Genomic DNA, 52,640 nt, shown 5'->3' with positions numbered 1-52,640 from the left:
TCCGCTGCGGATGAAGGAAGGAGCATACTTCAGTATGTGACTGAGTTTACCAGCGCAGGCAACGCAGTATCAGCACAAAAGACACAGGACAGCACAACGAATTTGCCTGGCGGCTTTAGCGCGGTGGTCCCACCTGACCCCATGCCGAACTCAGAAGTGAAACGCCGTAGCGCCGATGGTAGTGTGGGGTCTCCCCATGCGAGAGTAGGGGACTGCCAGGCATCAAATTGCGATAACCCCGACCTCACGGTCGGGGTTTTTTGCGTTTGTGCGCCGGGAAAACGCGGCTCCGCTGCGGATAAAGCGCGCAGGGGCCCGGAATTTCCCTTTACGGCCCGGCACGTATAAAAACCGCGCTTTATTCTCTTCAGGCGGAACTCTCGCATCATTTAACTGCTCAAAATAAAAGTTGTTATCGATCTTCTGACTCGCCTCTGCGGTTATGCCTTCATCGAGCATTTATACCCTCATCCAGTTCCTTTTTGTCGTCAGAAGAACGCTCTCCTCACGGCAAAGCAGCGCTAAAACGGATCTGCGTCACAAATCTATTCGTCTCTGAAAAAACAGATTCTTAACATTACGCGGGTGCGGTTTACTGCTGGTTGCTGTTTCACTTTTGACGCTAATTATTAGCAAGGAAAAATGCGAGGAGGAATTATGTTCGATGCCGCATCGTCTAAGACAGACGCCGCCAGCACTTCTGTCATCACTACCCGTCAACGGATTTGGGCCATCGTAGGCGCTTCTTCAGGTAATCTTGTTGAATGGTTTGATTTTTATGTCTATTCCTTCTGCTCCCTCTATTTCGCCCATATCTTTTTTCCTTCGGGTAATGCCACCACGCAGCTGCTGCAAACAGCAGGCGTATTCGCCGCCGGTTTTTTAATGCGACCGGTCGGCGGGTGGCTGTTCGGCTATATTGGCGACAAACACGGGCGCAAAACTTCCATGCTGATCTCTGTTTGCATGATGTGTTTTGGCTCGCTGGTTATCGCTTGCCTGCCAGGCTACGCTGCGATCGGCGTTTGGGCGCCCGCGCTTCTGCTGCTGGCTCGTTTGTTTCAGGGATTATCAGTAGGAGGAGAATATGGCACCAGCGCGACCTATATGAGTGAAGTCGCGATTGAAGGTAAAAAGGGCTTCTATGCGTCATTCCAATACGTCACACTGATCGGCGGTCAGCTGCTGGCTTTGCTGACCGTGGTCGTTCTGCAACAGCTTTTATCCGATGAAGATTTACGCGCATGGGGCTGGCGCATTCCTTTCGCGCTGGGCGCGCTACTTGCCGTTGTCGCGCTCTATTTACGCCGTTCTTTAAATGAAACCTCCGACAAAAAAAGCCGCACGCATCAGGATGCCGGATCGTTAAAAGGGCTCTGGAAGCACCGCCGTGCATTTATAATGGTATTAGGATTTACCGCTGGCGGTTCGTTAAGTTTTTATACTTTTACCACCTATATGCAGAAGTATCTGGTGAATACCTCAGGGATGGATACGCGCAGCGCCAGCGCATTAATGACGGCGGCACTTTTTATCTTTATGCTGATCCAGCCGTTGATCGGCGCGCTTTCCGATAAGATCGGCCGGAAAGGATCTATGCTGATCTTTGGTGGCATGGCGGCGATCTGCACCGTGCCGATCCTGACGATATTGCAAAACGTCCAAAGCAGTTGGGTCGCCTTTGCGCTGGTCATGCTTGCCCTGTTGATTACCAGTTTTTATACCTCAATCAGCGGTATCCTGAAGGCGGAGATGTTCCCGCCAGAGGTGCGTGCGTTGGGCGTGGGGCTTTCCTATGCGGTGGCTAACGCTTTATTTGGCGGATCGGCGGAATATGTGGCTCTGTCGCTTAAGGCGGCGGGAAGCGAGAATAGTTTTTTCTGGTATGTTTCCGCTATGGGCGCGGTTGCCTTCCTGGTATCGCTGCTGCTGCATAAGAAAGGGAAGGGGATGAAGCTTTAACGAGCCGTATTCCAGAGAGCATAGCCGGTGGCAGCGCCGGCTATATCCCAGCTGAAATCTTTCAAGCTCCAGCCTGAACCCGCTTCGCGACTGTCATAAAACTCCTTGCCCGTGCCCAGGCTGATGGAGAACAGCAGGCCGAAACCGCCGCTGTGGCTTTCATGCCAGTTCTGACGTTCGCCGTAAGCGGTGCCCGCCGCAGAAAGAAACGCGGAAGAAAAGAAGTGTTCCGCTTTATCTTTACCTGTCCAGCTGTCTTGTGCCATATGGCTACAGCCGGAACAGCAAAGCAGAATAAGAGGAAGCAAGCGCATAAAAAAAGCCCTGTATGACTGACAGGGCTTAGTATAGCTGGCTTACAGAATACGGCTGATTAGCCTGTCGATGCGGATACGTCGCAGGCGGCGGATCAGCTTTCTGACCTTGACCGGATAGTCCGCAATGCTTTCCAAATCCCGATAGTGCTGCACAACCGTGGTATGTTCGCGGATCAGCGCCAGCTCTTTTTCGCGCTGTGCGGCCAGTTCCTGGAGCGGGTCATGGATCAATACGGCGTTTTCCAGGTCAAGCCGCCAGGCGCGCGGATTGAGGTTGTTGCCGGTGATCAGCATCCACTCTTCGTCCACCCACATGCCTTTCAGATGGTAGCTGTTCTCGCCATCTTTCCACAGCCGCACGGTCAGCTGACCGCTGGTGACATAATATTGCAGGCGGCTGAGGAAGCGGCGCAGGTTAATCTCATACAGATAAGGCAACGCGCCGATAATTTTAAAAGGCTGATCCTGCGGGATATAGAAATCATTTGCGGTCTTGTCGCCGACGATGATTTCAACGTCTTTGCCCCGGCGCAGCAGCCAGATAATATTACGGACCAGGATCGCGGGCAGGTTGAAATAGGGCGTACAAAGCGTCAGCTTCTGCTCGGCACAGGGCATCAGATGATAAATGGTTTTATTCAACAGGCTGCGTTTACCCAGCCCGACCAGCGGCGTGACCGCCAGCTGCTCGTTGTTGGCGTCGCCTTCGAAATCATAATCGAAGCCACGCAGTTCCTGACGAAACTGCCGCGTTTCGTTTTTTATCTCAGGGCTTTTCGGGCGCTCGCGCTGATCGAGCCGGTGAACGGCTTCGGCCTGAATAAGATTGGTGTCAATCCAGTTCAACAGCGTATCGGCCAGCGTGGGATTGGTAATCAGCTGGTAGCGATCGTAACGATAACGCTCGTGCTGATGCAGATAGACGTCGTTCAGACTCGCGCCCGTATAAAGCAGCGTATCGTCAATGACCGAGCCTTTCAGGTGCAGAACGCCCAGCGCTTCACGGGTATTTACCGGCACGCCGTATACAGGAATAGCGATATCGGCATTTTGTTCGGCCATCTCGCAATACCAGTCCGCGTTGGTTGCGCCGCGAGAAGCGCCGATACGGCCTCGCTGCGCGCGATGCCAGTCAACCAGAATGCGGACATCCAGCCCGGGCCGGAGGCGCTTTGCCTCGTATAGCGCGGAAAGAATAGCTCGTCCGCCGTCATCGTTTTCCAGATAGAGCGCCACAAGGCAGATACGTGTTGTCGCCGATGCTATTTTTTCCAGCAGCGTTTGGCGGAAGTCGGCAGGCGTATACAGCGTGGTAAAATCGGCAACCGACTGAGACAGTTTTGGCAGTTGCGCAAGGTGCTGTTGGTGCTTGTTACGTTTGAATTTAGACAGCATCACAGTGCGTTTCTTCTCTGTTCATGGAATAGCCTTTTGCCTTAAAATCATCGCCATAACCGCTAATGTTACCATCAGTCAGGCGGGATGTGGGCAGTTTTACGTTTCCAGACATTAACCGTTTTCCTGTAGCGTCAGGGAGAGCGCGACAATACCGTCCTCAAGCTGGATATCCACGGTAAAACCCAGCTTGCGCGCCAGCGCTATCATGCCGCGATTATTCGGCATAGTAATGCCGTTGAGCTTCAGCAGACCATGTTGACGGGTATAGTCGATCATCTTTTCCAGCAGCTGACGCCCCAAGCCCAGCCCCTTCAAATCGGAACGCACCAGCACCGAAAACTCGGCGTCCACGTTGTCGGCGTCAGAGACCGCGCGGGTTACGCCGACGATCTCATGCTGACGCACCGCAACGATCGCCATCTCCCGATCGTAGTCGATCTGGGTCATGTTAGCCAAATCATCATGGGTGAACTCATTGATCTCGCTAAAGTAGCGATAATAAAGATCTTCTTTCGTCACCTGAGCAATAAACTGCTGTAGCAGTGGCTCATCTTCCGGCAGGATGGGCCGGAACAGCAGCGGTTCACCGTTTTTCAGCTGTGCCTGTTCTTCCAGCTGGTGCGGATACGGACGGATAGCCAGGCGCGCTTCGGGATCGCCGTCGAAAGGCGCCAGCTGCATAGTGACATCCAGTAACGAGAAGGTTTCGCCTGCCGCCAGCAAAGGATGGATATCAAGCCGCCTGATCTCCGGACAGTCCACGATCAGGTTGGACACCTGCACCAAAACCCGGCTAAGGCCCGAAATATCCAGCGGCGAAAGCGCGCTGCGTCCGCGTATTTTACCATTTTTAATGGCCTGAATAATCAGATAGCGGGCGAGCGCCATATTCAGCGGCGGCAAGGCTACGGCGGCCTGCCGCTCTGCCTGCCACTCAATGCCGCCTTCGCCCAGCATAATCACCGGCCCGAATACGGGATCCTGCTCCATCACGATACGCAGCTCCTGAGCGCCGGCGCGGTTGGCCATGCTCTGCACCAGCAGCCCGTCGATACGCGCCTGCGGCCAGGCGAGTTTGACCCGGTCGATAATGGCTTCCGCCGCCTGCTGCACCTCGCCAGCCGAGCGCAGATAGAGCATCACGCCCTGGACTTCCGATTTATGTGGGATATCGGGCGAGCGCAGCTTAAGCGCTACCGGATAGCCTGCCTGACTGGCTATCTGTACCGCCTCCACGCTGTCGCTGGCGATCCAGGTTGGCAACGTCGTTAAGCCATAGGCCTGCAAAATGCCCTGGACTTCGTGGGTATCCAGCGTGGTCACGCCCTCTTTTAGCGCCAGGTGAATGAGCTGGTGGGCTTCTGCCGTATTGGTCGCCAGATCGGCCGGAAGCGCGGGCGTTTCGCGCAGCTGCTTCTGATTACGGCGGTATTCCACCATATGCATAAACGCGGTGACCGCGCCTTCCGGCGTACGATAGGTGGGAATACCGGCCTCGCTGAAGTGGCGGCGCGCTTCAGGCGCAGAGAACTCGCCGCACCAGTTGGTCAGCAGGGCGATCTGTTTCGCTCGCGGATGCTTTGCCGTCACCTCTATTAATCGTTGCGCGGTGAGGGTAGCGGGCGCAACGGCGCTGGGCGCGTAAATCACCAGCAGCGCATCGATATCGTGGCTGCCGAGCAGCAGCGACACCACCTGCTGATAGCGTTCTGGCGTAGCGTCATCTTTCAGATCCAAAGGATTGCCGGCCTGGCAGCCGTCCGGCAGACAGCTTTGCAGCGCCGCCGTTAACGCCTCGCCCAGTGTTGCCAGTTTGCCGCCGCGCGCATCCAGCGCATCCAGCGCCAGCGCGGCAGGCGCGGCGCCGTTACTGATAATCATCAGTCGCTCACCGCGCAGCGGCCGCATATAGCTGAGGGTTTCCACCGCGGAAAAGAGCTCGTGCATATCCTGTACCCGCAGCAGGCCTGCACGCTGTATCGCCGCATCCCAGGCGCCGTCCATGCCGCCGGGCGCGCCCAGCAGCTGACGCGCCTGCTGCGAGCGCCCGCTTTTAATCACCAGCACCGGCTTGTTTCGGGCGGCGCTGCGGGCTGCCGAGACAAAGCGCCGTGCGTCGCTTAACTGCTCCAGACAGAGCAGAATAGCGCTGGTTTTGCCGTCGCGCGCCAGAAAATCCAGCAGGTCGTCCACGTCGATATCCAGACTGTCGCCGAGCGCGATAAACCAGGAGAAGCCCAGCTGCCGCTGCTGCGCCCAGTCGAGAATGGTATTAGAGACGGCGGCGGACTGCGAAATAAACGCCAGCCTGCCCTGATAAATAGGCACCGGGGAAAAGCTGGCGTTCAGCCCTTGCCAGGGCGCAAGCAGTCCCAGGCTGTTTGGCCCGAGCAGGCGGATCTGCAAACGGCTGGCGCACTCACGCAGCTCGTCATGCTGGCTGCCCGGCGAAGAGAGAATGATGCAGGCTTTGCAGCCGCGCTCGCCCAGCGCCTGGAGCAGGACGATATTATGGCGACTGTGCGTGCAGATTACCGCCAGGTCGGGGGCAAAGGGCAGGCTGGCGACATCGGGCCAGGCCATCACGCCGCATACGGCCTGATACTTCGGCGTGACCGGCAGAACGGAACCGCTAAACCCTCCCGCCAGCAGATTGCGCATCATCAGATAGCCCGCGCGTTCCGGGCGCGGCGAGGCACCAATAACCGCGATGGATTTGGGGCGTAACAGCGCTTCCAGCCCTCGTTGACTCATAGCCGTCTCCTGTGCAGAAAAAGTGAGTTTAACGCCAACCGACGTCTGGTGCCGTAGCCAGGCCGCAATCCTCGGCATCAGCTCACAAATTTATCTGGTTTACAGGCTGCCAGACAGCAGAGATGCAGCACGCCGTTGATTTTTTACCTGTGCCGTAGAGAAATTCTGTAATAACCGCGTTGATGTTAAAAAGGTTAAATTCTTAAAGGCTGAACGTTTTTATTTTGACGGACCAGCGCTGCCCGATAGTTACTTTTTTCTCTTTCTCAATTATTACTTTCCAACGGGTAATTATTAAGATTGAGTAAGCAGTGCCAGACGCGTAATAATATGTCGTCAGCGAATGTTATCCGCCTTTAAGGGGAAGTGTTTTCACTGATGAATATGAATTAAATGAGTCGTCTGATTTTGTTGGTGATGGCAGGGCTTTTACTTTTCAAATAAACAAGTACCCTTGGCCTGTAACAGAAGCAGGCGGCTCATTTTCCCTTACGGGCACGCGGTTTTTCCCCTTATATCGGTACCTTCTGGAGCGCATCAGCCTGGCCTTTGCTGAGCTAAATCACCATAAGGCTGCGCAAGGGTTATCCTGGCTAAATTAACAAGTAGTGGCTTTGTATCCGGCTGCTGGTTATTTTTTTTGAGCGGTTTCTGCCCAATTAGAATATCGATATAATATGTAAGCGATAGCCGAAAATAATATTTTTTTATTTTAAACCCAGAGAGCAGAAAAGGGCGGCCAGTATAAAGGCCGCCCTTTTTTAATCGTCGGATGTCACGGCCGCGCTTTGCTGATGAGACGGATGGTGCGGTTTACCCGCCAGATAGCGCTGGCGAAACAGATCGAAGTGCCGGAACAGCGCCGTACCCGCTGCGGTATCGCCCGCCTGAAGCAGCAGCTCCGCCGCGACTTCGGCCGTACAGTGCTGGCCGTCGCCGTGCGACTCGCGCAGTTGATAGTTGGACGGGCGGCTGAGCGTCAGCGACATTACCGGCAACGCATCCAGCCACGGGCTTTTGCGGAACATCTTGCGCGCTTCGGTCCAGGTGCCGTCGAGCATAATAAACAGCGGGGGTTTACCGTTGACGGGAGGACGGTTTATCACCGGGCGATCCGCATCGGCGTAGGATTGCGGGAACACCACCAGCGGCTGCACGTCAGGATTTTTTACCGCGGCCAGCAGCCGGGGATCGGGCTCGGTGCGCGACCAGCCGAAAGCCTGCGTATCGGGCAGGATATCGGCAATCAGGCGGCCCGTGTTGCTGGGCTTCATCGGTTCGCTGTCAAACATCACCAGGCAAAAACGACTGCGCGCCGCTACCGGCTGTAGAGTCTCGCACAGGCAGTTCTTTTTTGGCAGCAGGCAGCGCTGACAGCGGGGGATACGATTGCCGCGAGCAAGAAAAGGACGGGTAGCCCGCGCAAGGCGCTCGGCGCGCAGGCGAAGAACGGCGTTTTCGATCATAGGAATTTATCTGGGGAAAACGCCATTCTGGCAGAAAAGCGGTAAAAACAGTAGTGGCCAGGCGAACCTGACCACCAGGGACTCAGAGGTTTTCGTCCAGCCACTCGTTGAAAGGGGCTTTAGGCATCGCGCCGCTGAGCATATCCACCATCTGACCCTGCTTAAAGATCATAATGGTCGGGATGCTGCGGATGCGAAAACGTGCGCTGATCTCCGGCTCCGCTTCGGTATTCACCTTCAGGAAGCGAACCTGGCCGCCGCGCTCTTGCGCAACGTCTTTATATACCGGCGCAAAGTTAACGCAGGGGCCGCACCACGGCGCCCAGAAATCCACGACAACCGGCAGATCGTCCTGTAAATATTTATCCAGCGTGGCGGTAGTGGCGTTAATGACCTCGCCATTGAAAAGCTCGTCGCCGCAGCGGCCGCACTTTGCGCCGTCTTCAATACGTTCCGGCGGCACGCGGTTGGTCGCCTGGCATGAAGCACAAACCGTATTCATGATACACCTCGGTAAGCGATCGCTTACTTTGTTATGATTAAGTAGCGGTAATTATGGTTCGGCTTTGCGTCAGCAACAAAGAGATTTGTTCGATGGGTACAATAGGTCGTGACTCACGCGATTTATGCTGTCTTAAAGGTCAGCACGGCACGGAAACGAGCCTTTAGCGGGAAGTTAATAGCTAAGCAGTGCCACATCAGGTAATCTGCGCGCTTCGCGCTCAGCCAGGTGGAGGGAAAATGAACGACGAATTTAAAGGTAAAAGCGGTAAAGTCAAAGTGATGTATGTCCGCGGCGATGATGAGAGCAGCAGCCGGACGGGAAATCCCCGTACCGGTAAAGGCGCGCCTCGTCCGGACGGCGACCGCCGTTCTTCACGTAATTCAGAAAAGCCGCGTGGCGGGCGCGATCGCGACGTAGCAGGCGGTTCGCCATGGCGTACGGTTTCACGCGCGCCGTCAGCGGTAGATGACAAGCCCGATTACGGCGGCATCGGCGGCAAAAGCGGTATCGATCCGGAGCAGATCCGTCGTCAGCGTAATGAAGAAACGCGCGTCTATGGCGAAAACGCCTGTCAGGCGCTGTTCCAGAGCCGTCCCGACTGCATCGTGCGCGCCTGGTTCGTCCAGAGCGTGACGCCGCGTTTTCGCGATGCGCTGAAATGGATGGCCGCCAACCGTAAAGCCTACCATGTGGTAGACGATGCGGAGCTGGCGAAGGCGTCCGGCACCGAACATCACGGCGGCGTCTGCTTCCTGATCAAAAAGCGTCCCGGCATTCAGGTTCGCGAGTGGCTGGCTAAGGCACCAGAGAAAGATTGCGTGCTGGCGCTGGAAGATATCGGCAACCCGCATAACCTGGGCGGTATCATGCGCAGCTGCGCGCACTTCGGTGTGAAAGGGCTGCTGGTGCAGGATGCTTCGCTACTGGAATCCGGCGCGGCGGTACGCACGGCGGAAGGCGGCGCGGAACACGTGCAGGCTATCAGCGGTGAAAGCTTTGCTGAAGGTCTGGATGCGTTTCGCCGTGCCGGTTACGCCATCGTAACCACGTCCAGCCATCAGGGCGAGCCGCTGGCGCAGGCTGCGCTGCCCGCTAAGATGGTGCTGGTATTGGGTCAGGAGAGCGACGGCCTGTCCGACACCACGCTGGAGCAGGGCGACCTGAGCGTTTCTATCGGCGGCACCGGCAACGTGGAAAGCCTTAACGTTTCCGTAGCGACCGGCATTCTGCTGGCGGAATGGTGGCGTCAGAACGCCTGAGGCGAAGCGGGCCGTTAAGGTTCATGAAAGCTGACGGTTAAGCCATTAAAAACGGGCCATTGCGGCCCGTTTTTTTTATATCGACTCAGTGCGCGCCGCCGCCGCCGCTGCCGGAGCCAAACGGCGGCCGCGCAAACCAGACCAGCACCAGCAGAAACAGAAAGACGCCAGCGGAAGCCCAGAAAATCTCGTTGGCGGAGATAATCAGCCCCTGATTAGTGATCTGCTGCGCAATCCAGCCCGAAGCCTGATCGTGCGACATCCCCAGCTGATTCAGCTTGCCGTACATCTCCTGCGAATTGAAGTTGTAAGCGTTCACTGACTCCGTAAGCTGGCTGTGGTGCATCGCCTCGCGGTCGGTCCACATTGTGGTAGTGATCGAGGTGCCGATCGACCCGGCCAGCGTGCGCGTAAAGTTCGACAGGCTGGACGCGGCCGCCAGCCGCTCCGGCGGCAGCCCGGACAGCGTGATGGTGGTCAGCGGCATAAAGAAGCAGGCCACGGCAAAGCCCTGAATAAACTGCGGCCAGGCCGATGCGCCGAAATCCATGCCGGGTTCAAACGTATAGGCTCGCCAGTAAAAGCAAACCGCATACATAATGAAGCTGAAGGTGACCAGCTTGCGCATATCCAGCCGATGGGCGAACCGGCCGATAATAGGCGACAGGATCACCGGCAGGATGCCGACCGGCGCGGAAGCCAGCCCGGCCCAGGTGGCCGTGTAGCCGTAGACCTCCTGCAGCAGCTGCGGCAACAGCACTATCGACCCGAAATAGAGCATATAGGCCAGGCTGATACAGAGGCAGCCGATGGTGAAATTCCGCGACTTAAACAGCGACAGATCGATGATCGGATGGTCGTCCGTCAGCTCCCAGACCAGCAGCACCGCCAGCGCTATCACCGCGACAATGGTTAGCGTGATAATCTCCGGCGAGCTGAACCAGTCCAGTTCCTTGCCACGGTCGAGCATCATTTGCAGCGAGCCAATCCCGACGATCAGCAGCACCAGCCCGACCGTATCAATAGGCCGGATAGCGGTAGCCGTTTCCCGATTACGCAACGTTTGCAGCGTCAGGATCACTACCACCACGCCGATAGGCACGTTGATAAAGAAGATCCAGCCCCAGTGATAGTTATCGCTGATCCAGCCGCCCAGGATCGGCCCGCAAATAGGCGCGACAATCACCGTCATCGCCCAGAGCGACAGGGCGATGCTGCGCTTCGCGGGCGGATAGTTGCTGAGCAGCAGGCTCTGCGACAGCGGGATCAATGGCCCGGCCACCACGCCCTGCAGGACGCGGAAGAAAATCAACATGCCCAGGCTATTGGACATGCCGCATAGCCAGGAGGCGACGGCGAAAGCGGCGGTCGCCCAGACAAAGAGCTTTACTTCACCCACGCGCTTCGCCAGCCAGCCGGTAATGGGAATAGAAATCGCGTTGGCGACGCCGAACGAGGTCACCACCCAGGTGCCCTGCGAGTTAGAGGCGCCCAGATTACCGGCGATAGTCGGAATAGCGACGTTGGCGATAGTGGAATCCAGCACCTGCATAAACGTCGCCAGCGACAGCGCGATGGTCATCAGAACCAGCTGGGCGCCTTCAAGCGGTTTTTGTGCCATAACAGCCTCCCGCGCGCTCAGCCCGCATTTGCGTGAATGATATCGGCAATCAGCTGGTTGACCGGAGCCAGATCCAACGCCAGCGCGTCGCTTTCATAAGCGGGTTTCTGGCGCACGCTGGTGGCAAGTACGCTGCCGTCTTTATTGCTGGTGTCGATTTTAACCAGCGTCGACAGACCGATGCGCAGCGGATGACGCGCGACCTCGTCAGGGTTTAGCTCGATACGCACCGGCAAACGCTGCACCACTTTGATCCAGTTGCCCGTTGCGTTCTGCGCGGGCAGCAGCGAGAACGCGCTGCCGGTGCCCATATCCAGCCCTACGACTTTGCCGTGATAAACCACGTCGTCGCCGTAAATATCGCTGACAACCGTGGCAGGCTGACCGATACGCACATCGGCCAGCTGCGTTTCTTTATAGTTGGCGTCTACCCAGAGATTTTTCTCCGGTACCACGGCCAGCAGCGGCGTAGTGGTTGAGATCTGCGAGCCAACCTGCACGCTGCGCCGGGAGATGAAACCGTCAATCGGGCTGACAATCTCGGTACGCTGCAAAGCCAGCCACGCGTCACGCAGTTCGGCCGCGCTCTGTTTCACCGCTGGCTGATTCTCCAGGGAGGTATTCAGGATTGCCGCCTGGTTGGCGTTATACTGTTCGATCGCCACCTCAAGCTGAGCCTGAGCCGTAGCGACGGCATCGCGCGCGTGCTGTAAATCTTCGCGCCCGATCAGGTTTGCGGCGCCCAGCGGTTCGCGACGTTTCAGATCGGCCTGCGCCTGCGCCAGCGCGGTTTTTTGCAGCTCAATCGTCGCCTGATACTGCTTGCCGTTGATAATCAGCTGGTGGGTCTGACGCACGCTGGTCGCCAGCGCGGTCTGCGCCTTCTCGAAAGCCTGTTCCGCGTCGGTTTTATCCAGCGTTACCAGCACGTCGCCTTTATGAACGTGGTCGGTATCGTCAAACCAGACCTTGTTGACGCTGCCCGATACCTGCGCCATGACCTGCACCTGATTGCCCGCCACGTAGGCGTCATCGGTTTCCTGGAAATGGCGCAGCACGATAAACCACCAGGCCAGCCATGCCAGCCCGGCGATAACGAATATCAACGCCAGCACGATTAGCGCGCCTTTGCGCTTCTTCTTTTTATTGTTGGGTTGCTGCTGTGCTTCTGCACTCATAAGGTTCTCCACGTTCATCCTGGCAGGCTCCGGAGGCCGGTTCCGGATCCGAAAATGCCAGCGCAAAAGCGCTGGCATCAGTTGGGTTGCGGCTAAAATAGCGATAAGCGGCGGCGGTTGTGTCGCACAATATGCTATTGCGGGAAAGCTTAGCGAGAAAGGGCGGCGATCGTCTCGTCTTCGTCCATTTTATCCAGACGCGTCAGTAGTTTACGCGTTATGCCTTCCAGCTGGCCTTTTTCTGCCGGACTGAGCGCGGACCAGAGCAGCTGCAGACACTGATGCTGCGGCGGCAGCAGCTGGCGCAGAAAATCATGGCCTTTCTCGGTTAAATGCAGATGCAGACAGCGGCGATCGTTATCGCTTTCACGGCGTTCGATCCAGCCGCGCTTTTCCAGCTCATCGGCGATACGGGTGGCGTTAGTACGGGACGAGCCCAGCGCGGAGCTGAGTTCTGAAGGCTGAATACTGTGGTTTTCCTGCGCGTCGAGCGTGATCAGCGCCATAAACAGCGTCTCGTTAATCCCCTGTGCCTTGAGCATTTTGTTGCGGTTTTCCAGCAGCTTGCTCTGCATATGCATGCAGAGGCGCGTCAGCATAATTTCCTGTAAAGGGAAATCTTTCTGACGGTTAGCGCGGAAATTCAGCATCTGTTCAATGGGGGCAAACGAACTTTCCATCTGGGGGAACCTCATAAGTTGCAACTGGTATTGTAACGACGGCGATATAATGTCGTGTCTGCTGGCTGGCACGGCCAGCCAACGCCATCTCTAATGTCCAGGTCACTCCATAACCCAGGGCGTTATGCAGCGCCGGAACGGGGCGCTGCTACAGGTTCTACCTGTCATGCCCGAACCCGGAGGTCGGGCGAAAACGGCAAACCGGCGGGAGTGGGCTGCCAAAAAACGTCAAACCCAATCGCCTGCCAGCAGGCCGGGGTAATCAGCGCGGGGCCGGTTACCCATTATTGCTACGCTATAGCCGAAAAAAATTCCGCATAGCGCCTGCGTAACAAGGGATGCTGTACCGTTAAGAATTTAATAGTTTCAATCGAAAAAGTAACTAACCTGAATAAGTGTCAGGCTAACCATACCAGACTGTGTAAACGCTTAACAGGGCGGCGGCGCTGAAAGTGTTGCAATACGTTATCAACGGGTTAATCCGTTGTCAGCTCGTAACGGGAGCCTCGCCACCAGCTCAACAGGTTAAGCACGGTGATGAAAGCACCCACCGCGCAGACGCCGTGCCAGCCAGCGTACTGATAGGCGGCGGCCGAGAGCAGCGAACCGGCGGCGCCGCCGATGAAATAGCTGGTCATATAACCGGCGGTAAGACGGTTGCGCGCCTCCGGCATAGCGCGGTAGATCACGCTCTGATTGGTAATATGTACGCCCTGTACGGCCAAATCGAGCAGGATAATGCCAATAACCAGCGCAGTCAGCGAGTGACCGCCCATCGCGGTGATCGCCCATGAGGCCAGCAGGATCAGCAGGCCGACGGTGGTGGTCAGGCGAGCCTTACCTTTATCCGCCAGCGAACCCGCCTGACGTGCCGCCAGCGCGCCTGCAGCGCCCACCAGCCCAAGCAGGCCGATTTCGCCTTCCGAGAAACCGTAAGGCGGCGAAGCCAGCAGGAAAGCCATTGAGGTCCACAGCATACTGAAGTTGGCGAACGCCAGGCAGCCGATAACCGCGCGGGTTCTTAAGATCGGCGTAGTAAAATAGAGCGTGAAGATTGAGCGCAGCAGCTGCGGATAGTTAAGCGCTACCGACTGCTTATAACGCGGCAGATAGCGCCATAACGCCAGCGCCATCAGCACCATCAGCGCACTGGCAACCCAGTAAACGGTGCGCCAGCCGCCCAGCTGTGCCAGACCGCCTGCAATGGTGCGCGCCAGCAGAATACCCAGCAGCAGTCCGCTCATTACGGTGCCGACGACCTTACCCCGTTTCTCCGGCGCGGCCAGCGTGGCCGCCAGCGGCACCAGGATCTGCGCCACCACCGAAAACAGCCCGGTCAGCGCCGTGCCCAGCAGCATAAAGACAATATTGGTGGAGAGCGCGGTGATCACCATGCCGCCCGCTGCCAGCAGGCTCATCACCACAATCAGCGCCCGGCGCTCCAGCATATCGCCCAGCGGTACCAGCAGCAGTAAGCCGACGGCGTAGCCAAGCTGTGCGGTGGTGACGATAAATCCCGCTTCGTTAACGGAAAGGGAAAAAGCGCGCGCGATGGTTTCCAGTAGCGGCTGCACATAATAGTTGCTGGCAACGGAAAGACCGGTGGCGATCGACATCAGGGCAACAAGGGCAGAGCTAAGACCGTGCTGGGGGGATTTCATGGTGATAATCAGAAATTTAAAAAGAAGAATAGCTTGATAGTAACCTGAAAAACTATTTTATTTATAGAATTATTTACAATTGGCGCGGATTGCCGCCGAAAGCGGAAAAGGAACTTTTACCGCAACGCTGTAGCCAGGGAAACGAGAGAAGAGGGCGCGTGTCCCGCGCCGAAACGACGCGGGGCACGGCAAACCGATTATCTTCTTCCACATAGCTATATCGTGGCAAACGGGCCGCGTGCTTCCACATAGCTATATGATGGCTAGCCGGCCGTGCGCTTTCCCTTGTATCAAGCGGGTTTTTATTTAGCGGCGGCGAGCGCGTCGTGGATCCAGCCGTCAAACTGCGCCTGATGCGCTTTGATCCAGCCGTTGACGTGCGCATTGATATCCGCTTCGCTAGACTGACCCTGCTGCATACGCGCGTTCTGCGCATTGATATCCGCCAGCGGCAGTTTCATTTCGGCAAACAGTTTAGCCGCCGCCGGATTTTTCTCAGCCCAGGCCTTATTCGCCACGATATGCATACTGTTCACCGGGAAGCCGTAATTAGCGCCGTTCGGCAATTTAGTATCCAGAGCCTTTTGCTCACCAGGCATGGCGGAAAACGGCACCTGTAGCCAGACGACATCCCGACCGGGTACCAGCTTGTCGCTGACCCAGTAAGGCGTCCAGGTGTAGTAAAGGATCGGCTTGCCTTCTTTAAAGCGGGAAATCGTATCGGCAATCATTGCCGAATAGTTGCCCTGATTGTGTTCAACCGTATTGCTCAGGCCGTAGGCTTTGATCTGATGGTTGATAACCGCTTCGCAGCCCCAGCCTGGCGTACAGCCGGTCAGATCCGCTTTGCCGTCGTTGTTGCTGTCGAAAAGCTTCGCCAGCTCAGGATCTTTCAGCTGGTCGATTCGGGTAATATGATATTTTTCGGCGGTTTTCTTATCGATCAGATAGCCCTGCGCCGCGCCCTGCACATAGGTGCCCTGACGATAGAACTTCGCGTCGCCGCCTGCCGCTTTATACATATCGTCATGCAGCGGCTGCCAGTTGACGGCGGTAAAGGTGGCGTCGCCGGCGGCCAGCGAGGTATAGCCGACGTTGTAATCCACCTCGCTTGGCTCATCGACGGTATAGCCCAGCTTTTCCAGCGCGCGGCTGACCAGCAGCGTCTGAAAGGTTTCTTCCGAAATGGTGCTTTGAATAGGTTTAACGGTAATGCCTTTACCAGGCAAATCGGCGGCAAAAGCCGGAAGGGCCAGCGTGGAGAATGCGGCGGCTAACAGTGCTGTCTTACGCATAGAAGATCCTTGTTATTCAAAAGGCGGAGGCTGGCGACGACGTAACGCCGCCAGCAGGCAGGATTAGTGGATAAATGGACGGGTGATCAGGCCTAACGGGCCGCTGGCATACCAGCGACGGGCACCGCGGCTGCGGCTGTCGCGGCCAACGGACTGCGTCAGGCGGTCAAGGATGATGGCGAGGATAACAATGCCTACGCCGCCGACGGTGGCCAGCCCCATATCAAGACGGCCGATGCCGCGCAGCACCATCTGACCCAGGCCGCCAACGGCGATCATCGAGGCGATCACCACCATCGACAGCGCCAGCATCAGCGTCTGGTTAACGCCCGCCATGATGGTCGGCATCGCCAGCGGCAGCTGCACCTTAAACAGCATCTGGCGCGGGCTGGCGCCAAAGGATTCGGCGGCTTCGGTTAAATCAGCCGGAACCTGTTTAATGCCCAGAATGGTCAGGCGCACAATCGGCGGCAGGGCGAAGATAATGGTCACCACCACGCCGGGCACGTTGCCAATGCCAAACAGCATCACGATCGGCACCAGATAGACGAACGCGGGCGTCGTCTGCATGGCATCCAGCAGGGGCCGGATAAATTTGGCGGCCTTATCGCTGCGCGCCAGCCAGATCCCCAGCGGCAGGCCAATCACCATGCAGAACAGCAGGGCAGTCAGCACCAGTGCCAGCGTCACCATCGCCTGCGACCAGGCGCCGATAGCGCCAATAATAACCAGCGAAATCAGCGTGGCGACGCCCATGCCGAAGCTGGATATCTGCCATGCGATCAGCGCAAACAGCACGATAGCGACGGGCGACGGCATCCCCAGCAGGAAGTGCTGAAAAGCGCTGAGGATATAATCAACCGGCACGCGGATGCCCTGGAACAGCGGACGGAAATGGCTGACGATCCAGTCGATCCCGCTGGTTACCCAGCTATCAAGCGGGATCAGCGTTTTGTGAAAAGGATCGAGCAGACTGAAATGCTCCGGCGCCGGGGCTGGCGTGCTGCTTAACCAGTCGCTGCTGCTGGCCGCCGCGTCGTGACCGCCCGGCGTTCCCCAGGCATCTGCGCTGCTGGTTGAAGCGGCGTCAGCGGCTGGCGTGACGTCAGAAGGGGCGGCGGATGCGCTCTGCCACGGGTCGGTTACTGGTGTGCTCATGGCTGGCTCCCTTCACGATCTAATGCCTGTAACAACATGCCTTTGGAAATGATGCCGATATAGTTATTATCTTCGCCAACGATGGGCACCGCGCAGGGGGCCTGTGCGACATGCGACAGCAGATCGTTAAGCGACGTATCGCCGGGCATGGCGACAGGCGCGGGCAAAATAGCCTGATCCAGCCCGTTGCCTGCGGCCAGCGCAGCTTTCAGCGAATCGGTAGACACCACGCCAACAAACTTTTGCTTTTCCAGCACGTAGCCATATTCGCGGTCTTCATCCTGCAACAGCTTGATGGCCGAACGCGGGCCAAAGCCCGGCGCTTTACGCATCAGCGCGCTGGCGCTGCGGCGGGCGATATCTTTGGCGCTGAAGACGTGGCTGATATCCACGCCGCGAAAGAAAGTGCGCACGTAGTCGTTGGCGGGATTATTCAGAATTTCATCCGGCGTGCCGACCTGAATCACTTCACCGCCTTGCATAATCGCAATACGGTCGCCAATGCGCATGGCCTCATCCAGATCGTGAGAAATAAAGACAATGGTGCGCTGGTGGCGGGATTGCAGTTTTACCAGCTCATCCTGCATCTCAGTACGGATTAAAGGATCGAGCGCGGAGAAGGCTTCATCCATCAATAATATATCCGGATTGATGGCCAGCGCGCGCGCTAATCCAACACGCTGACGCATTCCGCCGGATAATTCGTCCGGCCAGGCGTGGGCATAATTATCCAGCCCAACCTGACGCAGCGCCTCCAGCGCTTTTTCCTGCCGTTGCTGGAGCGGGACGCCAGCTAATTCCATGCCGAAAGCCGCATTATTTAAGACGGTAAGATGGGGCATCAGCGCAAATGACTGGAACACCATGCTGATTTTATTTCGGCGCACCTGACGTAATTCGCTGTCGGATATTTTCGCTATATCGACACCGTCAATAATGACCTGACCACGGGTGGGTTCTATCAGACGATTGAGAAGGCGAACCATGGTGGACTTGCCGGAGCCGGAAAGGCCCATGATCACAAATATCTCGCCTTCTTCAATGGCCAGACTGGCATTCTTTACGCCAAGCGAGAGGCCGGTTTTTTCCAGCAGTGCTTCTTTACCCATGCCTTTATCGATATACTTAAAAGCGCGATCGGGATTTTCCCCAAAAACCTTATAAAGATTTTTAACTTCAAGTTTAATAGCCATGTAATTATTTTATTCCTGACAAATAGTTAATTTTCTTATATTTCAATCGGTCCTGGTAAAATATGAACGGTCTATACCCTAACACACTCTCAGGCTGAGGCAACCCTTTGCGCGGCCTGGCGGAATTGATCCTGAGACGTGCATCTCCGGTAATGCCAGTAAGGGTAAGGGATGACGAGGAATTTCAGACAGGGAAAATAGTGCGATATTTATTATAAAAAGACGTCCTGGAAGAGGTAATTTAGCGGGGATTTTTCGCTTGTAGACGGAATAAAGTAACGTAAAAAAGGAGAATATCTTTCAGTAAATTTTTATTGAACGTCCGATCAATAAAAATAATGCCAGCGGACGGCCAGCCAAAAAGCCGCCCGCATTTATTCAAAAATTCCAGTCCTCATCTTCGGTATCCACGGCTTTTCCCATCACATAGGAAGAGCCGGAGCCGGAGAAGAAATCGTGGTTCTCGTCGGCATTGGGAGAAAGCGCGGCCAAAATAGCGGGATCGACATTGGTTAGCTCTGGCGGGAACAGCGCCTCGTAACCTAAGTTCATCAGCGCCTTGTTGGCGTTATAGTGCAAAAACTTATTCACCTCTTCGCACCAGTCCGGGCCTTCATACAGATCCGCCGTATAGGCCAGCTCGTTTTCATACAGCGCCAGCATCAGTTCCATGGCGAACTGATGCAGCTCTTTGCGTCTGGCCTTGCTCTCTTTTTGCAGCGCCTTCTGGTATTTGTAGCCGATATAGTAGCCGTGTACCGCCTCGTCTTTGATAATCAGGCGGATCAGATCGGCGGTATTGGTCAGTTTGCCGCGGCTTGACCAGTACATCGGCAAATAAAAGCCGGAATAGAACAGAAAGGACTCCAGAAAAACGCTGGCGATTTTCTTTTTTAACGGATCGCTGTAATGATAGTGTTCCAGCACGATGTCGGCTTTTCGCTGCAAAAAGATATTATTTTCGCTCCATTCATAGGCCGCATCGACATCGCTGGTGTGGCACAGCGTGGAGAAGATAGAACTGTAGGATCGCGCATGTACCGCTTCCATAAAGCTGATATTCGATATCACCGCTTCTTCATGCGGCGTCAGCGCATCCACCATCAGCGCCGGGGCGCCAACGGTGTTCTGAATGGTGTCCAGCAGCGTCAGTCCGGTATAGACGCGGATGGTGAGCTGCTGCTCCTGTGGGGTTAACCCGTTCCAGGCCGGAATATCGTTAGAAAGCGGAATTTTTTCCGGCAGCCAGAAGTTCGAGGTCAAACGGTTCCAGACTTCCAGATCTTTTTCGTCCTCGATCTGGTTCCAGTTAATAGCGTGCACGCGTTGTAGTTTCATCATATTTTTAGCGAATGCCTTCGCTCCCTTATGGTCAGGTTAGAGCGAGCAGGAAACACAGCCTTCGACTTCAGTGCCGAGCAGGGCCATCTGACGCAGGCGAATGTAATACAGGGTTTTGATGCCTTTCTTCCAGGCGTAAATCTGCGCCTTATTGATATCGCGCGTGGTGGCGGTATCGCGGAAGAAAAGCGTCAATGACAGCCCCTGATCGACATGGCGCGTCGCTTCGGCATAGGTATCGATAATCGCTTCCGGCCCGATATCGTAGGCGTCACGGTAAAACGCCTGGTTATCGTTGGTCATAAACGGCGCGGGATAGTAGACGCGGCCCGTTTTCCCTTCCTTACGGATCTCAATACGCGAGACGATAGGGTGAATACTCGACGTGGCGTGATTGATATAGGAGATCGAGCCGGTCGGCGGGATCGCCTGCAAATTTTGATTATAGATGCCGTAGTGCGTAACCATATCGCGCAGCTGCCGCCAGTCCTCTTGCGAAGGCAGCGTAATACCCGCTTTGGCAAACAGCGCGGCGGCTTCCGGCGTGCGCGGCTGCCAGGGCTGATTAACATACTGGTCAAAGTATTCGCCGCTGGCGTAGCGAGAGGCCGCAAAACCTGCAAACCGCTCGCCGCGTTCCCGGGCAATCAGGTTAGAAGTGCGCAGCGCGTGATAGGTGACGGCATAGAAGTAAAGATTGGTAAAGTCCAGCGCCGCCGGTGAACCGTAGTGGATGCCTTCACGCGCTAAATAGCCGTGCAGATTCATCTGGCCCAGGCCGATAGCGTGCGACTGCGCGTTGCCGTTTTCGATGGAAGGCACGGAGCGGATATGGCTCTGGTCGGAAACGGCCGTCAGGCCGCGTACCGCGATCTCCACCGTGCGGGCAAAGTCAGGCGAATCCATGGTATGCGCAATATTCAGCGACCCGAGGTTGCAGGAGATATCCTTGCCGATATGACGATAGCTTAAATCCTCATGGTATTCGGTCGGCGTATTTACCTGCAGGATCTCCGAACAAAGGTTGCTCATATTAATCCTTCCCTTGATCGGGTTGGCGCGGTTAACCGTATCCTCAAACATAATATAGGGATAGCCGGACTCGAACTGGATTTCCGCCAGCGTCTGGAAGAACTCGCGTGGATTAATAAAGGTGCGGCGGATACGCTCGTCGGCCAGCATCTCCTCATATTTCTCGCTGATGCTGATATCGGCAAAGGGCAGGCCGTAAATACGCTCGACGTCGTAAGGCGAAAAGAGCGCCATCGGCTGATTGGCCTTCGCCAGCTGGAAGGTCACGTCCGGTATCACCACGCCCAGCGACAGCGTTTTGATACGGATTTTCTCGTCGGCATTTTCCCGTTTGGTATCCAGAAAGCGCAGGATATCGGGATGATGCGCGTGCAAATATACCGCGCCCGCGCCCTGACGCGCGCCCAGCTGATTGGCGTAGGAGAAAGCATCCTCCAGCATCTTCATCACCGGGATCACGCCGGAAGACTGGTTTTCAATACGCTTGATCGGTGCACCGGCCTCGCGCAGGTTAGAAAGCAGAAACGCCACGCCGCCGCCGCGTTTGGACAGCTGGAGCGCGGAGTTCACCGAACGGCCGATCGACTCCATATTGTCTTCAATACGCAGCAGAAAACAGGAAACCAGCTCGCCGCGCTGCTGCTTGCCGCAGTTCAGAAATGTTGGCGTGGCAGGCTGAAAACGGCCGGACAGCATCTCTTCCACCAGCGCCGTCGCCAGCGCCTGGTCACCTTTGGCCAGCGTCAGCGCCACCATGCAGACGCGCTCGGTAAAGCCTTCAAGATAGCGTTTGCCGTCGAAGGTTTTCAGCGTATAGCTGGTGTAAAACTTCCACGCGCCAAGGAAAGTCTGGAAGCGGAAGCGATGCTGGTAAGCCTGCTCAAACAGCGCATTGATAAAATCAAAAGAATAAGCGTTCAGCACCTCGGCTTCGTAATAGCCTTCCGCCACCAGGTATTGTAAGCGCTCACTAACAGAGTTGAACGTTACCGTATTTGGCAGCACGTGCTGTAAGAAATAGCGGCGCGTCGCCTCACGATCTTTCTCAAACTGAATATGGCCGTCTGCATCGTAAAGGTTGAGCATTGCGTTCAGGGAATGGTAGTCGGCCGTGGCTGGCGCTATGGGTGTGCTTTCTGTTGTTGCCAAAATTGGGTTACTCCCCTGGATACGTTGGCGATGTCTTCTTCAGTGCCCAGCAGCTCGAAACGGTAGAGGCACGGGACGCGGCATTTCTGCGCAATAATGCTGCCCGCCAGGCAGTAAGCTTCGCCAAAATTGCGGTTGCCGGCGGCGATTACGCCGCGAATGCCCTGGCGGTTATCGACATCGTTAAGAAACTGAATGACCTGCTTCGGCACGGCACCTTTGGCGGTGCCGCCGCCGTAGCTGGGCACCACCAGGATATAGGGCTCAGCCACGCGCAGCGGCTGGCCGCCGATCGGGATACGGCGACAGGGCAGGCCGGTACGCAGCACAAAGCGGTGCGTGTTTTCCGACTGGCTGGAAAAATAGACCAGCATGGCGTCAGCCCTGCGCGACGGCACGGCCCAGCGCGGCGATCTTATCGGGGCGGAAGCCGCTCCAGTGTTCGCCTTCCGCCATCACCACGGGAACCTGGCGATAGCCCAGCGCTTTCAGCGTCTCCAGCTCGGTGGGATCCCGATCGAGGTTGATCAGCTGATACGCAATGCCCTGCTTATCCATCGCGCTTTTCGTCGCGCCGCACTGGACACAGTTATCTTTAGTGTAAATAATAATGCGCATGATTCGTATTTCCCTTTGTAGGCGGATATCCGGCACGGATAAGGCTGACAGACTGTTGAGCAAGCTTCCGGGCAGAAACGCCGCATAACCATATATTGTGTGTTGGTTGCTGTATTAAATACTAGATGTGGTGTTTATCGATTGCAACCTTATAGCTTGTGCGCTTATCAGCGCTAAGCGGGGCAAAGCCTTGCCGCACCTGGATTTAGCGCGGCAAAAAAATTTCAGGCTTTTTGCATGGCAGAACTGAAAGGGGATTCGGCAAACGGCGTGGCTAAAAAACAAGCGGTACGGCGCAATAAATTCATGACGAAGGCCGGATGCTGATGGCCAGCAGAGGCGGGGCGAGAAATATCCAGTAAGAGGTTATTGGGAAGGCTGTCATAAAACAGCAGGTATTGGATATAGCTGCTAAAGCAGGGCGGTAAACCACATAAACAAGATGTCGTGTAACTGTGGCAGCAGAACTTGCCGGCCGCAGCCACTTCTGCACTCTTATCCGGCAGAATTCGCCGTCCCGCAGAAATAACAATCCCCGCATAAGCGGGGACTGATCAGAGCATACAGGCGTAAAATTAATCGCGGGAAGTGCTGGTCGCAATCAGCGCGCCAAGGAAAACGCCGATCGCCGCGCCGATGCCGACGCCGTGCCACGGGTTATCCCGCACAAAGGTATCCACATGCTCGCCTGCGTCTTTAGCGACCTGAGACACGCGGTTGCCGCCGCCGTTAAGCTTAGCGCGGGTTTCTTTCAGCAGCGCCTGCGCTTTGCTGCGCGCATCGTCAACTTCTTCTTTCGATTTGCTGCCGTAGGATTTCAGCAGGCCATCAAGGGTATCAGCCAGCAGAGTGACGTCCTGGTTGATATCAATATCTTCGTTCTTTGTCGTCCGGTTAAACATTTAGCGCTCTCCTGGAAATGATACGGACTATTTACTATAGACTATCAGAGAGATATTTCGTGCGTCGGGCTGCCGCGCACCCTGTTTCTGGACAATTCCGAAAGCCCTGCGCCCTGGCGCTAAGGTAAGGTGACGGAGTTGGCAAGTATTAGAGGATTAAGCATGTATCTACGCCCTGATGAGGTCGCTCGCGTACTGGAAAAAGCGGGATTTGAAATGGACGCGGTCACCGCAAAAGCTTACGGCTATCGCCGAGGCGACAGCTATGTGTACGTAAATCGCGAAGCGCGTCTGGGACGCACCGCGCTGGTTATCCATCCCACGCTGAAGGAAAAAAGCCACAGCTTTGCGGAACCCGCGAACGAAATCAAAACCTGTGAGCACTACGTGCAGTTTCCCATGTACCTGGTCGGCGACAGCCGGGATCACTACGGTATTCCGCACGGCTTCAGCTCGCGCGCCGCGCTGGAACGCTATCTCGAATCCGTATTCGACTGATCGCCTGACGGGCTGAAAGCGCTGCTTTACGTTTCCTGACGTTGCATTACCGGCACAGACCAGGTATAACACCTGGCCTATGTAGAAGTTTAGACGTCTATACGGATAACAGGATGCAGCAGACTCAGCAGGACAATACGCAACAATTTAAACGCAGCATGAAGGCGCGCCATCTGGTAATGCTTTCGCTTGGCGGCGTGATCGGCACCGGCCTGTTTTTTAATACCGGCTATATTATTTCCACTACCGGTGCGGCGGGTACGCTGCTGGCCTATCTGATTGGCGCGCTGGTGGTCTATCTGGTGATGCTCAGCCTGGGCGAGCTTTCCGTCGCGATGCCCGAAACCGGCGCGTTTCACGTTTATGCCGCGCGCTACCTCAGCCCGGCGACCGGCTATACCGTGGCGTGGCTTTACTGGCTGACCTGGACCGTGGCGCTGGGATCGAGCCTGACGGCCGCCGGTTTCTGTATGCAGTACTGGTTCCCCCAGTCGCCGGTCTGGCTCTGGTGCCTGCTGTTCTGCGCGCTTATCTTCCTGCTTAACGTTATCTCTTCCCGCTTCTTCGCCGAAGGGGAGTTCTGGTTTTCGCTGATCAAGGTCATCACCATTCTGGCATTTATCGTGCTTGGCGCAGGCGCGATGTTCGGCTTTATTCCGTTAAAAGACGGCAGCAGCGCGCCGTTCTTCCACAACCTGACCGCGCACGGCTGGCTGCCGCACGGCGTGCTGCCAATTTTGATGACGATGGTGGCGGTAAACTTCGCGTTCTCCGGGACCGAGCTGATTGGCATTGCCGCTGGCGAGACGGAAAATCCGCACAAGGTGCTGCCGCTGGCGATACGCACCACGGTAGCGCGGCTGATTATTTTCTTTATCGGCACCGTGCTGATCCTGGCCGCGCTGATCCCGATGGATCAGGCCGGCATTGTGAAAAGCCCGTTTGTGCTGGTGTTTGAAAAGATCGGTATCCCTTATGCGGCCGATATTTTTAACTTCGTTATCCTGACCGCGATTCTGTCAGCCGCTAATTCCGGCCTGTACGCCTCTGGCCGGATGCTCTGGTCGCTCTCCAATCAGAACACGCTGCCGCGCTGCTTTGCCCGCCTGACCCGTCGCGGCATTCCGCTGACCGCGATTTCCGTCAGTATGCTGGGCGGCCTGCTGGCGCTGTTCTCCAGCGTGATCGCGCCGGATACGGTGTTCGTCGCGCTTTCCGCTATCTCTGGCTTTGCCGTGGTGGCCGTGTGGCTGAGCATCTGCGCCGCGCACTTTTTCTTCCGCCGGGCGCATCTGCGCGCGGGTAAACCGCTTGCCGAACTGAAATATCGCGCGCCGTGGTATCCGCTAACGCCGATTTTAGGTTTTGTGCTCTGCCTGCTGGCCTGCGTCGGGCTGGCTTTCGATCCCGAGCAGCGCATCGCGCTCTACTGCGGGCTGCCTTTTATCGCCGTCTGTTACGGCGCTTACTACCTTACTCAGCTGCTGCAAAAACGCGAGCAGGCAAAGGAGACTCCACATGTTGTCGATTGATGCCGTAAAACAGCAGGTAGCCGCCGGACTGGTGCTGGATGGCGCGATGGCTACCGAGCTGGAAGCGCGCGGCTGCGACCTGAGCGACGCGCTCTGGTCTGCGAAAGTGCTGATTGAAAATCCTGAACTGATTTATCAGGTGCATTACGACTACTTTAAAGCGGGCGCGCAGGTGGCGATCACCGCCAGCTATCAGGCGACGCCGCAGGGTTTTGCGCAGCGCGGGCTGGATGAAACGGCTGCGCTGGCGCTGATTGCCCGAAGCGTGGCGCTGGCCGTGAAGGCCCGCGAGGACTATCTGGCCGCCGCGCCGCAGGCCGGGCCGCTGCTGGTTGCCGGCTCCGTAGGGCCTTACGGCGCGTTTCTGGCCGACGGTTCCGAGTATCGCGGCGACTATGCGCTGCCGCAGGCGGAGATGATGGCTTTCCACCGGCCGCGCGTGCGGGCGCTGGTGGCGGCGGGGGCGGATATTCTGGCCTGCGAAACGCTGCCTTCCTTCGCAGAGATCAAGGCGCTGGTCGCGCTACTGGCAGAGTTTCCCGCCACGCCGGCCTGGTTTTCATTTACGCTGCGCGACAGCGAACATCTCAGCGACGGCACGCCGTTAGCTGAAGTCATCGCCTTTTTGGATGCGCAGCCGCAGGCGGTGGCGCTGGGGATCAACTGTATTGCGCTGGATAAAGTCACGGCCGCGCTGAAAGTTTTCTCCGCGCTGAGCGCGAAGCCGCTGGTGGTCTATCCCAATTCCGGCGAGCAGTACGATGCCGTCAGTAAAAGCTGGCACAGCGACGCCTCGACCTGCACGCTGGCGGATAACCTTGCCGAATGGCAGGCCGCCGGCGCCAGGCTGATTGGCGGCTGCTGCCGCACCACGCCCGCCGATATTAAAGCTATCGCCCAACGCTGCCGATAATACCTTCAGAGCTTTGCACCATAACGCCCGCAGCCGCCGGGCGTTATTCGCTGCGCCCAACTATTCTCACTATTTAACCTGGCAGGAAAGCTTATGAAACGTATTTTACCGGTGCTGTTTGCAGCGTGGCTGCTTGGCGGATGCGCCACTATCGTGGGCGACAAAACCCAGGATGTGAGCATTCAGAGCTGGCCACAAGGGGCAAAATTTGTGGTGCAGGATGAAACCGGCCGGGCGGTGGCGGAAGGCTACACGCCAAAGACCGTGACGCTGGCAAAATCGGACGGCAGCTACTTCGGCAAAAAGAAATTTCTGCTGATGCTGGAGCAGCCGGGCTTCGTGCCGCAAACCATTCCGCTAAACGAGAAGGCCAACCTCTGGTATCTGCTGGGTAATATCCCGCTTGGCGGCTTCCCCGGCTGGCTGCTGGTCGATCCGTTTAACGGCGGCATGTACCACATCGAAGAACCGCCAGCCCGGATCATTATGAATCCTGTCGGTGCGCGCGGCTGACGGAAAACGTGGTGGCCCGCGCTGCTGGCGGGCCGGATAGCCGGAGCTACTGCGCTGTGGGCTTAACCATCGTATGCGGCGGGCGGTGCTTAGCCAGATACTGATGCTGGAAGATGCACATGCGGATGGTATTGCGGTACTCGCCGTTGATAAAAAACTCGTGGATCAGCTCGCCTTCAATTTCAAATCCCAGCTTGGTGTAGATATGGATAGCCTTTTTATTCTCTTTATCGACGATTAAATAAAGCTTGTAGAGATTGAGAACGGAGAAACCGTACTCCATGGCCAGCAGCGCGGCCTTGCTGGCAAGACCTTTGCCCTGATGGCCGGGCGCGATAATAATCTGAAACTCCGCGCGACGGTGAATATGGTTGATTTCGACCAGCTCCACCAGGCCCACTTTATCTTCCGCATACTCCACCACGAAACGCCGTTCGCTCTGATCGTGAATGTGCTTGTCATAGAGATCGGACAGCTCGACAAACGCCTCATAAGGTTCTTCAAACCAGTAGCGCATCACGCTGGCGTTGTTATCCAGCTGGTGGACAAAATGCAGATCTTCGCGTTCCAGCGGACGTAATTTTACCGATTGCTCGGCCGATAAAGCAGGCATACATCATCCTTTGTTACTGAGGCACCAGGGCAAGCAGTATAGGGCGTGCAGCGGGCGGGAAAAAGCGGGAAAACAGCACCGCCAGCGCGCAAAGGGCTGGCGGTTGAGGAAGCGTTGCGGATCAGAAGTTGTAGCCGGCCACCAGATAGTAGCCCCAGCCGGTGGATTTCACTTCAAAATTACCCGTGCCGAAGTTCAGCTCCTGGCCATCTGCCCACTGGCCGCCGTTGTGGAAATAACGCGCCACCACGGAATAGTGCCAGTGATCGTAAACCAGCGACAGCACGTGGCTGGAAGCGATGGAGTTGCTGGTGCGTGAAGCATCGCTCTTGTCGCGCAGATCGGAACCCCAGTCAAAGTTGGTAAAGCCGATATAGCTCAGGTTACCGCCCCACAGCGAAGTCAGCGGCACAAAGTATTTCACCTTAAAGCGATAGCCGTCCCAGCTGTTTTCGTTAGCGGCACCGTAGTTCTCCCACTGGTATTTAGCGTACACGTTCAGCGACAGGTTGACCGGCGTGTGGGTATCGATATCGGTGCCCAGGCCCATGTACCAGGTGTTCTGACGGTTGTCGCTGTTACGGCCCATATCGTAGATATAGTTGTTGGCGAAATACCACTCTTTCACCGGCCCGATGCTCAGATCGGTATTGGTCAGTTTGTCGATGGAGAAGCGCGGTTCGATCTCCATAAACATCGGCGAGCCGTGGTCGAAAATGCCGTTGGCGTTGGAGTTACCGGCACCGAAGAAGTTGGTCAGATCCAGGTAGCCGTAAAAATCAAACCAGTCTTTTTTGGCGAAGGCTTCATATTCCAGATAAACGTCGTTGTTAAACTGCGGCCCGAACCGGGTGTGATAGCTGCCTACCACGTTAACGCTCTGGTGCCACCAGTCGGAAACGTACTGCGGCTGCTCGGGGGCAGCAAAAGAAGCGGTGCTGTATGAAAGCGCCATCACTGCGCCAGCCATCAGAGATTTATATTTCATTATATTACCACATGCTTATCGACCATTTTCTGCAGCCCGCGCGATGGTCTTATCTGTCGTTATCCGGAACGGAACAGGAAGGCGGTTTCAGTGCCGAAAGCGCCCGTATAAATGCCGGAAAAGTGTGCCGTCATCCGCGCTTAAGGAAATAGATATCGCTCACAGTTGTCAAACTCTGTTTCATTTCACTTTAATTAAAGTGTGATGTAGATCACGCAAAGGACGGAACTTAAGCGGGCTGTTGCTTGTCTGCGCCGAAAAAGCCTGTTTGTCGCCAGGTAAACGTTTGCCTGTTGAAGTAAGGGGGAATGCTGAGAAAAAGAAAGCGGTGCGGGGTAAATGTTATGAGGTTGTGTTATAAGATAATCTTATATAAAGGGCAGGTTTTTGCGCATTTTTTAGCCATGTAAAGAGAGCGAAGTTGCCAGGCGGCAGGTAACGGCCGCCCCTGTTTCACGCCATCCTGGCTGGCAGTACGGCGGCGGATAATTACCGCCGCTTTGGTTTGGCAGTCCGGCAGCGGCAGATAATTACCGCCGCTTTGGCCTTTCAATCCAACAGCAGCAGATGATTGCTACTACTGTGGCCTTTTACTCCAGCAGGGCAGATAGCTGCTGGAGCCTTTCACTCCAGCAGGGGCAGAACAGCCTCCAGCCGCCCGGCATCCTCACGATCAATTGACGCCAGCGGCTGCGGCAGATTAACCGCTTCCGTCAGGCCCAGCCTGGCGGCCAGCGCGGCGACAACCCGCAAACTGCCATATTTTGCAAACAGCGCCCAGAGCGGGGCCAGCCGATCGGAAAGGTTTTGCGCCTCCAGCTGCTGACCCGCGGCGCTCAGCCGGATAATCCGCTGGCAAACCTGCGGAAACAGGCCGCCCAGCACGGAAAACCACAGCTCGCCGCCCGCATTCAGGCCTCGCGCGGCCAGCGCGTCGCCGCTGACGCCAATGGCTATTTTGTCCGGCAATAGCTGGCGCAGACGGTCTATCCGCGCTTTTGCCTGGGCGGCATCGTCCGGCACGCCGGGAATTTTAATAGCGGCGAGCCTGGAAAGCCCGGCGAGTCGACCATATAGCTCATCGCTGAAGGTAAATTGCGTGGTGCCGGGATTGTCATACAGGCACAGCGGCACGGAAATAGCGTCGTTAACGCTTTGATACAGCTGAAACACCTCTTCTACCCGCAGCTTCTGGTAGGAAACTGGTGCCAGCAGCAGCGCTTTCGCACCGGCCTGCTGCGCGTCTTCGGCCAGTTCCAGCACCTGACGCGTCCGCAGCGCGCCAATGCCCACCATCACCGGCACCTTTCCCGCTTCCTCGACGGCCAGCGAAACCACACGCTTTCTCTCCTCACGCGTCAGATAAGCGTAGTTGCCCGTCGAACCCAACACGCCAAGCGACGTCACTCCGGCTGCCGCCAGTCGCTGGATCAAACCGCGAAAAGCGCGCTCATCAATTTCTGTTTCATTCATTGGCGTTAAAGGGAACGCGCTGAGACCGGTAAACATAGAGGTTTCCTTAATAGCGTGACGGATAAACACGCAGCGTAGCACCAGAAGGATTTCGGTATAAGAGGGCAAACCGCAACGGGCATTTTCCCGCGGGTTCCGCCAGCTCGAAAGCAACATTTTTCCGCCGTTTAGCGCGCCCTTAATGTTGCCTTAATATTCCTGCGGGAAACTCTTCTCACCAACCTGAGGAGAACACTATGAAACAGCCGCACAGCCGTCCGCTAAGTGAATATACCGCCGTGATTTTCAGCGGCCTTGTGATCCTGGCTTTTCTGCGGGTTTGGTTCGCCGCCTGAGCCGCCGTCAGGAAAATTTTACCGAGGCGCGACAACCGCCGGTTTGCGGCCGATTTTCGAGGAAAAACTGCGCCTTATGCAGCTGGGCAATGCGGCTGACGATGCTCAGGCCCAGCCCAATGCCGCCGTAACGGCTGTCCATCCGTACAAAAGCGCGGCTCAGCTCGCCGCTTTTGCTTTCGTCAATGCCCGGCCCGCAATCCTCCACCGCCAGCACCGCGCCGGAAACGTTTTCAATGCGAACGGTCACGACGGTGCCTTTTGGGCTGTAGCGATGGGCATTCTCAAGCAGGTTCCTCAGCAGGACGCTCAGCAGCGTGGCGTCGCCGCGCACCGTGACATCCTGCGTTGCCGCCACTTCCAGCGTTTGTCCACGCTGTTGCAGCATCGCCTGCATTTCCAGGCTCATCGGCGCGATCACATCCCGCATCAGCGAAACCTGCTGATAGTTGCCGGCGGTAAAGGATTGCCCGACGCGCGCCAGTTGGAGCAGCTGAGAGACGCTGTTGGTCATCTGATCCAGACGCTCGAGCAAAGGGCGCACGTTAACGGCGTGCTTTTTCTCTATCAGCTCCAGATGCAGCCGTAGTCCGGCCAGCGGCGTGCGCAGCTCGTGGGCGACATCGGCGGTAAACAGGCGTTCGCGCTCCAGACTGGTGGTCAGACGCGTAATCAGCTGATTAACAGCCTGGGTAACGGCATCCACTTCCCGCACCGAACGGGCACAGCTGATGGGATCGAGATCGTCCTCGCTGCGGTTTTCCAGCTGCTTTTGCAGTTCAGACAGCGGCCGCGTGATCCATTTCACCACCTGGAAACAGAGCAGCAGGGCGAGCGTAATCATAATCAGGCTCGGCACGGCCAGGCTGGCGACGGCCTCATGGATCTCTTTTTCCACGTGCTTGTGCTGGTCATGATTATGCAGCGCCGCGTCCACCAGCAGCTGGATCTGCTCTTTGCTTTCGTGCCACAGCCACGCCACGCTAATCACCTGGCAGAACAGCAAAATCAGGCCAACCGCCATCAGCAGGCGAAAGCGCATTGTGTTGCCTTGACGTTGAAAGAAAAATTTACTCATCCGTATCGGCCTTGATCAGGGCATAGCCAAAGCCGCGCACGGTGCGGATCGCCGACCGGCCGATTTTTTCGCGCAGGTTGTGGATATGCACCTCCAGCGTGTTGGTGGACGGCTCGGTTTCCCAGTTGTAGATATCGTTGTAGAGGATTTCGCGATGCACCGGCTGCCCGGCCTTAAGCATCAGCCGCGACAGAATAGCGTACTCTTTCGGCGTCAGCTCCAGCAGCCTGTCGGCAAGATGGATCTGGCGATGCGTCATATCCAGCGCCAGCTGGCCGAAAGTCAGCCTGCTGTCACCCTGGTTAACATCGCGGCGGATCAGCGCCCGGATGCGCGCCAGCAGCTCTTCCAGCGCAAAAGGTTTGATCAGATAATCGTCCGCGCCCGCGTCCAGCCCGGTGATGCGGTCGCCGACCGTATCCCGCGCGGTGAGGATCAGCACAGGATACTTTTTCTTCTGGCGGCGCAGGCGCAGCAAAAGGCGCAGGCCGTCCTCGTCCGGCAATCCCAAATCGAGGATCAGCAGGCTATAGAGGCCGCTGGCAAGCGCGGCCTGTGCGTCGTGGCTGGTGCTTACGCCGTCGCAAACGTAGCCTTCGCCTTCCAGCGCCATAAGCAAACCCTGTAGCAGCAGGGCATCGTCTTCCACTACCAGAATTTTCACCGATTTGTGCTCCGACAGGCCGTCAGGATATCGTCGCCAGGCACATACTCACGCGTCACCGTGCCGGTCAGCCCCAGCACCGTAGAGAACAGATTATCCTGCGACCACGTATTCTTCGTCAGTTTGTTCATACAGTCCATAGCCACCGCGTGGCGCTGCTGATAGTCGGGCGACAGCCAAATCAGCATCGGCACATACTTCTGCTCTTCCGGCGCTATCGCGTAGGGCATACCATGCAGATAGACCCCGTTTTCGCCCAACGATTCCCCGTGATCGGAAAGATAGACCAGGCTGGTGGTAAAACGATCCTGATGTGATTTTAATACGTTAATGGCTTTATCGACGATGTAATCCACATAGAGCAGGGTATTGTCGTAGGTGTTGACCAGTTGCTCCCTGGAACAGTCCTGGATCTGGTTGGTGTCGCAGGTCGGCACAAAACGGCGGAACTGCGCCGGATAGCGATGATAATAGGTTGGGCCGTGGCTGCCGATAGTATGCAGCACGATAATGCCGTTGCCCTTCAGCTGGTTGATATAGTCATCCAGGCCGTGAAACAGCACGTCATCGTAGCATTCGCCGTCGATGCACTCGCCAGGCAGATCCAGGCGCGTCATATCCTGATGCGGCACCCTGTCACAGGCGCCTTTACAGCCGCCGTCGTTCTCATTCCACAGCACGCTCAGGCCCGCGCGCTGCACGATATCCAGCAGGCCTTCCCGATGGCTGGCAAGCACATCATCATAGTGCGCGCGCGGCATCCCGGAAAACATGCAGGGCACCGACACTGCCGTAGAGGTGCCGCAGGATATGGTCTGCGGGAAATAGATAACGTTATCTTTCGCCAGCAGGGGATTGGTCTGGTGCGGATAGCCGGAAAGCGAAAAATCCGCCGCGCGCGAGGTTTCGCCCAGCACAATAATGGTCAGGCTTTTTTTCGTGCTGTTAAGCATTTGCGGGCTTTGATGCGCATCTTCTCCCAGCCTGACCAGCGGCAGGTGCGTTAGCTGGTTGTGCTTATACCAGGAAAGCGTTGCGGCAATACTGTTGGAAGGGCTAAGCGACTTCACCAGCTCTTTATGATTGCGAAACAGCGAGGCGTAATCTTTATAGAAGAGCAGGGCTATCAGTAGGATCAACATGGCAGAGGCGGCCAGGCTGATAGCGCGCGGTACCACGCTGCTCAACAGGCCCGACGGCGTTTTGAAGCGTATCCAGAACGCCAGCACGACGGCCAGCACGCCGGAAAGCAGCAGGCTGATAACAAACTGCGGCGTCATCAGGGCAAAGGATTCCGACGCGGTGGTATCCAGCATATTGACGATCATCGAGCGGTCGAGAACGATATTGTAGTTCCAGATAAAATACTGTGCCGCAGCGGAAACCAGGATAAACAGGGCGATAAGCAGCCTGTCCAGCCACAGAAACGAAGCCAGCGTCAGCACGATATTAATGACGCTGAACGCTACCAGCGGCATAGAAAGGAAAACCAGCGTACAGCGCAACGTGGTAAGCGGCATGGCCGCCAGCACCTGATGGTAGAAGGCAAGATTCAGAAACAAAGCAATGTAGGCGGAAAAGAGGATCAGGAAAAGGTGTCGACTCAGCGACACTCTTTTTAGCTGCATCAGTGACATACCAGCAATCCGGAGCAAGAAAAGAGAGGCTCAGCCTGCCAGTGAAAGGTTAGGAAAACCTTAAGGCCCTTAAGAAATCGCGTCCGGCGCGCTATGCGCTTGCTGACTGCTGGCCCGGCGTCGGCACATTTTTCAGCTCGCCAGTTAACCAGAACTTTTTATAGCGAGCGGGCGGGATGCCTACCAGATTATGAAAAATACGATGAAAGTTATTGACGTTGTCATAGCCTACCGCATTCGCCACTTCCGTTACGCCCAGTTCGGTGCTGAGTAATAAAGACTGCGCTTCGCCGATCCTGCGTCGGGTCTGATACTGTTTAGGCGAATAACCTGAAAAAGCTTTAAACAGATGCGCCAGATAAAAACGATTCATTTGCAGTTCGGCCGTAATTAAACGGAAATCAAGATTGTCTTTATAATGTTCGTCAATAAAATCTTTAATACGCTGGCCTGGCGACAGTGCGTCAGGATCGCTAACTTCGTTTTTCTCCGCCCAGATTGTCCGACAAATTAACAGCAGCGCCTGCAATAAGCTGTGGCCCGTTTCGCTGGCGTAGGGCTTTTTACTGTTGATATGTTGCCACATCTGTAAAAAGAGCTGGCGGATTTCGTCGTAATAAACGCCGCTCGGCATCATCGCCGTCTGACCGCGCGGCGTTAAATGATTTAGCGGCAGCCCGTGAATACTGAGCTGTTCTACGCCGCAGCTGAATAACATCAGGTCGTCCGTAGCGTGCGGGCATTCGTCATGCAGCACGCCTGCATTAAACAGCAGCAGATCGCCCTGTTTCGCCTGATACTGACGCCCGTCGATATGATAAGTGCCGCTGCCCTGCATAATAAACATCAGCTCAAACCGCTCTTGATGACGGTGCATCACGCGCGGCGTGGCGGCGCCAATGCCGTCGGCCCGGCACATAAACAGCAAACGCGGCCGCATGCCGTTTGCAAAGCCGCCCGTGGCGGAGCAGTCGTTCAGGCAAAATGTCAGCATAATTTCTCCCGTGGCGTTCATCACTATTCTTACATCAATAGTCGCTGGCTGTAATCATCAAAATTAGTTTTTATTTTTCTATAAACTGCTGATTGATAATGGATATAGAAAAATAGTCGGCCAGAAAATCTCTGTTTTTGCTTTATGCCGCCGCAATCAACCAGCAAAAACGGCTGCCGTTGCACCGGCCGAGTCTTTTTTGAGCACATTTTGAAATAAAAGGTTCAACCGCCATCCCGTCGGCAAAAAGGTAAATCCCCTTTTTCGCTATGGCTTTTTAATGTTGACCGACAGGACGAAAATCATCAAAACGGCAGAATGAAAGCCTGATTGCCGCCCCGGTTACCAGCGTAATTAATGCCGTAAGATATTATCTTCCTTGTTATTTTTAATAAAAGGAAGCGTAGAAATAATCTCTTCATTCTTGCTAAGTCAACGCGTTAAAATCAGTTTGTGATTGCTGTCACCCGCTATGGGAAAATTTAAGCGGAATATTGATCTCCACCACGGTATGAATTTTTCGTTATCTTTCTATATGGCCTTTTTCTTTCACTTCGGTATACCCTTTTCTCTGTCCGCTGTAGCCTGGGATTGTTTTTAAACGGCGGCAACAGCCATTAACGGTTTATAAAAAATGATGCAAGGCGTTCCTTAAAACCAGACGGAAAACCCTATGTATAATAAAAGCCACCTGCAAAATCCCGACCGAATGCGCTTTATTACGCTGGTCTCTACTATCGGCGGATTATGTTTCGGCTATGATACCGGCGTAATTTCCGGCGCATTAATTTTTATGAAATATGATTTTAATTTAACGCCGGTGCAGGAAGGTTTTATTACTTCCTTTTTGCTGTTCGGCGCGGCGTTGGGATCGCTGTTCGGCGGTTATTTATCCGATAAGCAGGGGCGGCGGAAAAACCTGCTGTGGGTCGCGGCGATATTTATTATTGGCGCGCTGGGCACGGCTTTCGCCTGGAATGTCCCTTCCATGATCGTCGCCCGCTTTGTCCTTGGCCTGGCCGTCGGCTGCGCTTCGGTAACCGTGCCTGTTTACATCACTGAACTGGCGCGGCCAGCCCGGCGCGAGCGACTGGTTACGGTCAATGAGCTGATGATCGTTACCGGCCAGTTCCTCGCCTACTCGATGAACGCCGGTATCGTTAATTTTTATCCCGATATGTCGCATAACTGGCGCATCATGCTGGCGATCCCGGCTATTCCCGGCGCACTGCTGTGGATCGGGATGCTGATGATGCCGGAATCACCGCGCTTTCTTCTGCGCCACGGCGAAACCGATAAAGCCATAAAGGTGCTGAAAACCATCCGTCTGCCGCAAGAGGTCGATCGTGAGGTCAAAGAGATACAGCGCATTCTCCAGATTGATACGGCACGGCTGAATATCTTTGCCGAGCTGAAAAAACCCTGGGTTATCCAGCTGATTCTGATTGGCCTGATGATCGTGCTGGCCACACGCGTGACGGGCGTCAATACCATCATGTATTACGCGCCGACAGTGCTGAAAGCTACTGGTCTGGGCGATGCGGCCGCGGTCACCGGCGCGGTGGCCAACGGCGTGGTCTCCATCCTCGCAACGCTGCTGGGCATGGTGCTGATTGGCAAACACTCGCGCAGAAAAATCTTTTTCACCGGGCAGGCTGGCGTCACCCTGAGCCTGGTGCTGATCGGACTCTCCTTTAAGCTTTTCTTCCATACCGAAATCCAAAACGGCGTGGAGAGTCTGCATGCCGATTTTGCGAGCGCAAGCTACATCATCCTGGGTCTGATGCTGCTGTTTCTGGTCTTTATGCAGGGCTGGATAGCGCCGGTTTTCTGGCTGATGCTGGCGGAAATCTATCCGCTGCGGATGCGCGGCCTTGGCATGGGTATCGCCGTGTTCGGCCTGTGGATCTTCGACTTTATTATCCAGTCCATCTTCCCGCTGCTGCTGCATCACTATGGCGGCGGCATGACCTTTGGCTTCTTCGCGGCGACCAATGTCGTGATGCTGATCCTGCTGGTTAAATTTCTGCCCGAAACGCGCGGGCTGACTTTAGAACAGATTGAAAATAAATTCCGCTTTTAAAAGTGAGGTAAACGCAATGCCAGTAAATATCGGACTCATTGGCCTGGGCATGATTGGCCGCGATCATCTGCAACGCTTCAGTACAGTAATTAATAACGCCAGAGTCACGGCGGTGTGCGATATCAATAGCGGCGTAGCGGATACGCTGGCGAAGCAGTACCAGGCCACCGCTTATTATGACGCTATTGAGATGATTCATTCAGAAAGCGTGGACGCCATTTTTATTTGTTCTGTCGGCCCTGTGCACAAGGAACAGATCCTGGCCGCCATCAAAGTCGGCAAGCCAATATTTTGCGAAAAGCCGCTGACGCCGACCGCTGAAGAATCGAAAGCCATTATCGATGCGGAAACGGCATACGGTAAACGATTGCTACAGCTGGGCTTTATGCGTCGCTTCGATCCCGGCTATATCGAACTGAAAAAGAGCATCGATGCCGGCGAGCTGGGCGATATCCTGCTGATGCACTGTGCGCACCGCAATCCTTCCGTACCGGAGAGCTATACGCTGGAAATGGCGATTAACGATTCAGCAACCCATGAAATCGACATCATCCGCTACCTGCTTAACGAAAACATTGTTTCGGTACGCGTCGATATACCGCGTAAAAAAACCAGCCGCGCGCTGCCGCATTTGCAGGATCCGCTGATGGTGATTTTTGAAACGGAATCGGGCGTGCGCATCGATGACGAACTGTTTGTTAACTGCAACTACGGTTACGACATCCAGTGTGAAGTTATCGGGGAAAATGCTATCGCCAGCCTGACAGAACAGGCGCTAACCGTGAAGCGATCCGTCAGCGGCGCCGGATACCCTATCGCCAAAACCTGTATGGAACGTTTTGCCACTGCCTACGATCGGGAGGTGCAGAACTTTATCGACAATATCAGCAGCGGCAGAGAGATGAGCGGGCCGTCTTGCTGGGACGGTTACGTCGTTGCGCTGGTGTGCGATGCGGGACTCGCTTCATTGCAGGATGGCTTAAAACACGAAGTCACCGTGCCGCCGCGTCCGGCGCTCTACCGCTAATCATTAACAGGAACCGACTATGCTGGCACTTTCGCAGGACGACCTTTTTCTCGACTGCCAGGCCTCGTCAAAAACAGAGGCGCTCCGTCAGGCAGCCGCAGCGCTGGAGCAGGGCGGCTACGTAAAGCATGGCTTTTTTGATGCCATGCTGGCGCGGGAAAGCAGCGTATCGACTTATCTGGGCGCGGGGATTGCTCTGCCACACTGCGCTAAAGAGCGCATCGATCTGGTGATTAAAACCGGCTTTCAGGTTTTTCAGTTTCCACAGGGCGTGAACTGGGGGAAGGGCAAGATCGCCTTTATCGTGGTAGCGGTAGCGGCGAAGCAAAACGAGCATATCCAGGTTATCGCCGATATCGCTGACCTGTTTAGCAACGAATGGAAAAGCACGCTGCTGGCGCAGGCAACCAGCAAAACCGATTTTATTACGCTGTTTGTAAAGCCGGAATTTTAAACAGGCCGACAGCGCAATCCAGACCTGATGAATTAAGGATCACCCATGAAACTTGCACTTTGTACGGACGTCCTGGCAAATTTGTCATTTGGCGAAATGCTGGATCGGGTAAAAAGCTACGGGATTTACGGCGTGGAGATGACGGCAGGCGGCTGGTCGCCCTGTCCGCATGTGCCAACCGATGAGCTGCTGGCCTCTGCGGAAAAGCTGGCCGCTTTCCGTCATGAACTGGAACGGCGCGATATGGAGATCGTGGCGCTGAACTGTTCAGGCAATCCGCTGGCGCCTGGCGAGCTGGGGGAAAGGCACAGCAACAGCAGCTACAAAACCATTGAGCTGGCGGCCAGGCTGGGCGTGAAAAAGATAGTGATGATGAGCGGCCTGCCGGGCGGCGGCCCGGAAGATAAAATCCCAAACTGGATCGCTTCGACCGTATCCTGGCCCGACTATATGCCTGGCGTGCTGGCTTACCAGTGGGAAGAGGTGGCTATTCCCTGGTGGAAAAAATTTGTGCAGCATGCGCGTCAACACGGTATAGAGAAAATTGCTATAGAAGCCTTTCCGAGCCAGCTGGTTTACAACGCGTCGACGCTGCTTAAGCTACGTAGTGCGGTAGATGAGATGATAGGGATCAACCTTGATCCTTCGCATCTGATCGCCATGGGTGCCGATCCGATCGCCGCCGCCAGAAAGCTGGAAGGCGCGGTGTTCCACGTGCACGGCAAAGATGCGCGCATTGAGCGCGGTCTGGCGGATATTGATGGACTGATGGAAACGCAGCCGGTAACGGAAACGAAATCCAGAACCTGGAACTATGTAGCGGTGGGCTGCGGGAAAGATTTACTGTGGTGGAAGGAGTTTTTCTCCGTGTTGCGGATGACCGGCTACAACGACTATGTCGCGCTGGAAATGGAAGATTTGACGATGAGCGTTGAGGCCGGGCTGCAAACGTCAATTGAGGCGCTGAATGCCAGCATCAGCCGCTAGCGTTCGCTCCCCATCGGTCTGTGAAACCCTGTAGAGCCATAAAAGAAAAGGCCGCATAAGCGGCCTTCAACTCGATCACGATAAGCGATTACTCAGTGACTTTCTTTTTCAGATCGCTGGCGCCTTCTTTGGTCTTATTCCAGCCTTTTTCAGTGCCTTCTTTGGTTGCATCCCAACCTTTTTCGGTACCTTCTTTGGTCTTATGCCAGGTTTTCTGCGTGCCTTCGCTGATTTTGCTGGTGGTGTCGTGGCTTTTGCCTTCCGCCGCGTGTTCAGACTTCAGCTTCAGCTCTTTGCCTTCATTCTGGGTCTGGTGCAGTTTCTCTTTTGCCGTGTTGGCGCCTTCGTTAGCGGCGGCTACGGTGTCGTCCGTTGCGTGTGTGGCGGCAAAAACAGGAGAAGCCAGCAGCAGGGCAGAAAGTGCAATAATCGTTTTTTTCATGATTTCCTCACCAAACATTGATCCGTTGTGTAGTTAAGCATGGCACGGCAAATGACGCCCCGCCTTAGGAATAACCTGTATTTGAGCATAGCTGAAGCGGGCGATTTTGCTGCTTTACCGGTGGAATGGCGGTTAAAAAGCGCTTACGCAGGGATAAACAGAAGGATTGCAGCAGCGAGAAAGCGGCGCCGGATACTGACGAACAAAAAAGTATCCGTCCGGCAGGGCCGAACGGAAAGAGGGCGGTATCATATCGATCAGGCGGCACGTACCTGCGGCATGGCGATATCGGCGCTGATGCGGGTTCCCTCGGCATCAAACACCATGCAGTGATGGGGGTAAAACCCAGGCTGTAGATGTTGATAAGGGCGGAAATGCACGTCGCCCGGCAGCAGCATCTTGAAGCCGTCGTGGCCGTGGCCCTGGCCAAACAGATAAGTATTGTTGCCAAGCCGTTCAACCACTTCGCAATGGAAATTGAGATGCAGCGGCGCGTCGCCGCCAATCTGCAGCTGCTCTGGACGAATGCCCAGCGTAATGGCGTCGCCCGGCTGCAGCTGGCGCACCGGCGGCGGCAGCTGTAGCGTATGCTCGCCCTCATTGATACTGGCGATCAGTCCGCCGGTGCCGCACTGCTGCACGCGCGCCGGCAGAAAATTCATTTTCGGCGAGCCGATAAAGCCCGCCACAAAGCGGTTTACCGGATTATAGTAGAGCGCCATCGGCGATCCGACCTGTTCCACCTTGCCGTAGTTCATTACCACGATCTTATCCGCCAGCGTCATCGCCTCGATCTGGTCGTGGGTGACATAGACCATGGTGGTTTTCAGTTCCTGATGCAGTTTGGCAATGTGCAGCCGCATATCGACGCGCAGTTCCGCGTCCAGGTTCGAGAGCGGCTCATCGAACATAAACACGCGTGGGTTGCGCACGATAGCGCGACCGATAGCGACGCGCTGGCGCTGCCCGCCGGAGAGCTGCTTCGGTTTACGGTCGAGAAGGTGGGCAAGCTGCAGCGTTTTCGACACCATCTCAACCTGATGCTGAACCTGCGCTTTCGGCACGCCGTTAACCTTCAGGCCGTAGCCGATATTCTCCGCCACCGTCATATGCGGATAGAGCGCATAGGACTGAAAGACCATCGCCACGCCGCGATGAGCGGGCGCAACGTCATTCATCACCTCATCGCCAATTAAAATCTCGCCGTCGCTGATCTCCTCCAGTCCGGCAATCAGCCGCAGCAGGGTGGATTTACCGCAGCCGGAAGGGCCGACAAAAACGGCAAACTCGCCCGCCTCAATATCAAGCTCGATATTTTTCAGCGTTTCTGTTTTTCCAAAGCGTTTGGTGACGTTTCTCAGTCTGATGCTGGACATGCGGATCCTCATGGCGAAAAGGTTTGGCTGTGGAAGTATGTAGTACGTATAACAATTACGAGCACTTCACGTCAGCCCTGATGGTGCCTGCTTTGACTATAACGCCGCCCTGATGCACGCCCTATCGCTGTTGTTGATTTCTGTAATACCGATCACACATTGATGCGAAGGGGCTGGAGCACGACGGAAGTTACGCGTAGCTTAAGCCCACAATGCGATACGTCGTTCCTGCTTTATAGATTGTGAAAGTCGAGTAAAACCGCGAACTGCGCACATGATTTCAGCATCTTTTAGTTTGAAATGTCATACCTTCACATGGGGTCTTTAATGAGAATCAAAACTGGCGTTACGCTTCTTCTGTCAGCCCTGATGCTGAATCAGGCGGCCTGGGCCGCACCACAGCTCACCGTCTGGGAAGATATTAAAAAATCGGACGGCATCAAAACGGCGATCGTCGATTTTCAAAAGCAATTTAACGTTGAGGTGAAGGTGCAGGAAATGCCGTTCGCCCAGCAGATCGAAAAATTACGGCTTGATGGCCCGGCCGGCATCGGCCCGGACGTGCTGGTGATCCCTAACGATCAGCTTGGCAGCGCGGTAGTGCAGGGGCTGCTGGCACCGCTGAACGTCGCGGCGGCAGAGCAGGCGGCCTACACGCCATCGGCCATGGCGGCATTTGTGCACGATAAGGTGGTTTACGGCATCCCGAAGGCGGTGGAAACGCTGGTGCTGATTTACAACAAGGATCTGCTGCCGTCACCGCTGAAATCGCTGGATGAATATCGCGCTTTCTCTCAGAAGCAGCGCGCGGCGCAGCAATACGGCCTGCTGGCGAAGTTCGACCAGCTTTACTACAGCTGGGGCGTTATGTCGCCAATGGGCGCTTACATCTTTGGCAAAGACGGCAAGGGCGCGCTCGCGACCCAGGATATCGGGTTAAACACGCCCGGCAGCGTTGAAGCAGTTACTTACCTCAAGCGCTTCTTCAGCGAAGGACTGTTGCCGAGCGGCATTATGGGCGACAACGGCCTGAATGCTATCGACTCACTGTTTACCGAGAAAAAAGCCGCGGCGGTTATCAACGGGCCGTGGGCCTTCCAGCCCTATCAGGCGGCGGGCATCAACTATGGCGTAACGCCGCTGCCGCTGCTGCCCAACGGCAAGCCGATGAGCTCGTTCCTGGGCGTAAAAGGCTATGTGGTGTCGACCTGGAGTAAAGATCGGGCGCTGGCGCAGAAGTTCATCACTTTTATCAACCAGCCGCAGTATGCGAAAGAACGCTATCAGAAGACGCAGGAGATCCCGCCGGTGACCGCGCTGATGAACGATCCGATCATCAAAAACGATGAGAAAGCGAATGCGGTAGCGGTGCAGGCGACCCGCGCCTCCGCGATGCCGGGCGTGCCGGAGATGCAGGAAGTCTGGGGCCCGGCCAATGCCGCGCTGGAGCTGAGCGTTTCCGGCAAGCAGGAACCGAAGGCCGCGCTGGATAACGCCGTGAAGCAAATTTCAATGCAGATCGAAGCGATGCAGGCCAGTAACCAGTAATGCAGGTTCGCGGGGCAACCCGCACAGGATAAGGATCCGGGTGTGACTATTTCTTCCGATGAAAAGCTGGCGATGCCTAAGCGTCCGCGCCGCCATGCGACGACCGGCGCGCTGCTGGCGCTGCTGCCTGGCTGCGGCCAGTTTTACCACCGCCAGTGGGCCAAAGGGCTCTGCTTTCTGGTTTTGCTGTGCAGCTTTACCGGCGTCTTCCACGATTTTCTCCGCGAGGGGCTGTGGGGGCTTTATACGCTGGGCGAAGAGGTGCCGCGCGATAACTCGATCTTTCTGCTGGCGGAGGGCATTATCAGCGTGCTTATCGTTGCCTTTGGGGTGGCGATTTGGGCGCTGTCGGTGCGCGATGCCTGGCTTAACGGCGCAAAGCGCGATAACCATCAGCCGCTGAACAGCGTGCGCCAGCAGTATCAGCTGCTGCTGCGTGACGGCTTTCCCTACCTGATGATTTCGCCCGGCTTTATCCTGCTGGTGTTTGTGGTGGTGTTTCCGATCCTGTTTGGTTTCGCCATCGCCTTCACCAACTATAACCTCTATCACACGCCGCCGGCGAAGCTGGTGGACTGGGTCGGCTTCAAAAACTTCGTTAATATTTTCACCCTGTCGATCTGGCGCTCCACTTTCCTGGACGTGCTGCAGTGGACGGTGGTGTGGACGCTGCTGGCCACCACGCTACAGTGTAGCGTCGGCGTCATGCTGGCGATCCTGGTCAACCAGAAAGACCTGCGCTTTAAACCGCTTATCCGCACTATTTTTATCCTGCCGTGGGCGGTGCCGGGCTTTGTCACTATTTTGGTGTTTGCCGGTATGTTCAACGACAGCTTTGGCGTGATCAACAATGCCATTCTCCATTTCTTTGGGATTGCGCCGAAGGCGTGGATGACCGATCCCTTCTGGAGTAAAACCGCGCTGATCCTGATGCAGACCTGGCTCGGCTTTCCGTTTGTCTTCGCCATGACCACCGGCGTATTGCAGGCGATCCCCGACGATCTCTACGAGGCGGCGATCATGGACGGCGCCAGCGCGTGGACGCGGCTGAAAACCATCACGCTGCCGCTGGTGCTCTACGCTATTGCGCCGATCATCATCACCCAGTACACCTTCAATTTTAATAATTTCAACATTATCTACCTGTTTAATAACGGCGGGCCGGCGGTAGCGGGATCGAACGCCGGCGGGACCGATATCCTGGTGTCATGGATCTACAAGCTCACCATGTCGTCGTCGCAGTACGCTATCGCCGCCACCATCACTATTTTGCTGTCGATTTTCGTGGTGGGTCTTGCGCTGTGGCAGTTCCGCGCAACCCGATCGTTTAAACAAGATGAGATGGCGTAAGGAAGCAATTATGGCGAAGTCCGTGAGTATTAAACGCGAAAAATGGGTGCGCCTGTCGTTGACCTGGCTGGTGGTGTTAGCGGTCTCGACCATTATTATTTATCCGCTGATCTGGACGGTAGGCGCGTCGCTGAACGCCGGCAATAGCCTGCTCAGCAGCTCGATTATCCCGGAAAACGCCTCGTTGCAGCACTATCGCAACCTGTTCAACGGCACCGTGCCTTACCTGACCTGGTACTGGAACTCGATGAAAATCAGCTTCCTGACCATGGTGTTGACCCTGCTCAGCGTCAGCTGTACGGCCTATGCCTTTTCGCGCTTTCGCTTCAAAGGACGGCAAAACGGGCTGATGCTGTTTCTGCTGCTGCAGATGATCCCGCAATTTTCCGCGCTAATCGCTATTTTCGTGCTGTCGCAGCTGCTGGGGCTGATTAACAGCCATATTGCGCTGGTGCTGATATACGTGGGCGGCATGATCCCGATGAACACTTATCTGATGAAGGGCTATCTCGATTCTATCCCTAAAGATCTGGATGAATCGGCACGCATGGACGGCGCGGGCAACTTCCGTATCTTTGTGGAGATTATTATGCCGCTGTCGAAGCCGATCCTGGCGGTGGTGGCGCTGTTCTCCTTCACCGGGCCGCTGGGCGATTTTATTCTGTCCAGCACCATCCTGCGTACCCCCGAGCAATTTACGCTGCCGATTGGCCTTTATAACCTGGTGTCGCAAAAGATGGGCGCCAGCTACACCACCTATGCGGCTGGCGCGGTGCTGATTGCGCTGCCGGTCGCCGTCTTTTATCTGGCACTGCAGAAATACTTCGTCTCTGGCCTGACCTCAGGCGGCACCAAAGGATAAATCATGACACCAAAAACCTTACTTCTCGCCCTGGCGCTGGCCTGGGCGACACCGCTGCTCGCCGCCGATCCGGCACCTGTCGCCTCCGCCGGGCCGTGGCCAGCGGATTTTGTGAAGGGTGCGGATATCTCTTCACTGGCGGAACTGGAGCGACAGGGCGCGAAATTCTATAACGCGGCCAATCAGCAGCAGGATGCCATCGCCATCCTGAAAGCCAACGGCATCAATACCGTTCGTCTACGGCTGTGGGTCGATCCCCGCGACGGCAGCGGCCATACCTACGGCGGCGGCGGTAACGATCTGCCGACCACATTGGCGCTGGCAAAACGCGTAAAAGCCGCGGGCCTGAAGCTGCTGCTCGACATCCATTACAGCGACTTCTGGACCGATCCCGGCAAGCAGTTCAAGCCAAAAGCCTGGCAGTCGTTGCCTTTCCCGCAGCTGGAAACTGCGGTGCATGACTATACGCGCGACGCCATCGCCCGCTTTAAGGCGGAAGGCGTAATGCCGGATATCGTGCAGATCGGCAACGAGCTGAACGGCGGCATGCTCTGGCCGGAGGGCAAAAGCTGGGGGCAGAACGGCGGCGAGTTCGATCGGCTGGCGGCCCTGCTGAAAGCGGGCATCAGCGGCCTGCGCGAAAACCTCAGCGATCCGCAGCAGGTGAAGATCATGCTGCATCTGGCCGAAGGCACCAAAAACGACATGTTCCGCTGGTGGTTTGATGAAATCGTCAAGCGCCAGGTGCCGTTCGATATTATCGGCCTGTCGATGTACACCTACTGGAACGGCCCGATTAGCGCGCTGAAAGCCAATATGGACGACATCAGCCAGCGCTATAACAAAGACGTAATGGTGGTGGAGGCCGCCTATGGCTACACGCTGGAAAACTGCGATAGCGCCGAAAACAGCTTCCAGGCTAAAGAGGAACAGGCGGGCGGCTATCCCGGCACGGTGGCCGGTCAGGCGGCCTGGCTGCACGATCTAATCAAAGCGGTGCTGGCGGTGCCGAACCATCGCGGCAAAGGCGTGGTGTACTGGGAGCCGGCCTGGATCCCGGCGCCGGGCAATACCTGGGCGACGCCAGCCGGGATGAAGTATATCCACGACGAGTGGAAACAGGGTAACGCCCGCGAAAATCAGGCGTTGTTTGACTGTCACGGCAAGGCGCTGCCTTCGCTACAGGTTTTTCATTAATCCATTGGCGCTATCGCTGATATTTCTGACACCTCAAAGGAACAGGTATGAATAAATTTCCCCCGCTCAGCGCCAGGGTCAACGCGCTGCTGCACGGCGCTGACTACAACCCGGAACAGTGGGCTCACCAGCCGGGTATCATTGATGATGATGTAGCGATGATGAAGCAGGCACGCTGTAACGTGATGTCCGTCGGCATTTTCAGCTGGGCGAAGCTGGAGCCGGAGGAGGGACGCTACGATTTCGCCTGGCTGGACAACGTGCTGGACAAGCTGCACCAGCAGGACATCTCGGTGTTCCTCGCCACGCCCAGCGGCGCGCGTCCGGCCTGGATGTCGCAGAAATACCCGCAGGTGCTGCGTGTTGGACGCGATCGCGTACCCGCGCTGCATGGCGGCCGACATAACCACTGTATGACCTCGCCGGTTTACCGCCAGAAAGTGCGGGCGATGAATGAACAGCTGGCCGCGCGTTATGCGCACCATCCGGCGGTGATAGGCTGGCACATTTCCAATGAGTACGGCGGCGAATGCCATTGCGATCGCTGCCAGGAAGCTTTTCGCGGCTGGCTGCAGCACCGTTACGAAACGCTGGAAAATCTTAATCACGCCTGGTGGAGCGATTTCTGGAGCCACACCTACAGCGACTGGTCGCAGGTTGTCTCGCCGGCTCCGCAGGGCGAAGTCTCGATCCATGGCCTGAACCTCGACTGGCGGCGGTTTATGACCGATCAGGTCACCGACTTCTGTCGTGAAGAGATCAAACCGCTGAAGGCGGCGAACCCGGCGCTACCGGCAACCACCAACTTTATGGAGTACTTTTACGATTACGACTACTGGAAGCTGGCGCAGGCGCTTGATTTCATCTCATGGGACAGCTATCCCATGTGGCACAACGACAAGGATGAAACCGCGCTCGCCTGCTATACCGCGATGTATCACGACCTGATGCGTACTCTGAAGCAGGGCAAACCCTTTGTGCTGATGGAGTCGACGCCGAGCGCCACCAACTGGCAGCCAACCAGCAAGCTTAAAAAGCCGGGTATGCATATCCTTTCCTCGCTCCAGGCGGTGGCGCATGGCGCGGACTCGGTGCAGTACTTTCAGTGGCGCAAAAGCCGCGGTTCGGTTGAAAAATTCCATGGCGCAGTGATCGACCACGTCGGCCATCTCGATACCCGCACCGGGCGTGAAGTCAGCGAGCTGGGCCGGATGCTGGCGGCGATGACGCCGGTAGTCGGCAGCCGGACTGAAGCCAAAGTGGCGATCGTCTTTGACTGGGAAAGCCGCTGGGCAATGGACAATGCCCAGGGGCCGCGCAATCTGGGCCTGCATTATGAGCGCACCGTCAACGAACACTATCGCGCGTTCTGGGAGCAGGGCGTGGCGGTGGATGTGATTAACGGCGACAGCGATTTCAGCGGCTATGCGCTGGTGATAGCGCCCATGCTCTATATGGTGCGCGACGGCTTTGCCGGGCGTGTGCAGCAGCATCTGGAGCAGGGCGGCCACTTTGTTGCCAGCTACTGGAGCGGCATCGTCAATGAAAGCGATCTCTGCTATCCCGGCGGATTTCCAGGCCCGCTGCGGCCGCTGCTGGGTATCTGGGCGGAAGAGATCGATAGCCTGACGGATGAAGAGTTCAACGGCGTGCGCGGCGTGCGCGGCAACGAGCTTGGCCTGAGCGGGCCTTATCAGGCACGCGAGCTTTGCGAGCATATCCATCTGGAAGGCGCTACGGCGCTGGCCAGCTATGAGAGCGACTTCTACGCCGGTACGCCTGCTGTCACCGTTAACCGCGTTGGCCAGGGCAAAGCCTGGTATATCGCATCGCGTAACGATCTGGCGTTCCATCGTGACTTCTACGGCGCGCTGATTAAACAGCTGGCGCTGCCGCGCGCGCTGGCGATCGATCTGCCGCCAGGCGTCACGGCCCAGCGGCGCACCGATGGCGAACGTGCCTTTATCTTTCTGCAGAATTTTAGCGGCCAAACGCATCATCTACAGCTACCGGCGGGGCTTGAGGATTTAATTGACGGCACGCCGCTGGCCGGGCCGCTGACGCTGGTGCCGTGGGGCTGCCGCGTTTTGTGCGCGCCGCTGGCTTGATGGAGCGGTAAGCGTTGTCAGTAAGACGGCGGGCAGCAGCCCGCCTTTTTTTTCTCTGAAGGAGAGCAGCATGGTGAGTCTGAAATCGTTTAAACACTACTTCAGTCGACAGGCATTGCCGACTGAGGCCGCCCCGGCCGACAGCGCTTTGCTGGATCGGCTGATGAACTGCTTTGGCGGGCGCGACAATATCCGGCAGGTAGACGCCTGTTTAACGCGGCTACGCGTAACGGTGAAATCACTGGCGGTGGTAGATTCTGCGGGGTTGCAGGAGGCGGGAGCGATTGGCGTGGTTATTCTTGGGCATGAAGTTCATGCGATTTTCGGTACGCAGTCCGATCGTCTGCGTCAGCTGCTGGAGGCGCGCTTCTTTCAGCCGGGATAAAAAAAAAGGATAACCGGCGACGGTTATCCAAAATAAGCCTCTGTATAAGAGGCTAATAATAATGACAATGAGGATAGTGCGCGTTTACCACCAGGCTTCGACCTGCACGCCGAAGTTCCAGGTATCGTTACTGGTGTTGTCCTGGAAGCTGTGGCCGTTTTCAGAGTCATTCAGGTAAGAGGCAAACACGCGCAGTTCAGGGCGCGACATAAACTCCGAACCGGCGGCCAGCGCTAAAGCCAGGGTGTATTTCTGTCCGGCCTGTTTGTAGTCGCCACCGACTTTATTCTCATCTTTCTGCCAGAAACTGCCCACTTCACCGATGCCGCGCACATACTGCGTAAACTGGTACTGACCACGGCCCACCAGCGACAGCAGCGTACTTTTATTGGTCAGGGCGGTAACGTCATCGGCCGATCCCCAGGTGAAGACCTGATTCAGCGAAAACTTATCGGTGATCGGCAGCAGGCCGGTGTTGATCACGCGGTAGCCTTTGGCATTGCTGGTGTCGTTCCACATGTCATACCAGCCGCCGCCCTGGGAGATCATGTTTTGCGCCAGCCCTTTATCCGCATATTGCAGCACCAGTTTCTGATAGCCGCCCCAGAGATCCTGACTGATTTCGCCTGTTACCATCACGCCGTTTTCAGCATCGTACAGGCCGCCATACTCTTCCTGTTTTTTGGTGGTGTTAGGAATGGCGTAATCAATACCAAACTCGGTCCACGCGCCGCTCCAGGGTTTCCAGCCGGCATAACGAAGATCGAGGTAGTTAATATTTACGTCGTTGTCGTCATCCACGCGGTAGTCCACGTCATTGGCATCGCCACGGATCCAGGCGAAGGAGATGGCGCCGGGGCCGAGCGTATAGTTTTCAATACCGGCGCCGGAACCGGAAATATTCCAGTATTTGGTATCGATGATATGTAAATCGTGGCGCTGGTAATAGCGTTTACCGCCCCAGATCACCGCATTTTTGTCGCCAGGCATCAGCCCCTTGATCTGCAGATTAAGCTGACGCAGGCCAAACTGCGCATCGTCGCCGAAAGTGGTTTCGTTGTCGTTGGAGCCGTCGGAAAACATGCTGACCATGGTGTCGACGTAGAAGCTGACGTCATCCTGTTTATAGACTTCGCTGCCCAGTTCAACCTCGCCATAGGTATCCGCTTCGTTGCCCAGACGGCCAATCTTGTTTTTCTGCCACTCTTCCATGCCGCCATCCTGAGACACGCCTACGCCACCGCGCAGGTAGCCATGGAAATCAATGTTGTCGATCGCCGCATAAAGTGTAGGGGAGGTCAGGACTGCAGCGAGCGCCACAGCAGCAGTGCGAAGCCTTGTATTCATGTTACCCTCAGTTTAATTGTAATACGTTCACATACGGCGGCAGTAAACGCCTTTCCCCCAGAGGGTGACAATTCAAATCGCAATAATATGTGACATACTGCAAATAAAAGGGCGCATTTTGTAACGATTGGTGAAACAGATCACTTAATCCTGTATGTGAAGGTATAACTTTTTTGTTGTTTTATTGCAGTGTGATAACGGTAACCTGACCTGAAGTTACGTTATGATACTATTCCGCCACTGGTTAACAGGGATGCGAGTTATGAAATCAAAAAATGCCACCTTAGAGGACGTTGCCCGCCATGCTGGCGTGTCGTATCAGACGGTTTCGCGGGTTTTGAATAAGTCGGCAAACGTCTCGGAAGCAACGCGGCGCAAGGTGGAGGCCGCCATTGAAACTCTGCGCTACGTGCCTAACAGACTGGCGCAGCAGCTGGTCGGTAAGCAAAGCACGACGCTGGGACTGGTGACCACCTCGCTGGCGCTGCACGCGCCTTCACAGGTGGCCGCGGCGGTAAAACGCTACGCCAATGCCGCTGACTATCAGGTGCTGATCGCCATGATTGATGAGAACGTCAATCAAAGTTTGCAGGATTGTATCAATGAGCTGAAGTCGCAGCGGGTGGATAAGGTCATTATCAACGTGCCGCTGGAGAGCGAAGATGCCGAGCGGATCGTGCTGGAGAACGAAGATATCCTGTGCCTGTTTCTGGATGTCGATCCCTACACGTCGGTGTTTAACGTTTCGTTTAACCCGGCGGACGGCACCCGCGCCAGCATCAAATATCTTTATGAGCAGGGGCACCGTGATTTTGCGTTGCTGGCCGGGCCTGAACAGTCGGTTTCCGCCAGGCTGCGTCTGAAAAGCTGGCTGGAGACGCTGGCCAGCTATGGCCTGGAGCCGGTCAGCATCCGCCACGGTAACTGGGACGCGCAGAGCGGCTATAACGGCATCCTGCAGCTGCTGCGTGAAGCGCCTGACTTCAGCGCGCTGCTGGTAGGCAACGATCAGATGGCGCTCGGCGTGTTAAGCGCGCTTCATCAGCGCGGCGTGGCGGTACCCGGACAGATTTCCGTTATTGGCTACGATGACACTTATGAAAGCGCGTTTTTCCATCCGGCTCTGACCACGGTTTCGTTGGATCTTGACCTACAGGGAAAAGAAGCGGTAGCGCGTATTCTGTTGGCCAGCGATCTAGATCGGCAACGCTCGTCATCAATCCTGCCGGCGAAGCTGGTGGTGCGCAGCTCTACCGGTGCGGCCAATCAAAAGCAGCAAAATTTAAAGCAGCTTGCCGAACAGCTGCGCCTGATTGCCAGCCAGCTGGAGTAGGTAACCGGCGAGTGGATCCTGCCAGAACGCGCTGCTGAAAGTAGGCCTGGTGTAATTCGGGCCTTAGCGAAGCTGGCTGATGGATAAGCGCAAAGCCCTTTTCGCGCGCTTTTTAATGGCGGGGCGAATGAGCGAAACCGCCGGATTTTACTGTCGCTGGATTTAACAGGTCACTCAAGGCTGTCGTCATGGTAGAGAATGCAATCATACCCGGCGCATATCAAAACAGGGCGTTCATGTCGGGGAAAGGCGCAATATCAGTGAGGCGGCGGCAAGGCATTGCCGCTTTTCTCCGTCTGGATAGACTCCTGAGTATTTGCTACTTCCGCTTTGCTGGTGCAAGCCGGGCAGGGCGAATGATTTTATTGCTGCCTCTACGCGAGAGAGGCAGACCTAATCAGATGTAACTTTTATAATGTCGCCATTAAGGTCTAAGCGATAATTATCGCCATCATACACAGTGAACATTAAACCCATATTTCTACTTTTATCTACAGAAAAGATAGCGTCCTTTTCGATGCAGTTTATTTTTGTTTTTATATCATTAAAACAGAGTCTGTCATATTTTCCTTCTTCCTTATACCCTTTCCCAAACAACCAGAAGGTGACATAAAAATAGCCATTTGAATCAGGTTTTGGAATGGCATATTTATCTTTTAACATATTCTGGTTTTTTAACCACCATTTAATTTTCCCTTTATCAGTCGGTGGAAAACTAGTGACCAGCACATCACTGAAACCACTACTTCTGTGATGAATAGCGACAATCTCTACTGGACGCAGAGACAACCAAAACCAGTAGACAAGCAGCACCAAGCCAGCCAGAAAGAGCGAAGCTATAGCTCTCCTATTTTTCACTCTCATTTGTGAGCTCCCTTAATTTCTATGATGGCTTCCATGTTGGTCATAAAGGGCTTGAAGCCAAACTGATTGTATCGCTGGAGCACGAACCAGATACGGAAAAAATGGAACTGGCTGAATTTTTTCTTCAGTATATCGTCACTGTCGAGGCCAAAGTGATCCTGAACTTTGTAATGCACCACTGCGCGAAAGTGATCGTTATAGATATGCAGTGATTTTATGGTGATACGCGTTGCCCAGGTATCATGAACAGTGATACCCATGCCATTAAAATCATCCTGGAAACGGTCAAATTTAGGGAGTTTCCCGCCGAGGATTATTTCTTTTAATTTATCCTTTTCTTTTGCTGGGTAATGTTTTTTATGCCAATCAATATTTTTTTTAATAACTTCATGCAGTCTTAGGCGAGTGCTATTTTTTTGATTTGTCATTAAGAATATGCTCCTTTAAAGCTGTGTCCAGTGACATATCATGAAAAGGCGTACCGTTGCCGTTTTGCATATGGATGATCATCTTTTCGATCAGGTGGCTGTACGGCCCATAAATGGAAAAA

47 protein-coding genes, 1 rRNA gene and 1 pseudogene are annotated in these 52,640 nt (G+C 55.7%); 18 read left to right on the top strand and 31 right to left on the bottom strand.

Translation table 11 applies throughout. The annotated features are described in order from the left end of the window. Positions 1-105 precede the first annotated feature (105 nt). A 5S ribosomal RNA gene (rrf, locus tag AB6T85_RS23200) occupies positions 106-221 on the top strand. A gap of 1 nt (position 222) precedes the next feature. Here the strand turns inward: rrf and AB6T85_RS23195 are convergent. Then, a complete protein-coding gene (locus AB6T85_RS23195) occupies positions 223-459 on the bottom strand; it encodes a hypothetical protein (RefSeq protein WP_369896977.1) in 237 nt (78 codons plus the stop codon). A 198-nt stretch (positions 460-657) separates the two neighbouring features. Between AB6T85_RS23195 and AB6T85_RS23190 the strand changes: the two genes are divergently transcribed. Next, positions 658-1,962 carry an MFS family transporter gene (locus AB6T85_RS23190; protein WP_253459036.1) on the top strand — a complete coding sequence of 435 codons (1,305 nt, stop codon included), beginning with the start codon at positions 658-660 and terminating at the stop codon, positions 1,960-1,962. Here AB6T85_RS23190 and AB6T85_RS23185 read toward each other — a convergent pair. From AB6T85_RS23185 to trxC, 6 genes are all read right to left on the bottom strand, one after another. Further along, on the bottom strand, positions 1,959-2,276 hold the full coding sequence (locus AB6T85_RS23185; protein WP_253459039.1) for a YfiM family lipoprotein: 318 nt from the start codon (positions 2,274-2,276) through the stop codon (positions 1,959-1,961). The two genes, AB6T85_RS23190 and AB6T85_RS23185, sit on opposite strands and share 4 nt — an antisense overlap. A gap of 42 nt (positions 2,277-2,318) precedes the next feature. Beyond that, positions 2,319-3,674, bottom strand: a complete 1,356-nt coding sequence (gene pssA, locus AB6T85_RS23180; RefSeq protein ID WP_253461240.1) for a CDP-diacylglycerol--serine O-phosphatidyltransferase — start codon at positions 3,672-3,674, stop codon at positions 2,319-2,321. Continuing rightward, positions 3,664-3,789: a hypothetical protein gene (locus tag AB6T85_RS23175; RefSeq protein ID WP_301252697.1), complete on the bottom strand. Its 126-nt coding sequence runs from the start codon at positions 3,787-3,789 to the stop codon at positions 3,664-3,666. Before AB6T85_RS23175 ends, pssA begins: the two co-directional genes overlap by 11 nt. Beyond that, positions 3,789-6,431 carry a bifunctional acetate--CoA ligase family protein/GNAT family N-acetyltransferase gene (locus tag AB6T85_RS23170; protein ID WP_369896973.1) on the bottom strand — a complete coding sequence of 881 codons (2,643 nt, stop codon included), beginning with the start codon at positions 6,429-6,431 and terminating at the stop codon, positions 3,789-3,791. Before AB6T85_RS23170 ends, AB6T85_RS23175 begins: the two co-directional genes overlap by 1 nt. A gap of 761 nt (positions 6,432-7,192) precedes the next feature. Then, positions 7,193-7,897: a tRNA-uridine aminocarboxypropyltransferase gene (locus AB6T85_RS23165; protein ID WP_301252695.1), complete on the bottom strand. Its 705-nt coding sequence runs from the start codon at positions 7,895-7,897 to the stop codon at positions 7,193-7,195. An 82-nt stretch (positions 7,898-7,979) separates the two neighbouring features. After that, on the bottom strand, positions 7,980-8,399 hold the full coding sequence (gene trxC, locus AB6T85_RS23160; protein ID WP_125289380.1) for a thioredoxin TrxC: 420 nt from the start codon (positions 8,397-8,399) through the stop codon (positions 7,980-7,982). A 239-nt stretch (positions 8,400-8,638) separates the two neighbouring features. Here trxC and AB6T85_RS23155 point away from each other — a divergent pair, with 239 nt between their 5' ends. After that, positions 8,639-9,661: a tRNA/rRNA methyltransferase gene (locus tag AB6T85_RS23155; RefSeq protein WP_369896968.1), complete on the top strand. Its 1,023-nt coding sequence runs from the start codon at positions 8,639-8,641 to the stop codon at positions 9,659-9,661. Between the two features lie 85 nt (positions 9,662-9,746). On the opposite strand, the gene emrB is transcribed toward AB6T85_RS23155, so the two are convergent. The 12 genes from emrB to AB6T85_RS23095 all read right to left on the bottom strand — a co-directional run bounded on the left by emrB (position 9,747) and on the right by AB6T85_RS23095 (position 23,489). Further along, positions 9,747-11,282 (bottom strand): multidrug efflux MFS transporter permease subunit EmrB, encoded by a 1,536-nt coding sequence (gene emrB / locus AB6T85_RS23150; protein ID WP_253459050.1) that lies wholly within the window; start codon positions 11,280-11,282, stop codon positions 9,747-9,749. 17 nt (positions 11,283-11,299) lie between these two features. Further along, complete coding sequence (gene emrA, locus AB6T85_RS23145; protein ID WP_253459053.1) at positions 11,300-12,460, bottom strand: multidrug efflux MFS transporter periplasmic adaptor subunit EmrA; 1,161 nt, start codon at positions 12,458-12,460, stop codon at positions 11,300-11,302. Positions 12,461-12,609: 149 nt separating this feature from the next. After that, positions 12,610-13,140 carry a transcriptional repressor MprA gene (mprA, locus tag AB6T85_RS23140; protein ID WP_253459056.1) on the bottom strand — a complete coding sequence of 177 codons (531 nt, stop codon included), beginning with the start codon at positions 13,138-13,140 and terminating at the stop codon, positions 12,610-12,612. Positions 13,141-13,616: 476 nt separating this feature from the next. Further along, on the bottom strand, positions 13,617-14,801 hold the full coding sequence (locus AB6T85_RS23135; RefSeq protein WP_253459059.1) for an MFS transporter: 1,185 nt from the start codon (positions 14,799-14,801) through the stop codon (positions 13,617-13,619). A gap of 302 nt (positions 14,802-15,103) precedes the next feature. Continuing rightward, the gene (gene proX / locus AB6T85_RS23130) at positions 15,104-16,096 is read right to left on the bottom strand and encodes a glycine betaine/L-proline ABC transporter substrate-binding protein ProX (RefSeq protein WP_253459063.1); all 993 of its coding nucleotides are present in this window, start codon (positions 16,094-16,096) and stop codon (positions 15,104-15,106) included. Between the two features lie 63 nt (positions 16,097-16,159). After that, the gene (proW, locus tag AB6T85_RS23125) at positions 16,160-17,254 is read right to left on the bottom strand and encodes a glycine betaine/L-proline ABC transporter permease ProW (RefSeq protein ID WP_301730868.1); all 1,095 of its coding nucleotides are present in this window, start codon (positions 17,252-17,254) and stop codon (positions 16,160-16,162) included. Then, positions 17,251-18,447, bottom strand: a complete 1,197-nt coding sequence (gene proV / locus AB6T85_RS23120) for a glycine betaine/L-proline ABC transporter ATP-binding protein ProV (RefSeq protein ID WP_369896965.1) — start codon at positions 18,445-18,447, stop codon at positions 17,251-17,253. The genes proW and proV overlap by 4 nt, the downstream gene beginning before the upstream one ends. 378 nt (positions 18,448-18,825) lie before the next feature. Then, positions 18,826-19,785, bottom strand: a complete 960-nt coding sequence (gene nrdF, locus AB6T85_RS23115; RefSeq protein WP_301252702.1) for a class 1b ribonucleoside-diphosphate reductase subunit beta — start codon at positions 19,783-19,785, stop codon at positions 18,826-18,828. Between the two features lie 39 nt (positions 19,786-19,824). Beyond that, on the bottom strand, positions 19,825-21,969 hold the full coding sequence (nrdE, locus tag AB6T85_RS23110) for a class 1b ribonucleoside-diphosphate reductase subunit alpha (protein WP_253459071.1): 2,145 nt from the start codon (positions 21,967-21,969) through the stop codon (positions 19,825-19,827). After that, complete coding sequence (gene nrdI / locus AB6T85_RS23105) at positions 21,942-22,343, bottom strand: class Ib ribonucleoside-diphosphate reductase assembly flavoprotein NrdI (protein ID WP_125289390.1); 402 nt, start codon at positions 22,341-22,343, stop codon at positions 21,942-21,944. Before nrdI ends, nrdE begins: the two co-directional genes overlap by 28 nt. Positions 22,344-22,347: 4 nt before the next feature. Then, a complete protein-coding gene (gene nrdH, locus AB6T85_RS23100; protein ID WP_125289391.1) occupies positions 22,348-22,587 on the bottom strand; it encodes a glutaredoxin-like protein NrdH in 240 nt (79 codons plus the stop codon). Between the two features lie 575 nt (positions 22,588-23,162). Next, positions 23,163-23,489 carry a DUF883 family protein gene (locus tag AB6T85_RS23095; protein WP_125289392.1) on the bottom strand — a complete coding sequence of 109 codons (327 nt, stop codon included), beginning with the start codon at positions 23,487-23,489 and terminating at the stop codon, positions 23,163-23,165. A gap of 162 nt (positions 23,490-23,651) precedes the next feature. On the opposite strand from AB6T85_RS23095, the gene AB6T85_RS23090 reads away from it, so the two are divergent. The 4 genes from AB6T85_RS23090 to AB6T85_RS23075 all read left to right on the top strand — a co-directional run bounded on the left by AB6T85_RS23090 (position 23,652) and on the right by AB6T85_RS23075 (position 26,945). Continuing rightward, entirely contained in the window at positions 23,652-23,987 is a 336-nt protein-coding gene (locus tag AB6T85_RS23090) for a DUF2002 family protein (RefSeq protein ID WP_125289393.1), read from the top strand. Between the two features lie 113 nt (positions 23,988-24,100). Continuing rightward, positions 24,101-25,519, top strand: a complete 1,419-nt coding sequence (gene mmuP / locus AB6T85_RS23085) for an S-methylmethionine permease (protein WP_253459077.1) — start codon at positions 24,101-24,103, stop codon at positions 25,517-25,519. Further along, complete coding sequence (mmuM, locus tag AB6T85_RS23080; protein WP_369896960.1) at positions 25,506-26,432, top strand: homocysteine S-methyltransferase; 927 nt, start codon at positions 25,506-25,508, stop codon at positions 26,430-26,432. Before mmuP ends, mmuM begins: the two co-directional genes overlap by 14 nt. A 93-nt stretch (positions 26,433-26,525) precedes the next feature. Beyond that, positions 26,526-26,945, top strand: a complete 420-nt coding sequence (locus tag AB6T85_RS23075) for a hypothetical protein (protein WP_125289397.1) — start codon at positions 26,526-26,528, stop codon at positions 26,943-26,945. 46 nt (positions 26,946-26,991) lie between these two features. Here AB6T85_RS23075 and speG read toward each other — a convergent pair whose 3' ends face one another. The 7 genes from speG to AB6T85_RS23040 all read right to left on the bottom strand — a co-directional run bounded on the left by speG (position 26,992) and on the right by AB6T85_RS23040 (position 34,727). Further along, positions 26,992-27,558: a spermidine N1-acetyltransferase gene (gene speG / locus AB6T85_RS23070; RefSeq protein WP_253459083.1), complete on the bottom strand. Its 567-nt coding sequence runs from the start codon at positions 27,556-27,558 to the stop codon at positions 26,992-26,994. A 121-nt stretch (positions 27,559-27,679) separates the two neighbouring features. Next, complete coding sequence (locus AB6T85_RS23065; RefSeq protein WP_253459086.1) at positions 27,680-28,546, bottom strand: nucleoside-specific channel-forming protein Tsx; 867 nt, start codon at positions 28,544-28,546, stop codon at positions 27,680-27,682. A 624-nt stretch (positions 28,547-29,170) separates the two neighbouring features. Beyond that, complete coding sequence (locus AB6T85_RS23060) at positions 29,171-30,055, bottom strand: dihydrodipicolinate synthase family protein (RefSeq protein WP_253459090.1); 885 nt, start codon at positions 30,053-30,055, stop codon at positions 29,171-29,173. A 306-nt stretch (positions 30,056-30,361) separates the two neighbouring features. After that, positions 30,362-31,432, bottom strand: coding sequence for a two-component system sensor histidine kinase PmrB (gene pmrB / locus AB6T85_RS23055; protein ID WP_253459093.1), 1,071 nt, complete (start codon positions 31,430-31,432; stop codon positions 30,362-30,364). Continuing rightward, positions 31,425-32,096 (bottom strand): two-component system response regulator PmrA, encoded by a 672-nt coding sequence (pmrA, locus tag AB6T85_RS23050; protein WP_253459096.1) that lies wholly within the window; start codon positions 32,094-32,096, stop codon positions 31,425-31,427. Before pmrA ends, pmrB begins: the two co-directional genes overlap by 8 nt. Beyond that, complete coding sequence (eptA, locus tag AB6T85_RS23045) at positions 32,093-33,733, bottom strand: phosphoethanolamine transferase EptA (RefSeq protein WP_369896957.1); 1,641 nt, start codon at positions 33,731-33,733, stop codon at positions 32,093-32,095. Before eptA ends, pmrA begins: the two co-directional genes overlap by 4 nt. A gap of 91 nt (positions 33,734-33,824) precedes the next feature. After that, positions 33,825-34,727 (bottom strand): AraC family transcriptional regulator, encoded by a 903-nt coding sequence (locus tag AB6T85_RS23040; protein ID WP_253459101.1) that lies wholly within the window; start codon positions 34,725-34,727, stop codon positions 33,825-33,827. A gap of 673 nt (positions 34,728-35,400) precedes the next feature. Here AB6T85_RS23040 and AB6T85_RS23035 point away from each other — a divergent pair. From AB6T85_RS23035 to AB6T85_RS23020, 4 genes are read left to right on the top strand one after another with little or no spacing between them, the layout of a single operon-like run. After that, complete coding sequence (locus tag AB6T85_RS23035; protein ID WP_369896956.1) at positions 35,401-36,810, top strand: sugar porter family MFS transporter; 1,410 nt, start codon at positions 35,401-35,403, stop codon at positions 36,808-36,810. Positions 36,811-36,826: 16 nt separating this feature from the next. Further along, positions 36,827-37,837, top strand: a complete 1,011-nt coding sequence (locus AB6T85_RS23030) for a Gfo/Idh/MocA family protein (protein ID WP_253459107.1) — start codon at positions 36,827-36,829, stop codon at positions 37,835-37,837. A gap of 19 nt (positions 37,838-37,856) precedes the next feature. Next, positions 37,857-38,291 (top strand): PTS mannitol transporter subunit IIA, encoded by a 435-nt coding sequence (locus AB6T85_RS23025; RefSeq protein WP_369896954.1) that lies wholly within the window; start codon positions 37,857-37,859, stop codon positions 38,289-38,291. Positions 38,292-38,336: 45 nt separating this feature from the next. Beyond that, on the top strand, positions 38,337-39,278 hold the full coding sequence (locus AB6T85_RS23020) for a sugar phosphate isomerase/epimerase family protein (protein WP_369896952.1): 942 nt from the start codon (positions 38,337-38,339) through the stop codon (positions 39,276-39,278). An 88-nt stretch (positions 39,279-39,366) separates the two neighbouring features. On the opposite strand, the gene AB6T85_RS23015 is transcribed toward AB6T85_RS23020, so the two are convergent. After that, entirely contained in the window at positions 39,367-39,720 is a 354-nt protein-coding gene (locus AB6T85_RS23015) for a KPN_00521 family repetitive protein (protein WP_253459116.1), read from the bottom strand. Positions 39,721-39,977: 257 nt separating this feature from the next. Continuing rightward, complete coding sequence (locus AB6T85_RS23010; protein WP_253459119.1) at positions 39,978-41,096, bottom strand: ABC transporter ATP-binding protein; 1,119 nt, start codon at positions 41,094-41,096, stop codon at positions 39,978-39,980. Between the two features lie 327 nt (positions 41,097-41,423). Between AB6T85_RS23010 and AB6T85_RS23005 the strand changes: the two genes are divergently transcribed. The 6 genes from AB6T85_RS23005 to AB6T85_RS22980 all read left to right on the top strand — a co-directional run bounded on the left by AB6T85_RS23005 (position 41,424) and on the right by AB6T85_RS22980 (position 48,546). Next, positions 41,424-42,644 carry an extracellular solute-binding protein gene (locus tag AB6T85_RS23005; RefSeq protein WP_369896950.1) on the top strand — a complete coding sequence of 407 codons (1,221 nt, stop codon included), beginning with the start codon at positions 41,424-41,426 and terminating at the stop codon, positions 42,642-42,644. A gap of 72 nt (positions 42,645-42,716) precedes the next feature. Beyond that, complete coding sequence (locus AB6T85_RS23000; RefSeq protein ID WP_301289828.1) at positions 42,717-43,994, top strand: carbohydrate ABC transporter permease; 1,278 nt, start codon at positions 42,717-42,719, stop codon at positions 43,992-43,994. A 10-nt stretch (positions 43,995-44,004) separates the two neighbouring features. Further along, on the top strand, positions 44,005-44,856 hold the full coding sequence (locus AB6T85_RS22995; RefSeq protein ID WP_253459124.1) for a sugar ABC transporter permease: 852 nt from the start codon (positions 44,005-44,007) through the stop codon (positions 44,854-44,856). Between the two features lie 3 nt (positions 44,857-44,859). After that, a complete protein-coding gene (locus AB6T85_RS22990) occupies positions 44,860-46,053 on the top strand; it encodes a glycoside hydrolase family 53 protein (protein WP_253459126.1) in 1,194 nt (397 codons plus the stop codon). A 47-nt stretch (positions 46,054-46,100) separates the two neighbouring features. Then, positions 46,101-48,161 carry a beta-galactosidase gene (locus tag AB6T85_RS22985; RefSeq protein WP_369896946.1) on the top strand — a complete coding sequence of 687 codons (2,061 nt, stop codon included), beginning with the start codon at positions 46,101-46,103 and terminating at the stop codon, positions 48,159-48,161. A gap of 70 nt (positions 48,162-48,231) precedes the next feature. Beyond that, positions 48,232-48,546, top strand: coding sequence for a PTS sugar transporter subunit IIB (locus tag AB6T85_RS22980; protein WP_253459130.1), 315 nt, complete (start codon positions 48,232-48,234; stop codon positions 48,544-48,546). Between the two features lie 84 nt (positions 48,547-48,630). Here the strand turns inward: AB6T85_RS22980 and AB6T85_RS22975 are convergent, their stop codons facing one another. Beyond that, the gene (locus AB6T85_RS22975) at positions 48,631-49,893 is read right to left on the bottom strand and encodes a maltoporin (RefSeq protein ID WP_253459132.1); all 1,263 of its coding nucleotides are present in this window, start codon (positions 49,891-49,893) and stop codon (positions 48,631-48,633) included. 262 nt (positions 49,894-50,155) lie between these two features. On the opposite strand from AB6T85_RS22975, the gene AB6T85_RS22970 reads away from it, so the two are divergent. Beyond that, entirely contained in the window at positions 50,156-51,226 is a 1,071-nt protein-coding gene (locus AB6T85_RS22970) for a LacI family DNA-binding transcriptional regulator (protein ID WP_369896944.1), read from the top strand. A gap of 393 nt (positions 51,227-51,619) precedes the next feature. On the opposite strand, the gene AB6T85_RS22965 is transcribed toward AB6T85_RS22970, so the two are convergent. Next, positions 51,620-52,090 (bottom strand): DUF943 family protein, encoded by a 471-nt coding sequence (locus AB6T85_RS22965; protein WP_369896941.1) that lies wholly within the window; start codon positions 52,088-52,090, stop codon positions 51,620-51,622. Further along, positions 52,074-52,640, bottom strand: a pseudogene (locus tag AB6T85_RS22960) (YPO3983 family protein); the annotation flags it as partial. The pseudogene AB6T85_RS22960 and the gene AB6T85_RS22965, both read right to left, overlap by 17 nt.

The sequence above is a fragment of the Erwinia aeris genome (assembly GCF_041224955.1).
Taxonomy (GTDB): domain Bacteria; phylum Pseudomonadota; class Gammaproteobacteria; order Enterobacterales; family Enterobacteriaceae; genus Erwinia; species Erwinia aeris.
Note: the sequence above shows the minus strand (reverse complement) of the source record. Positions and strands in the feature narration are given on the sequence as shown.

What these genes read in the sequence shown, in the direction of transcription:
- AB6T85_RS23025 (WP_369896954.1), top strand. Translation starts at nt 37,857, where the DNA reads ATGCTGGCACTTTCGCAGGACGACCTTTTTCTCGACTGCCAGGCCTCG.
- AB6T85_RS23060 (WP_253459090.1), bottom strand. Translation starts at nt 30,055, where the DNA reads ATGTTTACCGGTCTCAGCGCGTTCCCTTTAACGCCAATGAATGAAACA.
- AB6T85_RS22975 (WP_253459132.1), bottom strand. Translation starts at nt 49,893, where the DNA reads ATGAATACAAGGCTTCGCACTGCTGCTGTGGCGCTCGCTGCAGTCCTG.
- trxC (WP_125289380.1), bottom strand. Translation starts at nt 8,399, where the DNA reads ATGAATACGGTTTGTGCTTCATGCCAGGCGACCAACCGCGTGCCGCCG.
- AB6T85_RS23075 (WP_125289397.1), top strand. Translation starts at nt 26,526, where the DNA reads ATGAAACGTATTTTACCGGTGCTGTTTGCAGCGTGGCTGCTTGGCGGA.
- proW (WP_301730868.1), bottom strand. Translation starts at nt 17,254, where the DNA reads ATGAGCACACCAGTAACCGACCCGTGGCAGAGCGCATCCGCCGCCCCT.
- AB6T85_RS23090 (WP_125289393.1), top strand. Translation starts at nt 23,652, where the DNA reads ATGTATCTACGCCCTGATGAGGTCGCTCGCGTACTGGAAAAAGCGGGA.
- AB6T85_RS23095 (WP_125289392.1), bottom strand. Translation starts at nt 23,489, where the DNA reads ATGTTTAACCGGACGACAAAGAACGAAGATATTGATATCAACCAGGAC.
- AB6T85_RS22970 (WP_369896944.1), top strand. Translation starts at nt 50,156, where the DNA reads ATGAAATCAAAAAATGCCACCTTAGAGGACGTTGCCCGCCATGCTGGC.
- mprA (WP_253459056.1), bottom strand. Translation starts at nt 13,140, where the DNA reads ATGGAAAGTTCGTTTGCCCCCATTGAACAGATGCTGAATTTCCGCGCT.
- AB6T85_RS23015 (WP_253459116.1), bottom strand. Translation starts at nt 39,720, where the DNA reads ATGAAAAAAACGATTATTGCACTTTCTGCCCTGCTGCTGGCTTCTCCT.
- AB6T85_RS23165 (WP_301252695.1), bottom strand. Translation starts at nt 7,897, where the DNA reads ATGATCGAAAACGCCGTTCTTCGCCTGCGCGCCGAGCGCCTTGCGCGG.
- nrdI (WP_125289390.1), bottom strand. Translation starts at nt 22,343, where the DNA reads ATGCTGGTCTATTTTTCCAGCCAGTCGGAAAACACGCACCGCTTTGTG.
- AB6T85_RS23020 (WP_369896952.1), top strand. Translation starts at nt 38,337, where the DNA reads ATGAAACTTGCACTTTGTACGGACGTCCTGGCAAATTTGTCATTTGGC.
- AB6T85_RS23135 (WP_253459059.1), bottom strand. Translation starts at nt 14,801, where the DNA reads ATGAAATCCCCCCAGCACGGTCTTAGCTCTGCCCTTGTTGCCCTGATG.
- pssA (WP_253461240.1), bottom strand. Translation starts at nt 3,674, where the DNA reads ATGCTGTCTAAATTCAAACGTAACAAGCACCAACAGCACCTTGCGCAA.
- mmuP (WP_253459077.1), top strand. Translation starts at nt 24,101, where the DNA reads ATGCAGCAGACTCAGCAGGACAATACGCAACAATTTAAACGCAGCATG.
- pmrB (WP_253459093.1), bottom strand. Translation starts at nt 31,432, where the DNA reads ATGAGTAAATTTTTCTTTCAACGTCAAGGCAACACAATGCGCTTTCGC.
- proX (WP_253459063.1), bottom strand. Translation starts at nt 16,096, where the DNA reads ATGCGTAAGACAGCACTGTTAGCCGCCGCATTCTCCACGCTGGCCCTT.
- proV (WP_369896965.1), bottom strand. Translation starts at nt 18,447, where the DNA reads ATGGCTATTAAACTTGAAGTTAAAAATCTTTATAAGGTTTTTGGGGAA.
- speG (WP_253459083.1), bottom strand. Translation starts at nt 27,558, where the DNA reads ATGCCTGCTTTATCGGCCGAGCAATCGGTAAAATTACGTCCGCTGGAA.
- emrB (WP_253459050.1), bottom strand. Translation starts at nt 11,282, where the DNA reads ATGGCACAAAAACCGCTTGAAGGCGCCCAGCTGGTTCTGATGACCATC.
- AB6T85_RS22985 (WP_369896946.1), top strand. Translation starts at nt 46,101, where the DNA reads ATGAATAAATTTCCCCCGCTCAGCGCCAGGGTCAACGCGCTGCTGCAC.
- AB6T85_RS23010 (WP_253459119.1), bottom strand. Translation starts at nt 41,096, where the DNA reads ATGTCCAGCATCAGACTGAGAAACGTCACCAAACGCTTTGGAAAAACA.
- AB6T85_RS23190 (WP_253459036.1), top strand. Translation starts at nt 658, where the DNA reads ATGTTCGATGCCGCATCGTCTAAGACAGACGCCGCCAGCACTTCTGTC.
- AB6T85_RS23155 (WP_369896968.1), top strand. Translation starts at nt 8,639, where the DNA reads ATGAACGACGAATTTAAAGGTAAAAGCGGTAAAGTCAAAGTGATGTAT.
- AB6T85_RS23030 (WP_253459107.1), top strand. Translation starts at nt 36,827, where the DNA reads ATGCCAGTAAATATCGGACTCATTGGCCTGGGCATGATTGGCCGCGAT.
- AB6T85_RS23065 (WP_253459086.1), bottom strand. Translation starts at nt 28,546, where the DNA reads ATGAAATATAAATCTCTGATGGCTGGCGCAGTGATGGCGCTTTCATAC.
- AB6T85_RS23040 (WP_253459101.1), bottom strand. Translation starts at nt 34,727, where the DNA reads ATGCTGACATTTTGCCTGAACGACTGCTCCGCCACGGGCGGCTTTGCA.
- AB6T85_RS23170 (WP_369896973.1), bottom strand. Translation starts at nt 6,431, where the DNA reads ATGAGTCAACGAGGGCTGGAAGCGCTGTTACGCCCCAAATCCATCGCG.
- AB6T85_RS23175 (WP_301252697.1), bottom strand. Translation starts at nt 3,789, where the DNA reads ATGTCTGGAAACGTAAAACTGCCCACATCCCGCCTGACTGATGGTAAC.
- AB6T85_RS23035 (WP_369896956.1), top strand. Translation starts at nt 35,401, where the DNA reads ATGTATAATAAAAGCCACCTGCAAAATCCCGACCGAATGCGCTTTATT.
- AB6T85_RS23185 (WP_253459039.1), bottom strand. Translation starts at nt 2,276, where the DNA reads ATGCGCTTGCTTCCTCTTATTCTGCTTTGCTGTTCCGGCTGTAGCCAT.
- mmuM (WP_369896960.1), top strand. Translation starts at nt 25,506, where the DNA reads ATGTTGTCGATTGATGCCGTAAAACAGCAGGTAGCCGCCGGACTGGTG.
- AB6T85_RS22980 (WP_253459130.1), top strand. Translation starts at nt 48,232, where the DNA reads ATGGTGAGTCTGAAATCGTTTAAACACTACTTCAGTCGACAGGCATTG.
- nrdF (WP_301252702.1), bottom strand. Translation starts at nt 19,785, where the DNA reads ATGAAACTACAACGCGTGCACGCTATTAACTGGAACCAGATCGAGGAC.
- AB6T85_RS22995 (WP_253459124.1), top strand. Translation starts at nt 44,005, where the DNA reads ATGGCGAAGTCCGTGAGTATTAAACGCGAAAAATGGGTGCGCCTGTCG.
- emrA (WP_253459053.1), bottom strand. Translation starts at nt 12,460, where the DNA reads ATGAGTGCAGAAGCACAGCAGCAACCCAACAATAAAAAGAAGAAGCGC.
- nrdH (WP_125289391.1), bottom strand. Translation starts at nt 22,587, where the DNA reads ATGCGCATTATTATTTACACTAAAGATAACTGTGTCCAGTGCGGCGCG.
- AB6T85_RS22965 (WP_369896941.1), bottom strand. Translation starts at nt 52,090, where the DNA reads ATGAGAGTGAAAAATAGGAGAGCTATAGCTTCGCTCTTTCTGGCTGGC.
- eptA (WP_369896957.1), bottom strand. Translation starts at nt 33,733, where the DNA reads ATGTCACTGATGCAGCTAAAAAGAGTGTCGCTGAGTCGACACCTTTTC.
- AB6T85_RS22990 (WP_253459126.1), top strand. Translation starts at nt 44,860, where the DNA reads ATGACACCAAAAACCTTACTTCTCGCCCTGGCGCTGGCCTGGGCGACA.
- AB6T85_RS23000 (WP_301289828.1), top strand. Translation starts at nt 42,717, where the DNA reads ATGCCTAAGCGTCCGCGCCGCCATGCGACGACCGGCGCGCTGCTGGCG.
- AB6T85_RS23005 (WP_369896950.1), top strand. Translation starts at nt 41,424, where the DNA reads ATGAGAATCAAAACTGGCGTTACGCTTCTTCTGTCAGCCCTGATGCTG.
- AB6T85_RS23195 (WP_369896977.1), bottom strand. Translation starts at nt 459, where the DNA reads ATGCTCGATGAAGGCATAACCGCAGAGGCGAGTCAGAAGATCGATAAC.